Origin of the sequence: Ornithinimicrobium sediminis, assembly GCF_021272345.1 — a bacterium.
GTDB classification, from domain to species: domain Bacteria; phylum Actinomycetota; class Actinomycetes; order Actinomycetales; family Dermatophilaceae; genus Ornithinicoccus; species Ornithinicoccus sediminis_B.
The window spans coordinates 1-57,459 of sequence record NZ_JAJSDQ010000009.1; the positions used below are offsets into that span (position 1 = coordinate 1).

Below are 57,459 nucleotides of genomic sequence, written 5' to 3' on the forward strand. Positions count from 1 at the left end.
GGCGCCAGGAGACGCCGGTGACCGCCACGGGTGCGGTGCTTCCCGGACGGGCCGCCGCCCTGGACCCCTGGCGCCTTCATAGGCGCAGGGTCCGGGACGTGCCCGTCCGGTGGCACCACGGGGTCAGGCCTGGGTGCTGCGGCGGCGCGAGTAGAGCACGACTCCGGCCGCGGCGGCGATGCTGCCTGCGCCGGCGAGCATCAGTGCGCTGTTCTCGATGCCGTTGCTGCCACCGAGCCCGCTGGGCACCCCGCCCTCACCAGCAGGGCTCAACGCCCCACACAGTGCCGGGTTGGTGGCCTCAGCCGGCAGGGACTCGTCCAGGTCGCTGGCGCCGGCGCCGTCCATGTCGTACTCGCCGTTGTCGTTGACATCGATGCCGTGCACGACGATGACCGACTCGGTCAAGTCCTCGGCGGCGTCGAAGCCCTCGGGCACGGTGAAGGTGCGCTCGTACATCACCTCACCACCAGGAGCCGTGGGGAACCGGTCGACCGCCAGGCCGCTGTCCGGGCTGACGTCGCCCTCGGTGGTCAGCGACGCGACGATGCCACCGTAGAACGGCGCGCCCTCGGAGGTGTTGACCAAGCCGTCACCGTCCTCGTCGGCGTCGCCGCCCGGGCAGCTGCCTTCGCCTTCCTCCGGGTAGTGGATGTGCTGGGCGTGCGGCTGGTCGGCCAGCAGACCGGACGCGGTCACCGTCACGGTCAGCTGGTCACCCTCGACAGTGACCTCAGCGGTGCCGCTGGCACCTGAGCTGTTGAGCGCGCCGAGCTGCGCGACGTAGGTCTCCGCGCCGTCGTGGGCGTCGGCGAACGCCGCTGCGGGAAAGAGGAGAGGGAGGGCGAGGGCGGCGGCAACCGCGATCGGCTTGCGCATATGTGCTCCTTGGAAGTCCCGGTAGGCGCACTTGCCACGCCGCTGCATCCGGTACTTCGATGACCATAAGTGAAAAATGTGATCTGCGCCGCATGTGCTGCCACCCCTGAGATGAACAGCGCTGTTCGTTCGGCGACACATCAAGCAAACGTCCACCGCTCCTCGGCACGAACCGCAACGGACATCCCACCTCCTGGTGCATACATCCAGGACCTGCTGGCCGTCTGACATCTGTGCACGTGAGAACAGGCAGAAGCCTGTTCTGCGACAAAGTGACCCAGGCCATATTTGTCGCATCCACGCTCGGGGATCACGGGAAGCAGAGAACCATGAAGCGCACACGTATGACGGCTGCCCTTGCGGCCGGCGCCGAGTGTCCCTCACAGGGCTGGCGACCTCGGCGATCGCCATCTCGAGCACCATCGACCTGACCACTTTGAGTCCGACCCAGGTGGCCGAGAGCCTGGTCGGACCTGGGGTCACGGTGTCCGGCATGACCTACATCGGCAACGCCGGAGCGGCAGGCACCTTCGCGGGGGGTCTTCCGTCAGCCGGCTTCGACACAGGCGTCGTGATGAGCAGCGGCGCCATCTCCAACACGGTCGGCTCCAACAACGTCAGCGAGTCCACTACGACCATCTTTGGCGCGCCGGGCGACAGCGATCTCGACGTGCTCATCCCGCAGACCACCAACGACGCGGCAGTCCTGGAGTTCGACTTCACCGCCGACGCCGACACGGTCTTCTTCCAGTACGTCTTCGGCTCCGACGAGTACCTCGAGTACGTCAACAGCACCTACAACGACGTCTTCGCGTTCTTCGTCAACGGCGTCAACTGTGCCACCGTGCCCGACCCGGCTGACCCGACCCTCACCGCCCCGGTGGCGGTCAACACCATCAACCCCGGTGCCAACGCTGTCCTCTACCGGGACAACCCGGTGGCCTCCCCGTCGGTGCTCTCCACCGAGCTCGACGGGCTCACGGTGCCGCTGACGTGCATGGCAGCTGTCAACCCCGCCCCGGCGACGAACACGATGAAGCTGGCCATCGCGGACGCCTCGGACTCCAGCCTGGACAGCGCGGTGTTCCTCGCCGAAGGGTCGCTGTCCACCACGCCACCGGAGGGCACCGGCAAGGTCACCGGCGGCGGACGTCTCGACGTCGACGGCGGCTCGGTGACACTGGGCACCGTCGCGATCCAGGACGAGCAGGGGCTGCGCGGCAACCTGCAGGTCAACGACCACCGCGACGGCAACAGGTTCCACGGCTACTCGGTGGACTCCCTCGTGGTCACCGACACCACGGCGACGTGGTCCGGCTCCAGCAAGCTCAACGGTCAGGACGGCTACACCTTCGAGGCCACTGTCGTGGACAACCGCAACGGCAACGCGGCCAAGAAGGGCGACCCCGACACGGTCGCGATCACCGTCTACGACGGTGAGGGTGCCGAGGTCTGGTCGCTGTCGGCCACCGACCTGACCCGGGGCAACATCACGGTCCACACCGAGGAGTAGTCCCCTCGCGTCGACCGCGCGCAGCACCCCCGCCGGGCAGTTCGGCGGGGGTGCTGCTGTGTGTCACTCAGCGCTGCGACAGACACGACGGCCGCCTGGCGCAGCGGCGCCGGTAGCGGGACAGTGGTGTCAGCGGAGCCGACGGGGGCCGACTCGGGAAGGAGCACCATGATCCTCGTCGTCGGAGCGACCGGCATGCTGGGGGGCCGGATCACCCAGGGCCTGCTGAGCCGTGGGGAGGAGGTGCGCGTCCTGGTCCGCAGCGAGGCCGCCGCGCAGCAGCTGGCCGCTGCGGGTGCCAGACCTGTCATCGGGGACCTGAAGGACGCCGAGTCACTGGCGGCCGCCTGCGCAGGGGCCGACACCGTCGTCACCACCGCCAACTCGGCCATGCGCACCGAGCCGGACACGGTCGACTCGGTGGACCGGCAGGGCAACGCGCACCTGGTCGCGGCGGCCGAGCAGGCCGGCGTGGACCGGTTCGTCTACGTCTCGGCCCTGGGCGCCGCCCCCGGCCACCCGGTGCCGCTGCTGAGCGCCAAGGGCGAGACGGAGCAGCGGCTGCGCGCCAGCACGATGACCTGGACGGTGCTGCAGCCCAACGCCTTCATGGACGTCTACGTCCCGATGGTCTTCGCCGCTCCTGCCCTCGCGGGGACGCCGGTCACGATCGTCGGCGAGGGCCGCCAGCAGCACTCGCTGGTGGCACTGAGCGACGTGGCGGCCTATGCGCTGGCCGCCTACGACCACCCGGCAGCCGAGGACGCGACGCTGGTCATCGGCGGCCCCGAACCCGTCACCTGGCGCGACGTCGTGGCAGCCCTGGAGTCCGAGCTCGGCCGCGACATCGAGCTGCGCACCGTCTCCCCGGGTGAACCTGTGCCGGGCCTGCCGGAGAACGTGGCCCAGCTGCTCGCCACGTTCGACACCTTCGACTCCCCCGTCGACATGTCAGAGATGTCGCACACCTACGGGGTGCAGCCCACACGGCTGCAGGACTTCGTCGCCGCGCTGGCCGCCTCCACCCGCACCTGACAGCCGTGGTCACGCCGCCGTCGTGAGCCGGTCGGGTGCCCGGACCGCCGCTATAGAGTGAAGGATGCTGATCGGGCGCGACACCGAGCGGCGGGCCGTCGACTCCCTCGTGGCCGGCGCGCGGCTGGGGCGCAGCGGCGTCCTGGTCCTCACCGGTGAGGCGGGCATCGGCAAGACCGTCCTGCTGGGGTATGCCGCCGCGGCCGCCGAGGGGATGCAGGTCTACCGGCTGGTCGGGACCGAGCTGGAGCAGGACCTCGGGTTCGGTGGTCTCTCCCAGCTGGTGGGCGCCTCCACGCAGGACCTGGGGGGCCTGCCCGAGCCGCAGGCCCGAGCCCTCGCGGTGGCGCTGGACCTGCGCCCCGGCCCCTCCCCGGACCGGTTCGCCGTCGGGGCCGCCACCCTGGGGCTGCTCACGAGGCGCGCGGAGGAGGGCCCGGTGGCCGTGCTCGTCGACGACGCCCATCTGCTGGACCACCTCAGCGCGGCCGCCCTCGCCTTCGCCGCTCGCCGGCTGGTGGCCGACCCGATCCTGGTCGTGGCCGCCGTGCGCAGCGGTGAGCCCAGCCCGCTGCTGCAGGCAGGCCTGCCGGTGCTGGAGCTCAGGGGTCTCGACGTGCCCGCGGCCACGCAGCTGCTGGCGGCCGGCGACCCACCGGGTGCCGCCTCCGCAGGGTTCGTCACCGACGTGCCGGGTCTCGTGCGCGCCACGGGCGGCAACCCGCTGGCCCTGCTCGAGCTGCGGGCCCACCCGGAGCGGCTGGCGGCGGCCGGGCCCGACGGGCCGCTGCCCGTGACGGCTGCCGTGACCAGGGCGTTCCAGGCCAGGACCGAGCGGCTCAGCGCCGCCGCCAGGACCGCGCTCCTGGTCGCTGCAGCCGGGGGCACCGACCGCCGGTTGGTCACCCGCGCCTGCCGCTCGCTCGGCGTCGACCCCGTGCACCTGGTCGAGGCTGCCGACGTGGGCCTGGTGTCGACGCAGGGCGCCACCGTCACCTTCCGCCACCCACTGGTCCGCGCTGCCGTCTACCACGCCGCGCGGCCGGCCGACCGTCGCGCCGCCCATGCGGCACTGGCTGCGGCGACGTCCGAGGCCGACCCCGACCACCGTGCCTGGCACCTGGCGGCGGCGGTCCCGGACACCGACGCTGTGGCGGCGGACGCGCTCGAGGAGGTGGCCGACCGGGCACGGTCGCGAGCGGCATACGACGTGGTGGCCAGTGCGCTGAGCAGGGCAGGCTGGCTCTCGCCCGAGGAGCAGGACCGTTCGCGCCGCCTGGTCAGCGCTGCGGAGGCGGCCTGGGTCGCGGGGCAGGCCGACCGCGCGCGAGCGATGCTCGACGAGGTGGACGCCGACGCCACACCCGACCTGCTGGCTCGTGCCGGCCGGCTGCGCGGCACCCTCGCGGCGCTCACCGGGTCGCTCCCGGAGGCGATCGAGGTGCTCAGCAGCACGGCCGAGCAGGTGCGGGACACCCGCCCCGAGCTGGCTGTCGAGCTGTGGGCGGACGGCGTGAAGGCCGGCTTCTTCCAGGCCGACACGGCCTTCCTGCGCCGGGCCGTGACGGCGCTGGACGCGCTGCTGCCGCTGGTGCGCTCCTCCCGGATCGCCGTCGTCGGTGAGCTCGCCTCCGGCATGGCCCGCACGCTCACCGGCCAGGCCGGCAGCGAGCAGATCCGCCGGGCGGTCGACCAGCTGGCCGAGAGCGACCTGCTGCGGTCGGACCCGCTGCGCGCCGACTGGCTGGTCCTCGGGCCGCTCTACCTGCGTGAGGAGGGCAGGTACCGCGCCCTGGTGCACGAGGCCCTGGAGGACACCCGCACCGGGGCTGCGCTGGGGGCCCTGGGGCACCTGCTGTTCCACGTCGCGCTGGACGACGCCGCCGGGGACCGCTGGTCCAGCGCGGAGTCGGAGTACCACGAAAGCATCGGGCTCGCCCGTGAGTCCGGGCAGAGCACCGACGTCGCCCTGGCGCTGGCCGGACTGGCCTGGCTGGAGGCGCGGATGGGCCGGGAGGACGGCTGTCGCGCGCACGCGGCGGAGGCACTCGCGCTGGGCGACGAGCACGGCATCGTCATCGCACGCGTCTGGGCGCTGCTGGCCCTCGGCGAGCTCGAGCTGGGCGGCGGACGGGCGGACCCGGCACTCGAGCACCTCGGGCAGGTGCGGCGCGAGCTCTCCTTCAGCGGGCTGCAGGACATGGACCTGCACCCCGGGGTCGACCTGGTCGAGGCGCTGGTGCGGGTGGGGCAGCGGGAGGAGGCGCGCGTGCTCGCCGTCGACTACCACCGGCTCAGCGCGGTCAAGGGGCAGCCGTGGGCGCTGGCCCGGGCGGAGCGGGCCCTGGGCATGACGGCCGCGCCGGACGAGGCCGACACGCACTTCGCCGCTGCGGCCCGGCTGCACGCCGAGACCCCGGACGTCTTCGAGACCGCCCGGACCGCGCTGCTGCACGGGGCGTCGCTGCGCCGGCGACGTCGGCGGCGGGAGGCCCGCACGCACCTGCGGGAGGCACTGGCGGCGTTCGAGCAGCTGGGTGCCGCGCAGCGAGCCGAGCAGGCCGTGCAGGAGCTGGCGGCCACCGGGGAGACGGTGCAGCGGCGCGGCGCCGGCGTGCTCACCACCCTGACACCCCAGGAGCGCCAGATCGCCGAGCTGCTGGCGCAGGGCCGCACCACCCGCCAGGCCGCGGCCGCGCTCTTCCTCAGCCCGAAGACGGTGGAGTACCACCTGCGTCACGTCTACGACAAGCTCGGGGTCAACAGCCGGGACGACCTCGCCGTGGTTGTCACCCAGCGGTCCGGCGCACTGACCTGACAGTCGCACCGCGTCCGGGGTGCCGTACGCCGTCAGACCAGCTCTGCGAGCAGCTGCGCCGCACGCGCCGCGCCGTCCGTCTCGACCGCGCGGTAGTCGACCTCGCGCCCCACCTCGGCCACGATGGCAGCGGCCAGCACGTCGGGGTCCACCGCCTCCTCGTAGGGCAGGTGCCTACCGGCGCCGTAGCGGTCCAGACGGTGCCGGACGTGGTAGCTCTGCTCGAAGTGGTTGCGCAGCGGCACGTAGAGGAACGGCCGCCGGCCGGCGGTCAGCTCCATGCAGGTGGTCAAACCGCCCTGGACGACCGCGAGGTCGGCGGCCACCAGGTGCCGGTGCAGGTCGGGCAGGTAGCCGCACACCGTGGCCCCCCGGCGGCGCGGCAGCGAGCCCGGGTCGATCCGCGGCCCGGTCACCACGACGAAGCGCAGGTCGGGCGCCTGCCGCCGGGCGAGCGGCACGGCGTCCATCACCCGGTCCAGCAGTGCCCTGCCCACTCCGGTGCCGCCGACGGTGACCACGCAGGTGCGCCGGTCCGACGGCATACCGAGCTCGGCGCGCAGCTGGCCCCGCTCCGGGAGCGCGGCGACGTCGAACCCGCTGACGTAGCCCGCGTAGGTGAAGTTGTCGGCCATCCAGTCACGGATGTCGGGCAGCCCGGGCCCGAAGGAGGCCGGGACCACGTCCTCGGGCGAGCCGACGAAGACCGAGCGGTCGCGCACCCTGGCGAACCGGGCCCGCTGCTCGATCATCTCGGCGTTGTAGTCGGCCGTCAGCGCCGCCTCCTCCGGCCCCCCGGAGGGCATCGGGAGCCAGCCGACGAAGTCGGTCATCCAGGCGAAGGCGAACCGCTTGAGCTCGGGGTTCTCGTGCAGCAGGTGGTCGACGTCCCAGGCCTCATCGGCGACGACCAGGTCGTAGGCGTCCTGCTCGACGACGTCACGGAAGACCATGAAGTTGTTGACCAGGATCGAGTCCATCCGGCGGATCGCCTGGAAGGCGTTGAGGTCGTGCTCCCCGCACTCGTGCTCGAAGATCCGTGACTCGCTGGCCAGCCAGGCCGAGGCGGGGTGCACCCGCTCGCCGTGGGCCTGCAGCACCTCGGTGACCGGGTGCTGGGCCAGCCAGTCGACCTGGATGTCGGGCTCGAGCCGGCGCAGCGCGTCCACGATCGCCAGGTCGCGGGTGGCGTGCCCCAGCCCGATGGGTGAGGAGAGGTAGAGCACCCGCCGCGGGCGGGTGCCGGCGCGGGTCCAGCTCACCGGCTCCGGCTCCGGCGGAGCGGGGTGCAGGGTGCGCACGAAGTCGTGGACCAGGGTGTTGACCCGCACCGGGTCGCGCAGCAGGAGCCCGTGGCCACCGCCGTCGACCAGGACGAGGCCGGCGCCGGTGAGCTCGGCCAGCCGCCGGCCGACGGCGTCGGTGCGCACCCGGTCGTCGGTCCCGTGCACGACCAGCACCGGGCAGGTGACCTGGCGGCAGGCGTCCTCGAACGGCTCGCACCGCACCCCGTCGCAGCCGAGCCGGCCCGCTGTGGCGTCGGCCAGGGTCTGCGGGTCGGTCTCGGCCGACCACCCCATCCCGTCCTCACGCTGCTTGGTCGAGTGGGGCTCGGAGAACATCTGGTCGAAGAAGAAGCGCCGGAACGCGGCGAAGTCTCCCTCCAGCCAGTAGTGCCGGTTGTACCGCGCCCAGCCCTCGGTGGTGTCCAGCCGCTCCTCGAAGCCGTAGCGCTCCCGTCCCGGCTGCGCCACCTGCACCCCGCAGGAGGGCGAGATGGCCACGATGCCGGTCACCCGCTCCGGGTGGGCGGCCGCGGCGAGGACCGACCACACCGTCCCGCAGGACAGCGCGACGAGCACGGCCTGCTCGGTCCCGGTGGCGTCCAGCACGGCGACGGCGTCCTCGGCGCAGACGTCGTTGGCGTAGGAGGCTGCGCCGGCCGGGCGGTCCGAGTCGCCGGTGCCGCGACCGTCATACGTCAGCACGCGGAAGTGCCGGGCGAGGTAGCCGACCTGGCACTTCCAGATGCGGGAGTCCACGATCTGCCAGGTCGGCATCAGGAGCAGGGTGGTCGGGCCCTCGCCGTAGGACTTCCACGCCAGGCGGACACCGTCGCGCTCGGTGACGCCGACGGCGTCCGGCTCCTTGGCCGTGAGCGCCTTGGGCCTGCTCCCGGTCATCCGGCTCACACCCGGATCCCGAAGACGTTGTTGAACGGGGTGGTGGCCACGGTCTCGAAGCGGGTGAACCCGGCCTCGGCGGCGACCTCCCGGATCCGGGCGGGGCCGGCCTGGGTGCCGAGAGCCGCACCGACGTCCTGGGACAGCGACGCCGGGGTGCACAGCAGGGTGGAGAAGGCGTAGTAGGCCCGGCCCACCGGGTTGAAGTTCTCCTCCGGGGCGTCCCCGGCCACCGGCTCGACGACCATCCAGGTCCCCTCCGGGGCCAGCAGCTCACGCACGTGCCGGGCCGCGCCGACCGGGTCGCCCATGTCGTGCAGGCAGTCGAACATGGTCACCAGGTCGTAGCCCGCGTCGGGGTGCTGGTCGGCACTGCCGACCCGGAAGGTCACCCGGTCCTGCACGCCGGCCTCGTCCGCCCGCTCGCGGGCGATGTCGACCGACTCGGCGTGGTAGTCGGTGCCGACGAAGGTGCTGGCCGGGAAGGCCTGGGCCATGATGATCGTCGATGCGCCGTAGCCGCAGCCGATGTCGGCGACCCGGGCGCCCCGCTCGAGCTTGGGCACCACGCCGTCGAGGGCCGGCAGCCAGGCACCGGCCAGGCTGGCCAGGTAGCTGGGGCGGAAGAAGCGCTCGCAGCCCAGGTGCACGTCGACGTTGTGCGCGTGCCAGCCCAGCCCCGCGCCGTTGCGTGCGGCCGCCAGGATCTCCGGGGTGTCCCGGACCGTACCGTGCGCGATCTGGAACAGGCCCTGCAGGTATGCCGGGCTGTCCGGCTCGGTGAGCGCGACGGCGTGCTCGGCGGGCAGGGTGTAGCGGCCCGACGACGGGTCGTAGTCGACGAACTCCCCCGCGGCCTGGGCGTTCAGCCACTCCCGGGCGTAGGGCTCGTCGGTGGACGTCTCGTCCGCCAGCTCGGCGGGGGTGATCGGGCCGTGGTCGGCCATCGTGCGGTAGTAGCCGAGCTGGTCGCCGAGCACGACCAGGGCCGCGTTGAGCGCGGCACCGACCTCGCCGACGGCACGGAAGACGAACGACATGAGCCGCTCCTCGTCGATGGCGGCCGGCTCCGGGGTGTCGCGGTGATCGGTCTCAGGGTGCTGGGTCGTGGTTGCCATGGTGGGGCCTTCCTGTCTCCACTGTGGACGGTCCGGCGGCTCCTGACCATCCCTGGACCTTCAGGCTCCGCCGCGGTGGCCCGTCAGCGCATCAGGTGGACCCCCTAGTCCACGCCGGCCCGCGCGGTCACCTGACCCCGCCGGTGCACCTCTGGATAGGCTGCGCGAGTGGAGGGGACACGATCGCGAGGACCTGAGTCGCGCGTCGCGCTGCTGATCGACGCGGAGAACGCCCCGGCCACGGCCATCGAGCTGGTGCTGAGCAAGGTCACGCAGCACGGAGTGGTCCATGTGCGCCGGGCCTACGGCAACTGGAAGAACCCGCAGCTGCGCCCCTGGGAGGAGTGCCTGCACGCCCTGGCGATCCGTCCCATGCAGCAGTTCGGCTACACCGCGCAGAAGAACGCCACCGACATCGCCATGGTCATCGACGCCATGGATCTCATGCACACCGGCAGCGTCGACGGCGTCGCGCTGATGTCGAGCGACGCCGACTTCACCCCGCTGGTCATGCGCCTGCTCTCGAACGGCGTGAAGGTCTACGGGTACGGCGAGCGCAAGACACCGGCCGCCTTCGTGAACGCCTGCTCGGAGTTCACCTACGTCGATGAGGCGCCCTCCTCCGACAGCAAGGCCACACCAGCCAAGGTCACACCAGCCAAGGCCACGCCGGCCAACACCCCGCGTCGCTCGACCAACGAGCTACGTGGGGACACCCGCCTGACCACCCTCCTCCGCTCCGCGGTCGGTGCCGCCAAGGCCAAGGACGGGTGGTCAGCACTCTCAGCGGTGGGGGCTCAGATCAGCGCCCAGCAGTCTTCCTTCGCCCCCAGCGACTACGGCTTCAGCAAGCTGGGCGACCTCATCGAGGCCTCAGGCCTCTTCGAGATCCGCCGCACAGGCACGGTTGTCAGCGTCCGTGATCCGCGCAAGGCCTGACCTGGCTGTGCCAGCATGGCGCCATGGTCACGGTGTCGCGCCTGCAGTTCGCCCCGGTCAAGGGACTGTCCGTGGTCGAGTGCGACGAGGTCCGCCTCGAGGCCGACGGGGTGGCCGAGGACCGTCGGCTCTACCTGCTCGCCGAGGACGGCTCGGTCGCGACGCTGCGCGAGCACCCCGGCCTGGCCGCTGTCACGCCGGCGCTGGACCTCACGGCAGGCACCGTGTCGCTGGCCTTCCCCGACGGCCCGACGTTGACCGGCAGCCTGGACGCGGTCGGTGAGCCGGTGAGCGCCACCCTCTACGGCCGAGAGCGGCCGGGCCGTGTGCTGCAGGGGCCGCTGGGCGAGGCCCTCAGCGCGTATGCCGGAGCCCGCCTGCGTCTGGTGCTGCACGACCGCGCCGGGTTGGGCTGGGACGAGGGACCGGTCACCGTCATCTCCCGTGCCTCGATGGCCGACCTGGCGCCGGGCGACGACGTCGAGCGGGCCCGGCGCTTCCGCATGCTCGTCGAGGTGGACGGGCCGACGGCATACGAGGAGGACGGCTGGGTGGGGCACCGGCTCACCGTCGGGTCGACACAGCTCGAGGTGACCGAGCGGCTCGGCCGGTGCGTGGTCATCACCCGTTCCCCCGACTCCGGCCGGCCGGACTGGGCGGGCCTGAAGCAGCTGGTGACCGTGCGCGGCGACATCGGGCTCGGGGTCATCGCGCGCGTGACCACCCCCGGCACACTCCGGGTCGGTGACCGGGTCGAGGTCGGCGCCCCGACGGGCTGAGCCCACGGCACCGACAGCGGCCGCGACACCCGTCCGGGTGCCGCGGCCGCCGCCTGCTGCGGGTCGGGGTCAGTTCAGCGAAGCCACCTGCTTGCTGAAGTTCTTGCCACTGCCGTCCGGCCGGTAGTTGCGCTCCACGTTGCCGGCCGAGTCGACCGAGAACCAGTGGATCCGGGTGCCCTCGGCGACGGTGAGGGTCTCGCCGTCCTCGCGGACGCCGGCGGAGGCATACATCTCCGACTCGAAGGTCGGGGTCGACCCGTCCGTGGTGTAGAACACCGCGGCCGGCTCGGAGACCTCGAACTCCACGTCGACCATGCCCGGCTCGGTGCTGGGCATGACCTCCAGGCTGCTGGTCGGGCGCTGCTTGTCCTTGCCGAAGTCGTAGGCGACCCGGAGGAGCTCGACGAGGCCGTTGGCATACTCCTGCGACTCGTCGTGCGCCGACGCACCGGTGGGGTCCTCGTTGGTGAAGGGCGGCTGGAAGGACCTGCCGACCTCGAAGTTCCACGCGTAGATGCCGTGCTTGTACCAGAGCATGTCACCGGAGTTGCCGGCCGCCGAGTAGAGCACGTCGACGATCGGGCCGGTGCGAGCCGGCGTGACCGACAGGCCGCGGTGCCGCTTGATCTCCGTGAGGATGCGCGAGGACGAGCCCCAGAAGAACCCCTCCTCCTCCAGCGAGGGCCGGGGCGCGGTGACGCGTCCGGGCAGCGCGTAGGCGCCGGGTGACCACATGAAGTAGTTGCCCGAGCTGTGCAGGTTCATCGCGAACTTGATGTTGGGGTTGGTGCTCGCGATCCAGTCGACGTTGGCGCTCTCCGGCTCGCTCAGCTCGTTCGGGCCGGCGAAGACACCGCTGAAGCACGTGGTGGACGCTCCCGAGAAGCCGTCGAACAGGCTGTACTCGTCGTAGTTGCGGTTGTTGTCCACACCCCAGGCGTTGCGGGCGTTGACATCGGAGTAGATCGTGTCCGCGCAGTAGTTCGTCATGTTCTTGCGCTGGAAGGCGTAGTCGTAGAACGAGTAGTGCCCACCGTCGGGGTTGATGGACGGCGCGATCCAGATGTCGAGGTTGTTGACCAGTTGCTTGGTGGCACCGTCGCTCTGGTAGTTGCGCAGCAGGCGCTCCGCGGTCTCGATGGTCACCAGCGGCGGCACCCACTCCCGGGCGTGCTCCTGGGCGTAGGCCAGCACACCCATCTTGGAGCCGTCGCGCACCTTGCCGATGCGCAGCGCGTAGACCGGGTGCGGGTCACGCGAGACACTGTCGGGAGCGTTGAGGTTGTCGCTCAGGTCGTCCGAGCCGGCCTCGGCGATGCCACCACCGGAGTTGCCGCGGTAGGTGTAGGCGACCACCAGGTCGCTCGCGGCCGGGTGGGCGTTGACCGCCGCGACGACCTCGGCCGCCGTGCTGGTCAGGGCACCGCTGGAGTCGGTCGCCAGGCTGACCGAGACCCGGTCGCCGACCACACTGACGCTCAGCGGGGAGTCGGCCACCCCGGGGTCGACGAGCTCGACGCTCAGGTCGTTGCCACCCTCGTGGCCCCAGGCCCGCGAGTCGAAGGCCACGGCTGTGTTGGTGAAGCTGCCCAAGACGGTCTGGGCGAGCCGCCGGTAGCCGTTGGTCTCGTAGGGCAGCTCGACGATCTCGGCGATGTCGGGGAACTCCTCGGCCAGCGCGTGGATGCGGTCGTAGAGCTCGGTCGGGGTGAGGTATGAGGTGATGAAGTCCTTCTGGTACTTCGGACCGATCTCCTCCTCACCCTCGACCGGCAGCCAGTCGTCGACCTTGGCGGTCGCGGTGTCACCGGTCGGGCTGGTGATGCGGATGTAGTCGGGGCGGGTCGCGACCGCCGCGGCGCCACGGTGGTAGAGGTAGACACCGGCGTCGACGAAGGCACGGATGTCCTGCGTGCCGCCGGAGCCGAGCTCGGTGCCCGGGCCGCTGTCGCGCTCGACGGTCATCTCGGACCTGTCGGTCTGGCCGTCGGCGAACTTGGCCTCGACCGACAGGAAACCCTGGCCGAAGCTGGTGTAGTAGTCGGCGCGGATGATCCTGACGTCGGAGACCGCTGCGGCCTCGGCTGCAGCGGCGAACTCGGTGTTCTCGGCACGAGCGGCCGACAGGGTCGCCTCGCGCTCCTCGATCGCGGCCTCGGAGTCCTGCGGCGTGAAGATGGTGCGCTCGAGCTCGAAGCCCTGCGCCTTCAGACGGGCCTGCTGGCTGGGCGTCACCACGGCCTTGGCGTGGATGCTCCCGTCCTCGTCGGCGTGGACGCCGTGGTCCAGGTCGACGCCGGTCTCGACCAGCCTGTCGAGCTCTGCGGTGTCGGCGACGTGGACCTCGACGACGCTGGCTTCCTCCTCGGCCTCGTTGACCACCTCGGACTGACCTTCGGACCCGGCAGCGAGGCCTGTGGGCACGAAGGTCGCAGCGACCAGGCCCACCAACGCGGCCAGCGCCGCGAAGAGCACGAACATGCGGTTGCGTAATGCCATCGACATACTCGACATCTCCTTCGTGGGCATGCCTCAGTGACGGTGGCATGCCCGGATGACATGGGAAGGACACACGTGGCCCGGAGGGCCTCGTGATCTGCCGCGTCGCGTTGCGCGGCATCACGATCCGGAGATCGAGGACGTCTGACGTTCCACCATTCCTAGTGGCCCACCTCACACCGCGTCAAGGAGAACCGGCGGGTAACCAGCGAGATCGCGGTATTTCGCCCATCTGCGCCTGCGAAGGATGACTGCAACATCACGTCGGCGACGCCAGGTCCGCGGAAAGCACCCATGTTGCGGTGACGCTGCTGTCAGGCGGCGCGGCGTCACGGTGGCGAGGGCCCCTACTGGCGCCTCACTTAATACCCCCCGGGCTTGCCGTCGCGGTGCCGACGGCGCGACTGTCATCGACGTCCGTGAGGCGGCGGAGTATGTCGACGGTCACGTCCCCGGCGCGGTCCTCATGCCGATGAGCCGTCTGCCCTCCCACACCCACGAGCTCGACATGAGCCGGCCGGTCTACCTGATCTGCGCCAGCGGCAACCGCAGCCGGGCGATGGCCGACTTCCTCCAGCGCTCCGGCTTCGACGCCGGCTCGGTCAGCGGCGGCACCACGGGGTGGGTCAGCTCGGGTCATCCCGTGGTCAGCGGCAGGCACGCGAGCTAGCCGGAGCTCTCCCTCGCCTCTTCCTCCTCCTCGCGCTCGCGCCGGGTGTCCTCCTGCTGCTGCCGGATGACGACGAAGGTCGCCGCGGCGAGGACGAGGCCGGCCACCACGGCGGCGACGACCACACCGGACTCCCCCACCCAGTCCTCCAGCAGGTTGCGTGTGGAGGAGGTGGGGTCGGCCAGAGCCACTGCCACGAAGACGGCCACGAGGAGCGAGGCGAGGATCGGCGGCACCGCCGCCCAGCGCCCGGTCCAGCCCATGCGCTCACGCATGATCCGGCCGGCCTTGACGATGCGACCGGCCCGCAGGAAGCGCAGGGCGCCGAAGACGCGGAGCAGGCGCAGCAGCTGCACCGGGCCGACTGCCAGCACCACGCCGACGATGATGACCAGCGTGAGCAGGATGAGCCACAGGTGCTTGCGGATCCAGCGACGCTTGTCCTGCGAGACCACGAAGAGCACCACGGTCTCCCCCACGAGGACCGCGCCGGTCAGCCAGTTGACCACTGTCCCGGCCGTCTCGTAGGGGTCGTCGAGCAGGGTGAGGAAGACCGCCGGCACCGACACCAGGGCCGCCAGCAGCACGGGCAGCGCCAGCCGCTCCTGCCAGCGCTCCTCCGGGTCCTTGCCCTGCTCGTCGCTCACGTCGCCGTCGCCCACGTCGTTGCTGGTCCCTTCGTCGTGCGGACCATGCTAGGGGGGTGACATACGGTTGGCTCATGGACGACCAGGCACACATCGCTCCCCCCGGCGTCGACGACGCGACGGTCGAGGCGGTCGGCCGCCTCACCGAGGCCCTGGAGACCGTGGAGCGTGCCCGCGGGCACCTCTACTCCTTCCACCAGCTCACGGGCGAGGCCGACTTCAAGATCGGCGACGCCGTCGACCAGCTGCGTGCCGCCGGGCACACCGCGCTGGCCGACCGGCTCAGCACCGAGATCGTGGGACGCAACGTGCTTCCGGGCCGGTGGACCTTCCAGGTCATGGAGGAGTACGACGACGGCTACTGGGAGCCGCTGCGCGCGGCCGAGCGCGACGTGCGCGACCAGCTGGTCGGCGGCAAGCGGCACCTGGCCGAGGCACGGCTGAAGGAGGATCGGCGCAGCCATGGTCACCCCGGACACGAGGCCAGGCCCGACGAGAGCTGACCCCGCGGGTCGTCCGCACGTGGCGCCGCACAGCGCCCGGGTCTCTTCGGGCCTCCGTGCCCTCCTGTCCCCATCGGTCGCGGCCTACGAGGTGTCGCTCCTGCCGTCCGACCCCACCCCCGCGGTCCGTCGCGAGGCGGAGTTCCGTGCCGGGCGTGCAGCCGCCGCGGCCGCGTTGGCCGACATCGGCGTCGACGGCCAGGTCGGCCGGGGCACGGACCGTCGACCGCTCTGGCCCTCGGGGGTGGTCGGCAGCATCTCTCACTGCGGCCACCTCGCGGTGGCAGTCGCGGCGCCCGGGACGGCCTTCCGTGCGCTGGGGGTGGACGTCGAGGACCTCGGCGACGTCGACGACGAGGTCCGGGCGGTCGTGCTGACGCCGACCGAGCAGGCGGCGCTCGAGGCCACGGGAGGGTCGGCGCTCCTGGGCATCGTGTTCAGCGTCAAGGAAAGCGCCTACAAGTGCTGGTCGCCACTGCTCGACGTGACACTGGACTGGGCCGATATCGAGGTGACGCTCGACCGCTCGGCCGGAAGCTTCACCGCAGACGTGGTCGGCCCGTCAGCCAGGTTGCGCCCACCCACGGTGACCGGCCGGTATGCCGTGCACCGCGGGCATGTGCTGTCCGCCGGCTGGGTGGGTCAGGGCTGAGTCGGGACAGGACCGAGCCTGGGCCGGACCGAGCCATGCGCACCACCCCCGGCCTGGTGCGCGCCCGTCGACGCCTGCACCTCCCGGGCGGGGTTGCCGCCGTACCTGCCCCGGGCGGGCACCTCCGAGCCCTTCATGAGGAAGGAGTCGGCCTCGACCACGGCGCCGTCGCCGACCACCACCCCGTAGTGGACGAAGGCCCCCACCCCGAGGGTCACGCCGTCACCGACCCGCACCCCGTCGAGCTTGAAGGCACCGTCCTCCATCGAGTGGCACTGGATGATGCTGCCCGCGTTGAAGGTGCACCCGTCCCCCACCGACACGATCGTCTTCTCCGGCACCGAGAGCCCGTCGTCGAAGACCCGCCGTCCCATCCGCACCCCCAGGGCTCGCCACATCAGCGGCCGGAAGGGGGTGCCGTTGAGCGCGGGCGGGGGTGACCCGAGGAACTTCCAGTAGCGCTCGTGCTGCCAGAACGGCCGGTCGTAGATCGAGCAGAAGCGCGGCACCAGACGGCGGAAGCCCAGCGCGGCCCACTCCCACAGCACCACCAGCGACGTGGTGAGCACGGCGAAGCCCAGCACCGCAGCAAGCAGCACCGCAGCACCGCCGCTCTCGAACCGTGCCGCCGCAAACGAGGCGAAGAGCAGGCCGCAGAAGACGAGGAACCAACGGCTCGCCATGAACAACGCGACGGTGACCCCGTTGTGCACGTTCTTGTGACGCAGCCGGCTGCGGAAGGTGGCGCGGTCGCGGTGGTCGTCGAAGGCGGCGTCACGCTCGACGGACCGCGGGATCTCGAAGGGCGGGGAGCCGAGCAGGCCGGTGTCCTCCCGCAGCGGCCCGTCCAGCGGCACCATGGTCTTCGTGCCGAAGAGCACGTTGTCACCGGTGCGGCCACCGGCCGGGTAGGCGATGGCGTTGCCGAAGAAGTTGCGCGGGCCGATCTCGACGGGGGCGACCCGGAAGGACGTGCTCGAGTAGTCGGCGTCGACGATCGACAGGCCGTCGGACACCATCGTGCCCGACCCGACCGTGACCGCGAACGGGGTCTCGTGCTTGAGGGCGACGCCGAAGTTGGACCCGGTCTGCACGAGGTCGGGCTGCCGGTAGCCGATGAGGCGCAGGTAGTGGACGATGAGCGAGCTGTCGCCGGTCAGGGTGAGGAACACCGTGAGGTTGGTCAGCCGCGTGATCATCCGGTGCACGGCGTAGTGGACGCCGTAGAGCGGGTAGACGCGCCCGGTCACCAGGAGACGGTCGAGGACCCTGGGGACGACGACCACCGCCAGCAGCCCGATGACCAGCCCGCCGACATACAGCACCAGGGCCAGGACGGCAGCGTCCCGGTAGAAGTGCCCGCTGTCGTGGTCGAGGTGCCCGACGTCGAGATAGGCCGGCAGCACCAGGGCGAGCAGCCCGATGCCGACCGGGGCGACGAGCACCAGCCGGTTGAGCAGCACGAAGACGCTGTAGGTGACGCGGCGGCGCCGTCCGCACTCGGTCTCGGGCACCACCCGGTAGTCGGTGTCCGTCGGCCGCGCCGGCGACCCGTGCCACCGGCTCCCTGCAGGCACCGCCTGTCCCGTCTGCAGCGAGGAGGTGTGGCCCAGCTGGGCGCCGTCCCCCATCGAGGTGCCGATGTCGAGCACAGACATCTCCCCCACGAGCACGTCCGACCCGAGGGTCACCGGCCCGGTCTGGATGCGCCCGTCGTAGGCCCGGTAGCACGCGAACCGGGTGTCCTTGCGGATGGCGGTGCCGGAGCCGATCGTCAGCAGGTCGGTGCACACCGGCACCGTCGTCGAGAAGATCGAGACCCCGGGCCCGATCCTGGCACCCAGCGCGCGCAGGTAGAGGACGTAGATTGGCGTGCCGGCGAACAGCCGCAGCGGGTTGGTGTTGACCAGCGAACGGACCACCCAGAACCGCAGGTAGGCAGGGCTCCACACGGGGATCTCGGTCTGTCTCCACCGGCCCACGACCACCCACTTCAGCAGGATCGGCACGGCGCTGAGGACCACGAAGGTCACCGTCCCGAACGCGACCGAACGGGCCCAGACCGCGAGGACCCCCTCACCGCCCACCGCCCATCGGTAGCCCGTGAGCATCAGCAGGAGCATGAGGTAGGAGTAGCCGAGGAAGGCCAGCACCTGCATCAGGCCGCACAGGGCGACCTGCGCCGCGCCGACCTGGCGGGGTGCCGCGGGAGGCGACGGGGCCCAGACGTCCGTGTCGGCGCTGGGGCGGTCCTCCTGGAGCGTCACGGCCAGCTGCCGGACCGTGGGGTGCTGGTAGAGGTCCTGCATCGCCAGTGGCGGCAGGTCGGTGGCCTTCCTCACCCGTGCCGAGAACTGCGCCAGGAGCAGGGAGTTGGCTCCCAGGTCGTCGAAGAAGTGGGCCGCGGCGGAGACGTCCTCCATCCCGAGGACCTCCCCCAGCGCCTGGGCCAGCGCCCGCTCGGTATCGGTCCTGGGGTCCGAGTGCTCGGTCGACTCCCCCAGGCTGAGCCGACGGGTCGGCGGCGGGAGCCGCTTGCGGTCGGCCTTGTCGCTGGGGAGCATCGGGATGGTGTCGAGGCGCTCGTAGTAGGCGGGCACCATGTAGGCCGGCAGGTGCAGCCGCAGCTGCTCGTGCACGGTCCGGTCGGTGACCTCGGCCGCCCCCGGCCGCAGCGTGTAGTAGGCGACAAGCTCCTTGCTCGTCCCGTCCGGACGCTCATGGACGTCGACCACGGCCTGGGCGATGCCCGGGATCTCCAGGACGACCGACTCGATCTCGGTCAGCTCGATGCGGTAGCCCCGGATCTTGACCTGCGTGTCGATGCGGCCGGCATACTCGACCAGCCCGTCGGCGGTGAACCGGCCCAGGTCCCCGGTGCGGTAGATGCGACTGCTCGGGTTGTGGTCGATCCCGAGGAAGTCGGGGATGAAGGCGGCGGCCGTCTGGTCCGGGCGGTTGACGTACTCCCGCGCCAGGCCGATGCCCGCGATGCCGATCTCGCCGTACTCCCCCGGGGGCAGGGCCCGGGCCTCCTCGGGGTGGAGGATCACCGCGGCATACGTGGGCAGCGGGACCCCGAGCGTGACGGGCTTGTCCGGGTGCACGACGTCCCAGGTCGCGGTGACGGTCGCCTCGGTCGGCCCGTAGACGTTGAGGAAGCGCAGGCCGGGGCGGTGCCAACGGGTGACCAGGTCCTTCTGGCAGGCCTCGCCCGACACGAGGAGGAAGCGCAGGTCGGGCAGCTCGGTGTCGAGGGTCGCCAGGAGGGTCGGCACGCAGCACAGGGCGCTGACCCGGTGCTGGACGAGGTAGTCGCCGAGCTCGACTCCGAGCAGGCTGGTGCCGCCCGGCTTGGGCACGAGGGTCGCCCCCGCCACCCACGGCACCCACATCTCCTCGACCGAGAAGTCGAAGGCCGTCGTCATGCCCTGGTAGACCCTGTCGTCCTGGCGGTAGCCGTAGACCTCGCCGGCGACCCGCACGAAGTTGCAGATGCTGGCGTGCTCGACGGCGACTCCCTTGGGCCGACCGGTGGAGCCGGAGGTGTAGATGACGTAGGCGAGCTCGTCGTCGAGGGGTCCCCGCTCCGTCTCCGACAGCCGCGCGCCGTCCCGGCGCGCGACCTCGTCGTCGTGGTCGTCGAGACAGACGACGGGCACGCTCACCGAGCCGACCGGCTCCGGGAGGTGCCGCAGCGACAGCACCCACCGCACCTGTGCGTCCTCCACGATGTAGGCCACCCGGTCGGCCGGGAAGGCCGGGTCCATCGGCACGTAGGCCGCACCGAGCTTGAGGACGGCGAGGATGGCGGTGTAGGAGCGCACCGGGTCGTCGAGCACCAGCCCCACCCGGTCGCCTGCTGCGACGCCCCCGGCCTGCAGGTGTCTGGCCAGGCGGTTGGCCCGCGCGTCCAGGTCGAGGTAGGAGAGCCGCACCGTGCCGTTGTCGACCGCGAGGTGGGCCGGCTCGTCACGACGCCAGCGGTCGCACTGCTCCTCGAAGACCTGCTCGAGACGGTCGCCCGGCTGCCAGCGGCAGCGCTGGTCGCGGGCGGCGAGCACGGCGCCGGGGCGCAGCGAGGCCTGCGGTGTGGCGGCCTCCATGGCTGCCGAGCGTGGGTGCATCACGGGTGCACACGCCCCCTCACGGGTCAGAGACGCGACCGTCGCCCCCATGCCCCCCGTCGGGCGACGTCACCTCTCCACTATGCGGGCCGTTCGTGACCGTGTCCATACGAGTCCTTTACTGTCGCAGTACCTTGACCTGACACACGGCGCCCGCCGTCACGGGACAGAGCAGGTGCAAACCGGCCGGACCTGCGTGGAGCGTGGACCCCTTGCTCGCAGGTCGGCAGGGCACGACATACCGTTGTTGCATGCGCAACCACATGCTGGTCGCCTCCTGCGGCACCGACCACGAGCGGTGACGGCCGCCGGCGAGGCCGTCACCGCCGACCCGCGCCGCTGGCGCATCCTCGGGGTGACGCTGGCGGTCGGGTTCATGTCGCTGCTGGACGTGACGATCGTCAACGTCGCCATCCCCTCCATGCGGGCCGGGCTGGACACGACGGCCGCGACGATCCAGTGGGTGGTCTCCGGCTACTCCCTGGCCTTCGGCCTCATGCTCGTCACCGGCGGCCGGCTCGGCGACGCCTGGGGCCGCAAGCGGCTCATGCTGATCGGCCTCTCCGGCTTCATCGTCGCGAGCCTGGCGGCCGGCCTGGCCCCCGACGCGATGTGGCTCATCGTGGCCCGCCTGGTGCAGGGGGCCTCGGCCGGCCTGCTCGCCCCGCAGAACACCGGCCTCATCCAGCAGCTCTTCCGCGGCGCCGAGCGCGGCCGGGCGTTCGGGATGTTCGGCTTCACCGTGGCCGTCTCCTCCGGGCTCGGCCCGATCATCGGCGGGCTCATCCTGGCCGTCGCCGGTGAGGACGGCTGGCGCTGGATCTTCCTGGTCAACGTGCCGATCGGGCTCATCGCGCTGGTGGCCATCGCCCGCCTGGTGCCCGGCCGGGCCGAGGCCTCCGACGACGACCCGCGCCTCGACCTGGTCGGCGCGCTGCTGCTGGGTGCCGCGGTGCTGTGCCTGCTGCTGCCCATCGTCAGCCTCGAGAGCGGCCACCGGGGCACCCTGCTCCTGCTCGTCGGCGTGCCGGTGCTGCTGTGGGCCTTCACCCGCTGGGAGCGCCGCCTCGTCGACCGGGGCGGGGCACCCCTGCTGGACGTGGGGCTGCTGCGCCGGGTGCCCGGCTACGCCAACGGCGTGCTCGTCGGCTCGCTCTACTTCACCGGTTTCACCGGCATCTTCCTGGTGCTCTCGGTCCACCTCCAGGACGCCCTGGGCCTCTCCCCCCTGCAGGCCGGGCTGCTGCTCACCCCGTTCGCCGCCGGTGCCGCGGTGGCCTCACCGCGGGCCGGGCGTCTGGTCAGCACCGTGGGGCGCAAGCTCACCGTCATCGCCCTGACGGTCATGATGAGCGGGGTGCTGGCGATCGTGCTGCTGGCCCCGCAGGCCGACAACGGCCTGCCGCTGTGGCTGCTGCTGTCGGTGCCCCTGCTGGTGGCCGGCATCGGCGGCGGCGGGGTCATCTCGCCCAACTTCACCCTGGCGCTGGCCGAGGTCGACCCGCGCATGGGCGGCGCTGCCGGGGCGGCCCTGCAGACCGGCAACCGCATCGGGGCCTCGATCGGTGCCGCGCTGCTCATCACCGTCTACCAGCTGGGGCTGTCCACCGGGGACGCCACCCTCGCGGTGCAGCTCGCCCTGGGCACCGCCCTGCTGGTGCTCTCGCTCAGCTGGGTCGCGGCCTACCGCTCCTGGCGGCTGGACCGCGCCGCCGACAGCCGCTGACCACCGAGCACCGAGCCACCGGCTGACCCGCGGCGGGCTGCCACCATAGGCGCCATGAGCAGACTCGATGCCTGGGAGTCCCGCACCCGCACCGCCCTCACCGTGCTCGCCCTGGTCTTCCTGGTGGCGTATGCCGCGCCGATCGTGGCGCCCGACCTGCCCCAGCCGTGGCGCGGGCTGAGCGAGACGGTGCAGACCCTGATCTGGGCCGTCTTCGTCGTCGACTACGGCACCCGGCTGCTGCTCGCCGAGCGCCGGTGGCAGTTCGTTCGCAGCCATCCCCTCGACCTGGCGGCGGTCGCGCTGCCGGCGCTGCGGCCGCTGCGCCTCGTCGCCGCGCTGGTGCTGCTGCAGCAGCAGGCCGGCCACCGGCTGCGCGGGCACGTGGCGACCTACGTGGCGATCGCGACGGCCACGGTCATCACCATCTCCGCGCTGGCCGTGCTCGACGCCGAGCGGGGCATGCCCGAGGCGACCATCGAGAGCTGGCAGGACTCGTTCTGGTGGGCGTTCGTGACGGTGACCACCGTGGGCTACGGCGACCACTACCCGGTGACCGCCGAGGGCCGGCTGTTCGCGGTCGCCCTCATGCTCTGCGGCATCGCCCTGCTCGGCATCGTCACGGCGAGCCTGGCCTCCTGGCTGCTGGAGAAGATCGCCGACCAGGAGGAGCAGGCCCAGGCGGCCACCAAGCGCGACATGGCGGTGCTGCTCGGCGAGCTGCGCGAGCTGCGGGCCGAGGTCAGCGCGCTGCGCCAGGACCGGCCGGGCTGAGCACCGCCCGCAGCCGCTCGGCATACGCGGCCATCTCGCCCTCGCCGTAGCGGTGCCGCGGCCAGAAGAAGCCGCGCAGCCCGTCGCCCTTGGTGCGCGGCACCACATGCACGTGCAGGTGCGGCACCGACTGGCTGACCGTGTTGTTGACCGCGACGAACGAGCCCTGCGCGCCGTATGCCGTGCGCACACCGGCCGCGACCCGCTGCACCAGGCCGAAGAGCACCGGCACCTGCCCGGCCGGCAGGTCGGTCAGCGTCACGACGTGTTCGGTCGGCACGACCAGCACGTGCCCCTTGAAGACCGGCCGCACGTCCAGGAACGCCGCGGCCCCCTCGGTGCGCGCGACGACCTCACCGGGGGCGTCGCCGGCCAGCACGGCGCAGAAGCGGCAGTCGGTCATGGGCCCACTGTGCGCCATCCCCCGCAGGCGCGCCACGGGCCGCTAGCGTGAAGGGCACCGACGCCGAAGGGGGCGCAGATGAGCGAGGTGGTCATCGAGACCGAGGGCCTGAGCAAGGACTTCGGCCCCACCCACGCGCTGCAGGGGCTGGACCTCACCGTCCGCGCCGGCGACGTCTTCGGCTTCATCGGGCCCAACGGCGCCGGCAAGTCGACCACCATGCGCATCCTCATGGACGTGCTGCGCCCGACCTCGGGCACGGTGCGGGTGCTCGGCACCGACCCGCGCACCGGCGGCGGTCGGCTGCGGGCACGCATCGGCTACCTGCCCGGCGAGCTGGCGCTGGACGGGCGCAGCGAGGTCGGCTCGTGGCTGGACTACCAGGCCCGCCTGCACGGCGCCGCGCCCGGCGCCTGGCGACCGTATGCCGAACGGCTGGGCCTGGACCCGGGCCGGCGGATCGGCAAACTCAGCCGGGGCAACAAGCAGAAGGTCGGCCTGGCCCGGGCGTTCGCGCACTCCCCTGAGCTGCTGGTGCTCGACGAGCCCACCGGTGGGCTGGACCCGCTCATGCAGCAGGAGTTCCTGGTGATGGTGCGCGAGGCGCGCGCCGCCGGGCAGACGATCTTCCTGTCCTCGCACATCCTCTCCGAGCTGGAGCACGTCGCCGAGACGGTCGGGGTGCTGCGCCAGGGCCGCCTGGTCACCAGCGCCCCGCTCACCGAGCTGCGCGACCGCCTCGGCACCACGGTGACCGTCGAGACCGAGCACCCGCTCGACCCGGCACCGGTCGGCCGGCTGGAGGGGGTCGAGGAGGTGCACGCCGACGGCACCGTGCTCACCGTCGACCTGCACGGCTCCCCCGACGCGCTGCTCAAGCACCTGGCTGCCCACCACGTCGTGCACCTGCGCGCGGAGGCGCCCGACCTGGAGACCAGCGTGCTGCGGCTCTACCACGACGACGAGGAGGCCGACCGGTGAGCGCCCTCATCGCCCGCCGCTGGCTGCACGACGCCCGGGCCGGCCTGCTCGGCTGGTCCGTCGGCCTGGCCGCCGTGACGACGATGTACCTGTCCTTCTTCGGCATCATGGACGCCGACATCATGGGCGACTACATGGCCTCCCTGCCCGAGGGCATGGTCGAGGCGTTCGGCTTCCAGGACCTGTCCTCCGGCGCCGGCTACGCCCAGTCCACGGTCTACGGCCTGCTGGGGCCGGTGCTGCTGCTCATCGCCGGGATGACCCGCGGGGTCGGGGCCGTCGCCGGCGACGAGGCCTCCGGTGCGCTCGAGGTCGAGGTGACCGCCGCGGCCGAGCGCCGTGACGTCTACGTGGGCCGGGCGCTGGGGCTGACGGGCTTCGTGCTCGCCCTGGGTGCGGTGGTCGCGCTCGCCACGGCGGTGATCTCTTCGATCACCGGCATGGGCCTGTCGCCGACGCACATCCTGGCCGGGGCGGCGGCGCTGACGATGCTGGGGCTGGTGCACGCCGCCGTCGCGTTCGCCGTGGGCGCCGCCACCGGGCGGCCGGGCGTCGCGCTGGGGGTCACCGTGGCGGTGGCCGTGCTGGGCTGGTTCGCCTACAACCTGGGCCCGCGGCTGGCCGACTGGGTGCAGCCGCTGTCGCCGTGGGAGTGGGCCTACGGCGAGTCACCGCTGGAGCAGGGCGTCGACGGGGTCGGGCTGGCCCTGCTGGCAGCCCTGACGCTCGTGGCGTTCGTGCTCGGGCTGCTGCGCTTCCCGCACCGCGACCTCGGCGTGTGAGGGCCGGGTCTCAGGTGAGGCCGTTGCTCTTCTCGCGCCACTTGCGCTCGAAGGGCAGCCGCCAGGTGAAGGGCGCCACCAGCTGGTGCACCTGGTTGGGCCCCCAGGAGCCCACCTCGTAGGGCCGCACCACGGGCGGGTCCTCGAGGAGCGGCTCGGAGACCTCCCACAGCCGCTCGATGCCCTCGGCGGTGGTGAACAGGGTGCGGTCGCCCCGGGCGGCGTCGTAGATGAGCCGCTCGTAGGCCTCCAGGATCGAGCCCTCCCAGTCGGTCTCCTGCATGGAGAACTGCATCGACAGCTTGTCCAGCTTCATGCCCGGCCCGGGGCGCTTGCCGTAGAAGGACAGCGACATCCGGGTGCGGTCGGCCAGGTCGAAGGTGAGGTGGTCGGGCCCGCGGTCGCCGATGCCCGAGCCGGTGGGGAACATCGACTTCGGCGGCTCGCGGAAGGCGATGGAGATGATGCGGGCGCCCTCGGCCATCTTCTTGCCGGTGCGCAGGAAGAACGGGATGCCCGCCCAGCGCCAGTTGTCGATGTAGCACTTCAGCGCCACGAATGTCTCGGTGTCCGTCTCGGGGTCGACCCCCTCCTCCTCGCGGTAGCCGGTGTACTGCCCGCGGACGACGTCCTCAGGCTCGATCGGCAGCATCGAGCGGAAGACCTTGTTCTTCTCCTCGCTGATCGCCTCGGGCTCCAGGGCGGTCGGCGGCTCCATCGCGGTGAACGCCAGGATCTGGAAGAGGTGGGTGACCACCATGTCGCGGTAGGCGCCGGTGCCCTCGTAGAACTCGGCGCGCTGCTCCAGCCCGAGCGTCTCCGGCACGTCGATCTGGATGTGGTCGATGTGGTTGCGGTGCCAGATCGGCTCGAACAGCCCGTTGGCGAAACGGAACGCCAGGATGTTCTGTGCCGCCTCCTTGCCCAGGAAGTGGTCGATGCGGAAGATCTGCTCCTCCTCGAACACCTCGTGCAGCTTGGCGTTGAGCTCGCGCGCCGAGGCCAGGTCGGTGCCGAAGGGCTTCTCCATGATGATGCGGCTGCGCTCGACCAGGTCGGCCTCGGCCAGCTGCTGCACCACCGACAGCGCCGCGGCCGGCGGCACCGACAGGTAGTGCAGCCGGCCCGCGTCCTCCCCACACTGCTCCTCGGCCCGGCGCACCGCGTCGCCCAGCGCCTTCGGCCCCTCCTCCCCGCGCACGAACTCCAGGTGGCCGAGGAAGTCGCTGAGCACCTCCTCGTCGAACTCGCGGGAGTTGAACTCCCGGCAGGCCTCCTGGGCCAGCTCACGGAAGGCGTCGGTGTCCAGGTCGTCCAGCGCCGTGCCCACCACCCACAGGTCCTCCATGAGGCCGGACTGGAAGAGGTGGAGCAGCCCGGGCAGCAGCTTGCGCTTGGCCAGGTCACCCGTCGCTCCGAACAGGACGATCGTGGTCGCGGCATCCATGCGACCACCCTGTCAGGTCTGCCGGGAGGCACCAACCGATGAGTCCGGACCTTCCCTGTCGCAGGTCGGACCTTGGCGGCACCGGCGAAGAGTGGCAGGATGTGCACACGAGACGCGTGTGGGGGGCCCGGGACCCGGGTCGCCGACCCGCCTCGCAGAGTCCCACCGAGCGTGAGGTAGGAAGATGACCGCCATCGACCAGCTGGTCGCGGCCCTCCGGGCGCTGTCCGGCGATCGCGACCGCGGAGCGACCGCGGTCGAGTACGGCCTCATCGCCTCTCTCATCGCTGCAGTGATTGCGGCCGTCGTGGGGACACTCGGTCTGGATGTGGTGGCGCTCTACACCACAGTCATCGACGCCTTCTGAACGCCTGTTCCCCTGATCTATCCGGTCCGGGAAGCGTCACCGCACGTCGGTGGCCCCCAGCTGGTCGAGCACGAAGGCGATCTCGAAGGCCGCTTCTCGCCAGGCGTCGTAGCGCCCGGTCCGGCCCCCGTGGCCGGCGACCATCTCGGTCTTGAGCAGGACGGGGCGCTCCTGCGGGTCATTGGTGGCGGTCTCGCGCAGCTTGGCCACCCACTTGGCCGGCTCGACGTAGAGCACACGGGTGTCGTGCAGACCGGTGGTGGCCAGGATGGCGGGGTATGCGGTCGCGCGCACGTTCTCGTACGGCGCGTAGTGCCGCATGTAGTCGTAGACCAGTGACTCGTGCAGCGGGTTGCCCCACTCCTCCCACTCGGTGACCGTCAGTGGCAGGCTCGGGTCGAGCACGCTGGTCAGGGCGTCCACGAAGGGCACCCCGGCGTGCACGACGCGGAAGCGCTCGGGCGCCAGGTTGAGCACCGCTCCCATGAGCAGACCGCCGGCGGAGCGGCCTTCGGCGGCCAGCCGGTGCGGGGCGACCCAGCCGGCGTCGACGATCTCGTCGGCGCAGGCCACGAAGTCGGTGAAGGTGTTCACCTTGTGCAGCAGACGCCCCTGCTCGTACCAGCCCCGCCCCATCTCGCCGCCACCGCGCACGTGCGCGATGGCGTAGACCAGGCCCCGGTCGAGGTAGGACAGCCGCGACACGGAGAAGTAGGGGTCGATCGAGATCTCGTAGGAGCCGTAGCCGTAGAGCAGCCCCGGGGCGGTGCCGTCGGGGATGACGTCCTTGCGGGCGACCAGCGAGATCGGCACCTGGGTGCCGTCGGCGGCGGTGGCCCACAGCCGGTGCTGCTGGTAGTCGGCCGGGTCGTAGCCGCCGAGCACCGGCTGACGCTTGACCAGGGTGAGCTCGGCGGTGGCGAGGTCGAGGTCGTAGACCGACCGGGGCGTGACCATCGACTCGACGACGACCTGCAGCACGCGGGTGTCGTGCTCCGGGTTGGCGCCGACGTCGATGGTGTAGAGCTCCTCGTCGACCGGCACCTGGTAGGCCCGCTCGAGGTCGGCGTCGCCGGTGTCGGTGAGCGGGAGCACCCGCACCTGGGTTAGGCCGTCCTGGCGCAGCGAGACCGCGAGGTGCCCGACGAAGCCGTCGACGCCCTGGATGCGCACCCCGTCGGTGCCCGGCAGCACGGGGGTCCACTCCTGCGCCGAGGTCGCGGTGAGCGGCGCCGAGGCCAGCGCGAAGTCGCGGTGGTCCCGGTTGTGCACGACCCACAGCCGGTCACCGGCGGGCTCGACCTCGTACTCCACGCCCTCGACCCGCGGCGCGACGACGCGGAACTCCCCCAGCGGGTCGGCGGCGTCGAGGATGCGCACCTCGGAGGTGTTCTTGCTGCCCAGGCCGATGACGACGAAGCGGTCGTCGCGGGAGGAGTCCAGCCCCATCCAGAAGCGCTCGTCGGCCTCGGCGAAGACCAGCACGTCGTCCTCGGCCGGTCCCCCGACCCGGTGGCGCCACACCTCGTGCGGGCGCCAGGCCTCGTCGACCCGCGTGTAGAACAGGTGGCTGCCGTCCAGCGACCAGGCGACGCCGTAGCCGATGCCGGTGACCGCGTCGTCGACGATCTCACCGGTCTCCAGGTCCTTGACCCGCAGGTCGAAGCGCTCGTCACCGGTGGTGTCGACGGCGTAGGCCAGCCGGTCGCCCGCCGCGGTGAGGTCGAAGGCCCCGAGGGCGAAGAAGTCGTGCCCTGCGGCCTCGACGTTGCCGTCGAGCAGCACCCGCTCCCCCGGCGGCACCTGCGTCGGGTCGAGGGTGGGCCGCTGCGGGCTGTCACCGAGGGCGATCCGCCCGTGCACGGCATACTGCTCGCCCTCGACGGTGCGCCCGTAGTACCACCACTGCCCGTGCCGCACCGGCACCGACAGGTCGGTCTGCTGGGTGCGGTCGCGGATCTCGCCGAACACCTGCTCGCGCAGGCCCTCCAGGTGTGCGGTCATCGCCTCGGTGTAGGCGTTCTCGGCCTCGAGGTGCGCGACGACCTCCGGGGAGGTCGCGTCGCGCAGCCACTCGTAGTGGTCGACGAGCCGGTGGCCGTGGTGCTCACGGACGTGCTCGACACGGGCGGCAACGGGCGGGGTCAGGCGATCGGTCACGCGGTCACGCTACGTCATCGCCGGTCAGGTGGTGATGGCCGCCGGGCCGAGCAGCACCTTGAGGTCGCCCACGAGCTCCGGTGACGGGGTCACCCGCAGCGAGTCGTCGAGGCGCAGCAGCACCGAGCGGCCCGGCTGGGTCAGCTTGACGTGCACCTCGGTGGCACCGGGGTGCTCCTGCAGCACGTGCTTGAGCTGGTTGGCCAGGCCGTCCGTGGCGCGCGCCAGCGGCAGCGTGACGACGACCGGGCCGCGCGGCCCCTCCTTGATGTCGGGCAGGGTGAGCTCGTTGGCCATCACCTCGATGCCCTCCTCGCTCTTCTTGAGCTTGCCGCGCACGACGGCCACGGTGTCCTCGGCGAGCATCGTGGAGACGGTGAGGTAGGACGAGGGCCAGAAGACGACGTCCACGGAGCCGGCCATGTCCTCGACGACGACCCGGGCGTAGGCGTCGCCCTTCTTGGTGCGCTTGAGCACCAGGCTGGTGATGAGCCCGGCGACGGTGACCATGTCGCCGTCGCGGACGGTGTCGCTCTCGGACAGCTCGGCGATGCCGCCCTCGCAGTGCTGGGACAGGATGTGCTCGATGCCGTTGAGCGGGTGGTCGGAGACGTAGAGCCCGAGCATCTCGCGCTCGAACGACAGCAGCACCTGCTTGTCCCACTCGGTCTCCGGCACCGGTGGCAGCGCGACGAGCTGCACCGACCCGGCGTCGGCGCCGTCGTCGAAGCCGCCGAAGAGCGACTCCTGGCCGATGGCCTCCTGCTTCTTCTCCTCGGCGAGCGCGTCGACATACCGCTCGTGGATGCTCACCAGCCCCTGGCGGGTGTGCCCGAGCTCGTCGAAGGCCCCGCCCTTGACGAGCGACTCGATGGTGCGCTTGTTGCAGACCACGGCCGGCACCTTGCGCAGGAAGTCCTCGAAGGAGGTGAACGCGCCCTTCTCCTCACGGGTGGCGGCGATGGCGTCGACGACGTTGCGGCCGACGTTGCGGATCGCGGCCAGGCCGAAGCGGATGTCCGTGCCGACGGCGGCGAAGTTGGCCAGCGACTCGTTGACGTCGGGCGGCAGCACCGAGATCTTCATGCGGCGGCACTCGTTGAGGTAGAGCGCCGTCTTGTCCTTGTCGTCGCGCACGCTGGTGAGCAGCGCCGCCATGTACTCCGCCGGGTAGTTGGCCTTGAGGTAGGCCGTCCAGTAGGACACCAGCCCGTAGGCCGCGGTGTGCGCCTTGTTGAACGCGTAGTCGGAGAACGGCAGCAGGATGCTCCACAGCGTCTTGACCGCGTCGGCGGAGTAGCCGTTGTCGAGCATGCCCTGCTCGAAGCCGACGAACTCCGCGTCGAGCACCTCGCGCTTCTTCTTGCCCATCGCCCGGCGCAGCAGGTCGGCCTTGCCGAGCGTGTAGCCGGCGAGCTTCTGGGCGATCTCCATGACCTGCTCCTGATAGATGATCAGGCCGTAGGTCATCCCGAGGATCGGGGTGAGCGCCTCGGTGAGCTCGGGGTGGATGAAGTCGAGCTCCTGCTTGCCCTGCTTGCGCAGCGCGAAGTTGGTGTGCGCGTTGGCGCCCATCGGGCCGGGGCGGTAGAGCGCGAGGGCGGCGGAGATGTCCTCGAAGTTGTCCGGCTGCATGAGCCGCAGCAGCTGGCGCATGCCGCCGCCGTCGAGCTGGAACACGCCCAGGGTGTCGCCGCGGCCGAGCAGCTTGTAGGTCTCGACGTCGGTCATGTCCTTGGACAGCACGTCGAGGTCGATGTCGATGTCGCGGTTGGTCTTGATGTTGCTGATCGCGTCGTCGAGGATCGTGAGGTTGCGCAGCCCCAGGAAGTCCATCTTGACCAGGCCGAGCTGCTCACACGTCGGGTAGTCGAACTGGGTGATGATCGCCCCGTCGGCCTCCCGCTTCATGATCGGGATGATGTCGATCAGCGGCTCGGAGGACATGATGACGCCGGCGGCGTGCACCCCCCACTGGCGCTTGAGCCCCTCGATGCCCTTGGCGGTCTCGAAGACCTCGGCGGCGTGCTGGTCCTGGGCGATGAGCGCCCGGAAGTCGGCGGCCTCCCCGTAGCGCTTGTCGCCCTCGTCCGTGATGCCGGTGAGCGAGATGTCCTTGCCCATGACCGAGGGCGGCATCGCCTTGGTCAGCTGCTCGCCCATGGCGAACGGGAAGCCCATCACCCGAGCGGAGTCCTTGAGCGCGGCCTTGGCCTTGAGGGTGCCGTAGGTGACGATCATCGCCACCCGGTCCTCGCCGTACTTGTCGCTGACGTAGCGGATGACCTCACCGCGGCGCCGGTCGTCGAAGTCGACGTCGAAGTCGGGCATCGAGACCCGCTCGGGGTTGAGGAAGCGCTCGAAGATGAGGCCGTGCGGCACCGGGTCGAGGTCGGTGATGCCCATGGCATAGGCACACATCGACCCCGCGCCCGAGCCACGGCCCGGGCCGACCCGGATGCCCTGGGCCTTGGCCCAGTTGATGAAGTCGGCGACGACGAGGAAGTAGCCGGCGTAGCCCTTGTCGATGATGACGGTCGACTCGTAGTCGGCCTGCTTGCGCGCGTAGTCGGGGATGCCCTCGGGGTAGCGGCGGTGCAGGCCCGCCTCGACCTCCTTGACGTACCAGCTGGTCTCGTCCTCACCCTCGGGGCAGGGGAAGCGCGGCATGAAACGCCCCTCCCCCTCGGTGAAGGAGACGTTGCAGCGCTCGGCCACCAGCAGCGTGTTGTCGCACGCCTCGGGCAGCTCGCGCCAGACCTCGCGCATCTCGCCGGGCGACTTCAGGTAGTAGCCGTCGCCGTCGAACTTGAAGCGGTTGGGGTCCTGCATCGTCGAGCCCGACTGCACGCACAGCAGCGCCGAGTGCGCCTGCGCGTCCTCGCGGCGGGTGTAGTGCAGGTCGTTGGTGGCCAGCAGCGGCAGCCCCAGGTCACGGGCCAGGCGCAGCAGGTCGTGCCGCACCCGACGCTCGATGTCGATGCCGTGGTCCATCAGCTCGCAGAAGTAGTTCTCCGCGCCGAAGATGTCGCGGAACTCCGCGGCGGCCTCCACTGCCTTGTCGTACTGCCCCAGCCGCAGCCGGGTCTGCACCTCCCCGGAGGGGCAGCCGGTGGTGGCGATGAGGCCCTGGCCGTAGGTGTTGAGCAGCTCACGGTCCATGCGCGGCTTGAAGTAGTAGCCCTCCAGGGAGGCCAGCGAGGCCATCCGGAAGAGGTTGTGCATGCCGTTGTTGTTGCGCGCCAGCAGCGTCATGTGGGTGTAGGCACCCGCGCCGGAGACGTCGTCGCGCCCGCCGTCGCCCCACTTCACCCGGGTGCGGTCGGTGCGGTGCGTGCCCGGCGTGACGTAGGCCTCCAGCCCGATGATCGCCTTGACGTCGTGCTTGCGCGCCTTCGACCAGAACTCGTAGGCCCCGAAGATGTAGCCGTGGTCGGTCGTCGCGATCGCCGGCATGCCGTGCTCAGCGGCCACCGCGAACATGTCGTCGATCCTGGCCGCACCGTCCAACATGGAGTACTCGGTGTGGTTGTGCAGGTGGACGAAGTTCTGGTCGGGGCTGGCTGTCGCTGGCATCGGGACGATCTTAGGTCGCCCCGCCGACAACGCGTGACTGCCGCTCCGCCCGCCTCCACAGGTAGCGCGTGTATCACCACGCCGTCTCGTGACTCTCCCCTGCGGGGACCCATGGCCCTCACCTCGATGCCACCGCTGAGGTCTCCCCGCGCGAGAAAGAGAGAACAACCATGAGGCACACGCTCACGCTCCTGGCTGTCGCCGCCATCGGCGTCGCCGGGTGTGGCAGTGACACACCGACCACGGTGGAGGCAGAGCCCACCACCGACGTGGCGACGACTACGGAGGACGACACCATCGAGACCTCCGAGGAGCCCACCGATACTGCCGCGAACACCACCACGGAGCCCGAGCCCACGGACGACGAGACGGGCGAGCCCACGGAGACGGAGGAACCCACCCAGGAGGAGCCGTCCGAAGAGGACGACGCGGCCGACAAGTATGGAGAGCGGGTCACGAGCGACCGCGGCAACCTGGTGAAGGAGGTCGGGCAGTACGCCGGCATCACGGACGAAAGCACGGGAGACACCCTGGTCGAGTTCGTCCTGACGGACATCGAGATGGACTTCACCTGCACGTCCGACTGGGCGGAGGAGCCGCAGAACGGGACGTTCGTCGCCCTCACGTTCGAGGTGGAGACGTTCCCCGAGTTGGGGAACGACGAGTGGTTCGGCTCGTTCTCCATGAGCAGCTACGACTTCACCGTGTTCTCACCCGGCGGGACGCGGGAGAACGACTCGGACGGCAACTCGTTCATGTGCCTCGACGAGGGCGACGAGCTGCCGTACGACATGGGCCCCGGGGAGAAGGCCAGCGGGAAGATCGTGCTGGACACGGCCCACCCCAGCGGCGTCATCGTGTACTCGACCTACAGCACCGGTGGCGAAGCGGGGTGGGAATGGTCGTACTGATACTGCCGCCGAGTTGGCTTTCGACTACCCGCGGATGACGTCCAGCGCCTTCTGCAGATCCTCGGGGTAGGGACTCTCGAACTCGACGTACTCACCGCTGCCGGGGTGCTCGAAGCCGAGCTTCGTGGCGTGCAGCCACTGGCGTTTCAGGCCCAGCCGCTTCGCCAGGGCGGGGTCGGCGCCGTAGGTCAGGTCGCCGCAGCACGGGTGGTGCAGGGCGGAGAAGTGCACCCTGATCTGGTGGGTGCGTCCGGTCTCCAGGTGGATCTCCAGCAGGCTGGCCGAGCGGTGCGCCTCGACGAGCACGTAGTGGGTGGTGCTGGGCCGGCCCGAGCTCATCACCGCGAACCGGTAGTCGTGCCCGGGGTGGCGACCGATGGGGGCCTCGATGGTGCCCTCGTGCGGGTCCGGCAGGCCCTGCACCAGCGCGTGGTAGGTCTTGTCGACGCTACGGTCCCGGAAGGCCTGTTTGAGCACCGTGTAGGCGCGCTCCGACTTGGCCACGACCATGAGCCCGCTGGTGCCGACATCCAGGCGCTGCACGATGCCCTGGCGCTCGGGAGCCCCGGAGGTGGAGATGCGGTAGCCGGCGGCGGCGAGCCCCCCGACGACCGTGGGCCCGTGCCAGCCCACGCTGGGGTGTGCAGCCACGTAGGCCGGCTTGTCGACGACCACCATCTCGGTGTCGTCATGGACGATGCGCATGCCCTCGACGGGCTCGGCGACCACCTCGAGCTCGGGCGCGGCGCGGGGCGCGGGGATGGTGATCGCCAGCATCGCCCCCGACATGACGCGATCGGACTTGCCCACGGTGTCGCCGTCGAGGAGCACCATCCCGTCGGCGGCCAGGTCGGCTGCACGGCTGCGGGAGACCCCGGTGAGACGGGACACCGCCAGGTCCACCCGTTCACCGTCCAGGCCGTCGGGGACGGGCAGCACGCGCTCCTGGCTCACGGGGTCGCCTCGGGTGCCTCGTCGGACTCGCGGCGGCCGTCGAGGCCGATGCCCCGCAGGGCCAGCAGGATGATGAGCGTGGCCGCACAGGTGATGCCGATGTCGGCGACGTTGAAGACCGGGAAGTTGGGCAGGGCCAGGAAGTCCACGACGTAGCCGCGGCCGAAGCCGGGCTCCCGGGTGAGCCGGTCGACGAGGTTGCCGGAGGCACCGCCGAGCAGCAGGCCCAGGGCGATCGCCCAGCCCCTGCTGCCCAGGTGCCGTGCCTGCCAGATGATGATGACGACGACGACGGAGGCCAGCACCGTGAAGATCCAGGTGCTGCCGGTGCCCAGGGAGAAGGCCGCGCCGGGGTTGTAGAGCAGCCGCAGTTGCAGCAGCTCGCCCACGACGGGCACCGGGTCGCGGTCGGTGAGCGCGTCGACGGCCCAGATCTTGGTGAGCTGGTCGACGAGCACCCAGACCGACCCGAGGGCGAGCACGACCACGAAGTTGCGACGAGCCACCGCGGGGTCGACGACCGCGTCCGGGGGCACGGTCCCAGCAGCGGGGTCGGGGTCGTCGGAGGTCAGCGGCGCTCCTGCTTCTGTTTGCATGGCATGCACAGGGTCGCACGCGGGAACGCCTGGAGCCGCATCTTGCCGATGGCACGACCGCAGGACTCGCACACGCCGTACTCACCCTCGGCGATGCGCTCCAGCGCGTGGTGCGTCTGGTCGAGCAGCGACCGGGCGTTGTTCGCCAGGCTCAGCTCGTGCTCCCGCTCCCACGTGGCGGCGCCGGCGTCTGCCTGGTCGTCACCGGACCCTTCACCGCTCTCACGCATGAGGACGACCAGGTCGTGCTCGACCTCGTCGAGCTCCCCCTGAAGCCTGGCCTCGTCCGCCTCCAGCTCGGCCCGGACCTCGGCCAGCTCCTCAGGAGTCCACGGCTCCTCCTCCTGCAGGACCGGCAGCTCGTGGACGCGCACCTTGGCGCCGCGCGCCCTTCGTGAGGCTGCAGTTGCCCCGGCTGACCTCTGTGTCACGGTGTCCCCTTCATGCCCGTGCGCCGCCCAGATGCGGCGCGGGTGTGGCCGAAGAATAGGCGAGGTGTCTGACCAGCACAACGGGGGGTGGCACACCAGCGTGACACGCAGTGCGACAAAAGACGGCGCGGGCACCCACTCGGGTGCCCGCGCCGCCGTCCGGAGCGTGATGTCAGATGCGCCTCACTGCTGCTGCTCGTCCTGGTCCAGACGACCGAGCTGCTCGGAGAGCAGGCCGCGCAGACGGCTGCGGTAGTCGCTCTCGAAGGTCTGCAGCTCCTCGATCTTGGTGCTCAGCGTCGACTGCTGGCTGCTGAGGTCGGTGAGCACGTTCGTGCGCCGCTGCTCGGCCTCACCGATCATCTGGTCGTGTGTGGACTGACCCTCGGCTACCAGCTGGTCGTGCGTGGTCTGGCCCTCGTGCACCAGACGGTCGTGGGTCGACTGCCCCTCCGCGACCAGCTCGTCGTGACGCTGCTGACCGGCGGTGACGAGCTCGTCGTGCTGCTCCTGACCGGTCCTGAGCAGGTCGTCGTGCTGCTGCTGACCGGTGTTGACCAGCTCGTCGTGACGCTGCTGACCGGTGTTGACCAGCTCGTCGTGACGCTGCTGACCGGTGTTGACCAGCTCGTCGTGCTGACGCTGGCCCGACTCCACCAGCTCGTCGTGCTGACGCTGGCCGGACCCGACCAGCTCGTCGTGGCGCTGCTGCGCAGACTCCACCAGCTGCGTGCTCTTCTCGTCGGCCTCGCTCACGACCCGGTCACGGTAGGACTCGGCCTCCCCGATGAGGCGCACCTTGGTGGTCTCGCCCTCGCTGACGTGCTGGTCGTGCAGGCGCTGGGCCAGGGAGATGATCGTCGTCGGGTCCTCCACGGACGGACCGCCGTCGACGGGTGCCGGCTGCGCAGCGGGCGCGGCAGCAACCGGCTGCTGCTGTGCCTGGGCGAGGCGCTCCTCGGCCTCACGGGCCGCGGCCTCGGCGCGCTGACGCGCCTCCTCGGCTTCCTGCTTGGCGGCCTCGACCTGCTCGGCCTCGGCGCGGGCCGCGTCGATCTGCTCCTGCAGCTGCCTCAGCTCGCCGTCCAGCTGCTCACGGCTGCGGTCGGTGGACTCACCGTGCGCGGCGTCGGCCTCCTCGACCTGACGGCGCGCGGCCTCGACACGGCGTTGGGCGTCCTGCTCGGCCTCCTCGGCGGCGGCGCGGCTCTGCTCGACCCGCTGGGACAGGTCGTCCAGCTCGGCCACCAGCTCGTCGCGCTCGCGGCGCACCTTGGCCAGCTGCTCCTGGTCGACCCCCAGGTCTCCCCCAGCTGCCACGGCCTGGGTGTGGTCGTCGTCCAGACCCTTGCTGGCCCGGCAGTCCTCGAGGTCGGTGCGCAGGGAGTCGTTCTCGGACCCGAGGCGACGCAGCTCGACGACGATCTCGTCGAGGAAGTCGTCGACCTCGGTCTCGTCGTAGCCACGCTTGAGATGCGTGGGCTTGAAGCTCTTCTTGATGACGTCCTCGGGAGACAACGCCATGGGTTCACCTCGCTCCGGGTAGTCGCTGGTCCAGCCTCTGCCGGCACCACCGACGTGCGGTCATGCACGGTCGTGAGTCACGATAGCCCACAGGCGCCTCAGAAGGGATTCCGCTCAGAGGCTAGAAGGGCAGCTGCGCGACGAGCCCGCGCCCGATGCTGACGGCGAAGATCAGCACGAGGAAACCGAGGTCCAACGCCACGCCCCCCAGGCGCAGTGGCGGGATGACCTTGCGCAGCGCGTTGAGCGGTGGGTCGGTCAGGCTGTAGATCCCCTCCGCGACCAGCAGCAGGATCCCCTTGGGCCTCCAGTCCCGGGAGAAGACCTGCACCCAGTCGAAGACCAGGCGCCCGAGCAGGACGAGGAAGTAGAGGAAGAGGATGAAGCTGAGTGTTTGGCCGACCATGGGGTCAGTCTCTCAACTCCGTCAGCTCTGGTTGAACAGGCCCTGCTGGGTGCGCCCGGTGTCCACCGCGCCGTCGACCTCGACGTGCGAGGGGGAGAGCAGGAAGACCTTGCTCGTGACCCGCTCGATGGAGCCGTGCAGGCCGAAGGCGAGGCCCGCCGCGAAGTCGACGAGGCGCTTGGCGTCGGAGTCGTCCATCTCGGTCAGGTTCATGATCACCGGGGTGCCGGCCCGGAAGGACTCACCGATGTTCTTGGCCTCGTTGTAGGTGCGCGGGTGGATCGTGGTGATGCGGTTCATCTCGCTGACCTCGTGCTCCTGGACGACCCGAGCGACCGGCGTCCGCCGCGGCAGGGGCGTCACCTCGGCCCCGCGCGGGGCGGTGTCGGTGTCGGTGTCGTCACGCAGCGGCGAGGGCTGGCGAGCGGCGGTGCCGTCGACCTCGTCGTAGTCGTAACGCTCGTCGACCTCGGCGAGGCCGAGGTACTCCATGGTCTTGCGCAGTGCCCCAGCCATCTCAGCGAGCTCCTTGGTGCGTGCGAATCCACCCGGATGGTGGTGGTGCGGACGTCACCGACGTTACCGGTGTGACTGGCGTGATCCGAGGATTGCACTCCCGACACGCAGGTGTGTCGCGCCGACCGCGATCGCGTCCTCCAGGTCCCCGCTCATCCCTGCCGACACCCAGTCGGCATCCGGGTGGGCACCGCGGATCTGCCGCGCGGACGCCGCGATCCGCTCGAACGCCTTGCGTCGGCCGTCCGCGTCCAGGTCAGGGGGTGCCACCGCCATGACGCCGCGCAGACGCAGGTGCTCGGTCCCGGCGACGAGATCAGCCAGCTCCGGGGCCTCCGACGGTGCGATGCCACCCCGGCCGGTCCGCTCCCCTTCCTCCAGGTCCAGCTGCACGGTCACGTCGAGGGGTGCGCTGCGCTCACCGGCCTCGACCGCGGCACCGACGGCGCGGTCCAGCGCGCGCACCAGCTTGGGACGGTCGACCGACTGCACGACGTCGGCGTAGCGCGCCACCGAGCGAGCCTTCTTGGTCTGCACCTGGCCGATGAAGTGCATCCGGGTCTGCGACCAGAGCTCCGGCGCGACGAGCTCGCCCAGCTCGGCGACCTTTGCGGACGCCTCCTGGTCGCGGTTCTCACCGAGGTCGCGCACCCCCAGGTCGATGAGGTGAACGGCGTCAGCGGCGGGGAAGAACTTGGTGACGACCACCAGGGTGACCTCCTCCTCAGAGCGGCCGCTCTCCTCGCACGCCCGGCGGATGCGCTCGCGCACGGCCCCCAGGCTGGCCGACAGCTCCTCGCCGCGGTCGCTCACGCGACAGCCTCGGCCGCAAGCAGGCGCACAGCGGCGGCGTAGCGTCCGGTCTGTCCATCGCGACGGTAGGAGTAGAGGTCCTCGCTCTCCCGGGAGCACCCGGGCAGCCACTGCACCGGCACGCCGGCGGCGGTGAGCTGGTCGACGACGCCGGCAGCGACGTCGATGGCCGGGGTGCCGGTCCACGAGAGAGTCGCGCTGACCGGGCTGACCGCTGCGGCCCGGTCACGCATCTCGGCCGGCACCTCATAACAGCGCCCGCAGATCGACGGGCCCACGACGGCCTGCAGGTCATCCGCCCCCAGCGCCTGCAACCGCTCCACCGTGGCCTGCGCGACACCCGACGTCATCCCCGGACGCCCGGCATGCACCACCGCCGCGAGCCCCTCCGTGCGGTCGACCAGCATCACGGGGGTGCAGTCGGCGACCAGCACCACGAGCACCACGTCCGGGTCGTCGGTAATGAGGCCGTCCGAGGACGGTGGCGGCGGAGGCGACTCCCCCGGCTCGACCTGCTCGCCACCGACCCGGGTCACGCCGCAGCCGTGCTGCTGGTCCATGAACCGCAGGTCGCGCAGCGCCACGTCGAAGCCGTGCGCCAGCCGATGGCGGTTGGTCTCGACCGCGGCCGGGTCGTCCCCGACGTGGGCGCCCAGGTTGAGCTCGGCGAACTCGCCCTGGCTCGACCCACCCCAGCGGTCGGTGACCACCCAGTCGACGCCGTAGAGCGTCCCGTCGGGCTCGATCCGCTCACGCCACCTGAACACGGGGCAACGCTAGTTCATCCTTGAGCGCGGACCGCAGCGACCTCGGCGGTGACCCGGTCGAGCTCGGCCTGCATCTGAGCCATCTCCTCGACGAGCTGCTTGCGCTCGGCGCGGATCATCTCGAGCTGCTCCTGCTCGACCGCGATGCGGTGCGCGGCACCACTATCCTCCGGAGACCGTGCCACGCGGGCCTCCAGGTCGTCGATCACCGCGTGCAGCCGGCGCAGCTCGATGACGACCTCCTCGAGGAAGCCGTCGACCTCGGCCTCGCTGTAGCCACGTTGCATCCGGGTGCCCTGGAAGTTCTTGCGGACGACGTCCTCGGGTGTCAGCGGCATGGGTCCCCTCTTCGTCGGTCCACCGGGTCTGTCCAGGTGGAGGTGCGTGTGGTCACTCTGAAAATGCCTCGATGATCCCGATGACCCCGGGTCCCATCACCACGATGAAGAGAACGGGCAGGATGAAGAGGATGAGCGGGAAGACCACCTTCACGGGGATCTTCATTGCCTTCTCCTCCGCGCGCTGCCGCCGCTTCAGGCGCATCTCCTGGGCCTGCGTGTTGAGCACCCTCGAGATCGAGACCCCTTGTTGGTCAGCCAGCGCCATGGCTCGCAGGAAGCGGCGGAGGTCGCTCACATCGACCCGCTGCGACATGGCCAGGTACGCCTCGTGGCGGGGCATCCCGACCTGCATGTCCTGCAGGGTGCGGACGATCTCTTCGGAGAGCGGGCCGCTGCTGTTGCGCGCGACGTGCGCCATCGCCGACTCGAGGCCCAGACCGGCATCCACGGCGATCGAGAGCTGGTCGAGCGTGTCCGGGAGTGCCTCCTGCACCTTCTTCCTGCGCTTGGTGCCCTCGTTGTAGAGCAGGATCTCGGGGAGGAACCACATCAGCGCGAGGAAGCAGAGCCCGAAGAAGATGCCCCTTGCGGACGGACTTGTCCCCACGACCAGCCCTACGAGCGCCGTCGTCGCAGCACCAAGCGTGAGCTTGGTGACCAGGATCCGCTCCAGCGGCCAGTTCGCCGGCCTTCCCGCCCGTGCGAGGAGGAGGTCGATCTTGCGGACGAGGCCTGTGGGCGTCAGCAACCTGGCCAACCGTGCCAGACCCCCACCACCCGCCTCAAGGGTTGCGTCACCGCCAGCCGGACGTGGCAGCCCTCGCTGCAAGTTGGTGAGTGCCTGGTCGCGGGCTTCCTGCGGTCTGGCTGAAAATGACCATAAGAGCAGCGGGATCGCAATCGCGACACACGCGGCAGAAATGACAATAACGTTGGTCATGATGACGACTTCAGAACTCGATCTGAACGGTCTTGCGGAGCCACAAACTGCCGATGAACAGCAGTACCACCGCCACACCTAGCATTGCGTACCCTAGTGCGCTCTCGGTGAGTCGGCCCATGTACGCAGGATTGAGTAACGACAGCACCAGGGCCACGAGGAAGGGGAGAGCGACGAGCACGTACGCCGACAGCTTGCCCTCCGCGCTCAGTGCCTTGACCTGACGCCGGATGGCGTTGCGCTCGCGGATGGTCACTCCCACCTGGTCCAGCACGTCCGCCAGGTTGCCTCCCACCTGTCGGTGGATGGCGATGGCCTGGGAGATCCACAGGAAGTCGGCGCTGTCCATCCGTTCCGCGGTCTCGGCGAGCGCATCGCCCAGGTCGCGACCGACCCGCACCTGGTTGACGACGCGCACCATCTCGCTGGTCGCAGGCTCCTCCAGCTCCTTGGAGAGCGAGTCGATCGACTGCAGGAGGCTGTGGCCCGCCCGCATGTTGCTCGCAAGCAGCTGGGTCATGTCGTCGAGCTGGTCGGCGAACTGCGCCTTGCGCCGGTCCGAGCGGAAGGCGACGAACATCACGGACCCACCGGCGACCACGAGAGCCAGGAGGATGCCGGCGAAGATACTCGACACAAGCGTCCCCAGCGCCAAAGCAACCAGCGCCGTGGCCCCAATCAGCAGGATGAACTCCGGCACGGTCCGCCGGATGCCGGCGCGGTCCAACGAGTAGGCCCACGAGCGACCGACGTCGCGCCGCTCGACCACATTGCCGATCGCGCCCGTCGTCGCCTGGGTCGCTCGGGTCAGCGTCGTGGGTCCGGCTTCGACACCGTACCGTCGCCGCTCAGCAGCCACCTCGCGCGTCGGCACGAGGAGGACGACGAGCGTGAGGACGACAGCAAGAAGTATCAGCGCCAGGCCGATGGTGACGGCGGCGTCCGACGTCAGCGCGCTCGTCATCAGCGACCGCTCCGCATCGGGGCCGTCTCGAACACGCTGGCCGGCAGCTCGATCCCGAGCTCGGCGAAGTGGTCGGTGAAGTGGGGCCGGACACCTGTCGAACGGGTCGTGCCGAGGAAGCGCCCTGTGTGGTCCACTCCTGCGCTGTAGTCGAACGCGAAGGCGTCCTGCAGGGTGATGATGTCGCCTTCCATGCCCTGCACCTCGGTGACGTGCGTGACCCGTCGGGTGCCGTCTCGCATGCGGGTCAGGTGGACGATGACGTCGATCGCCGAGGCGATCTGCTCCCTGATGGCGCGCAGAGGTAGGTCCATGCCGGCCATGAGCACCATGGTCTCGAGCCGGGCGATGGCATCGCGAGGCGTGTTGGCGTGCAAGGTCGACAGCGACCCCTCGTGACCGGTGTTCATCGCCTGCAGCATGTCGAGGCTCTCCCCTCCGCGGACCTCACCGACGATGATGCGGTCGGGCCGCATTCGGAGCGAGTTGCGCACGAGGTCGCGGATGGTGACCTCGCCGCGGCCCTCGATGTTTCTGGGGCGGGCCTCGAGCCGGACCACGTGCTCCTGCTGCAGCTGCAGCTCGACGGCGTCCTCGATGGTCACGATGCGCTCGTCGTGCGGGATGAACGACGACAGCACGTTGAGCAGCGTCGTCTTGCCCGTGCCGGTGCCGCCGGAGACGAGGATGCTCAGCTTCGCCTCCACGCTGGCGCGTAGCAGAGCGACCATCGGGGGCGAGAGGGAACCACGGGCCACCAGGTCGTCCACGAGGAGGGGCTTCTTGCCGAACTTGCGGATCGTCAGCGTGGAGCCGCTGAAGGCCAGCGGGGGGATGATGGCGTTGACACGTGAACCGTCCTCGAGGCGGGCGTCCACCAGCGGGGACGACTCGTCGATGCGCCGGCCGACCCGCGAGACGATGCGCTCGATGACCCGGCGCAGGTGCTCCTCCGACCCGAACCGTGCATCGGCCCGCTTCAGCCGACCCCCCACCTCGACATAGACGTGGTCCGGACCGTTGACCATGATCTCGGTGACCGCGTCGTCGTCCAGGAAGGGCTGCAAGGGTCCGTAGCCGAGGACGTCGTCGGTCAGGTCGGCGATCAGCCGGCGTCGCTCGTCCGACTTGAGCGAGACCGGCGAGTCGTTGACGAGCTTGGTCAGCTCCTGACGCACCAGCTCGTTGAGCTTGGCCTCGTCCAGGTCAGGATCGTTGAGCCGCGCGCCAAGGCGCTCGAAGAGCTCCTCGCGCGCCCTGGCCTTGAACCTCGCCAACCCGGCCGACGCGGTCGGAGGAGACGCAGCAGAGGCTGGAGGGGTCACAGGCGGCGCGGATGACGCAGCGGTCTCGGTCGTCGGACGCGACGCCTTCGTGGTCAGCCGCTCGGAAGGGACCTGCGCGCTCTCGGTCGGCGCTCCCGTGTGGGTTCCGTTCGTCGCCCCTCCGTTCGTCGCGCCCCCGTTCGACGGGCTCGACGAGGACCCAGGAGAGGCCCCCTCCGACTGGGCCTTTCGTGCCGCTTCGAGCCGCTCCGCCAGGTTCATGCGCGGTTCCCCCGGTGACGCCCCGACCACCCTGAGTCGTTGACCGACAGCGGCGCGAAGCGCATGACGAGACGCCCCATCTCCTTGCTGATGCGGTCCCGTGGCTGCGACTCCAGCAGTGGCGACCCCTGGTTGGTGGAGAGCGTGAACTTCTTCGACCTCGGCAGCACGACATCGACCTTACGACCGATGGAGGCTTCCACATCGGCCACCGACAGACCGCCGTCCTTGTCCGCGAAGTTCACGATGATGCTGCGGGTGGTCGGCGGCAGGTCCAGCTCGTCGAGCATCTCCATCTCCTTGCGCAGGCCCCGGATCCCTGGCACGTCCAGGCTGGTGATGAGCACGAGGTCGGTGGTGTGGTCCAGCGCCGCCAGGGTCTGCTCATGAAGACCGGGCGCCGTGTCGATGACGACGTAGCGGAACTCGCTCTTGAGGTGGCCGATGACGGTGCTGAGCTGGTCGGCAGAGATCGCGTCGGCGTCAGCCGGAGACCTCACGCCACACAGCACCTGCAGGCCGCTGGGGTGACGTGCCAGCAGCGACTTGAGGCCCAGCGAGTCGCGGCTGGCCGGGCTGGCGACCACATCACCGAGGGTGTAGTCCGGCTCGAGGTCCAGCGCCGCGGCCACGTCGCCGAACTGCACGTCGAGGTCGACCAGCACCGTGCCCGTGGGTGACTGTGCCGCAAGACCGATGGCCAGGTTAGTGGCCAGCGTGGTCTTGCCGACCCCGCCCTTGGGTGAGGCGACGGTCACGACGCGGCCGGTCGCCTCGACCTGGTGCGTGGGGGCGACGGTCTGCACCGCGTCCAGAGCCCGGCGCAGGGCCCATCGCCAGTCCTCCACCGAGGCGTCCTGCGGGACGACGTCCCGGGCACCCGCGCGGAGCACGGCCAGGCCGATCGAGTCGGGCTGGGAGTGGACGAGCACCACGCCGACATGCGGGTGGGTCTCCGCGAACCGCCCGGCCAGGGCCAGCCCGTCGTCGACCTGGCCTGATACGCCCTCGTCGTCGTCACCTCCGACGTCCAGCACCACGATGCGCACGTCGTCGGGCTCCGGCACGAGCCCCAGCAGCTGTGCGGGCATCGCCGGCATGCGCCCCGGGTCGACGACCACCACGTCGTCACCGGTGGCGAGGCGCACCTTGCGGGTCACCGAGGTGTGGTCGCTGACCAGCAGCACGCCGCTCACTGGAGCACGTCCCGGACCTCGTCGGGCAGGGGCAGGATGAGGACGACGGTGCCCGTGCCGTCCTCGGACGCCTCCTCGGGCTCGTAGGACAGCCAGACCGTGCCGAACTCCATGGCGAACACCAACTCCTCCGCGTCGGGGGCATCCAGGGCGAGCGTAACGAGGATGTTGTCCTCGGGCTCTGCCTGCTCGCCGTCATCCTCCCCCGGCCCCTGCACGGGTGGGGCCACGTAGCCGCCGGCCACGCGGATGACGAGTGCCTTGTTGAGCTCGAGCGTGGTCAGGTCGAAGGCGTCCTGCTCCTCCTGGTCCTCCGGCTCGAAGGACATGAAGACGCCCACCGTGTCGCCCGCGGCGATGTTGCCTCCCAGCGCTCGGGCCCGGTCGAGCGGGATCGTCACCTGATGAAGGTCCTCCGCCTCCTCCGGCAGGTCGAAGTCGTCCCGGGCGCGCAGCTCGGCCTCGGAGAGCAGCCGCCCCTCGCGCAGCTGCTCGCCCTCCGTCAGAGCATCAGCGACAACCAGCCCTTCGATGTCCTCCAGCTCCTCGAAGGCACCCTCGACCACGTAGTCCTGCGGCACCTGCTGCACCTCGACCAGCTCGTCGAGGGCGTCCCCGGACGTGCCCTGGGCGATCGGTGCGGTGGCCACGAGGACCGGAACGGTGTCGAGCCCCTCCAAGGCTCGTTCGTCAGCACGGTTGGCGTAGGCAAGGACGAGGATGACCCCCACCGCGGCGAGGATGATGGCAGCCGCGGCGGCGATGACGCGTTTCAGCACTAGGTTCCTTATAGGTGGGTCAGGAGAGCAGCACGCCCCCCGCTACGGACGAGGCAACAAGACGAGATCAGCCGGTGAGCTGCACGACGGCGGCGCCGAGGTCAGGTGCCCCTCCTCCGTACTCGTAGGCGTCGTCCAGGGTGACGTACTCGACGAAGGTGCCGTTGAGGCACTGCTCGGGCGGACCGCACGGCGCGTCGTACTGGTACTTGTTCTCGAAGAAGTAGCCGTTCAGTGTCATGGCGACATAGCCGTAGACCGTATAGATGCCGTTCCCACCGGTGCCTTCGAACTCACCATAGATCGGCAGGAGCACCGTCTCGCCCACGAGGTCCAAGAAGAACTCGGCTGAACATGCCTTCTTGTCCACGGGCTTGCCTGGGTCGGAAGGGAAGTCGTAGCCCACGGAAGCCTCCGACTCACACTTGCCTCCGACTGTGTCCATCCAGGCGAACCCGCTGGGGATATCGAAGCCGTTAGTTCCCGTGCAGTCGCTGTCCGACTTCTTGGGCAACGTGATCGTCTGCGGGACGTCCAAGACGGGCTGGAACGAGGCGTCGAGCTCACATGCAGAAATGGCCAGAGGAAGCATGGCGGGCCCGCTCGCCGGCGCCCCCCAAGCCGCTGTCGCACCTGCTACGACAAGGCTCTCGTCTCGACCGAGGACAGGCATGAACCAGTGCGGCTGAAAGCCCGATGCCTCGACCGTGACGCTGTTGGACGACGGGAAGGAGACGTCCGCTCCTTCTATACCGTCGTTGCGCACGTTAGCGCCTGCGTAGCTGTCGGCGATGGATTGGGAGTCACCACAGCCGTCGACAGCACAGTCCTGCGCGACAGCCAGCGCAGCCGCGTCAGCCCCGTTCTGCAGCTCCTGCTTCTTGGCATACGTCGCGCTGAGGTCGACGCCGAAGCCGACGAAACCGAGGAGTGTAGTCAGAAGCAAAGCCGTGAGAACTGCCGTGGCTCCCCTTTCGCGACTAAGATCCACTGTCACCCTCCACATCGCATCTCACCGACTCCCGTCATCGATACGGCTCCTCCACCGAAGAGACCCGTTAGTAGTCCCGCTTCAGCTGTCGCGATAACTGTGATGGATTCGCCCGGCTCGCAGTCCGGGGGGCTCGGGTTGTACGAGATAGTCGGGCCTGTCACATCCCCGAACGGCGTGAAGAGATTGTTCACCGCGGCCTCGGCCCTGGTCGGGTCGTTGTGAATCGCCATTTCCCTCGCACCGTCTCGCGCCGCTGCAGCTAGCGATGCCTGCATGTAAAATAGCCGGCTACCTTCAATGATGGCAAAGAACATCGAGATCAGAAGAAGAGCGATCAGCGCGAACTCGACCGCCGCTGCACCTCGCTCTCGACTCTCCATAGACACCTTCATGCAGACTGGGTCTGTCGTTTGGCCAAGGTGGGGCGGAAGCCGTAACAACCGCCCCACCTCCAGCCGCAACGAAATCAGGGAGTGGCGCCAGTGATTGCGCCCGTCACAGCGGTGAAGAGAGCGTTGAGCGAGCCACCTAGGGCGGTCACTGTGAGGATGATCGCCGCCGCGATGAGCGCGACGAGCAGGCCGTACTCGACGGCGGTCGCGCCCTTCTCCTTCTCGGAGAACTTCTCCTGGAGGGTGGCGAGGTAGAAGTAGATGGCAGCCATGATGGCTCCTTCGCAATGTCTGTGGGGACTGTCCCCCGAGTGTGTACTGGTGGCCAGCCCAAGGCCCCTTAACCCCCCGACAGGGCTTGAGCCGCACCAAGAGTGACACGTTGTCAACAATCTTGGCAAGGCAAGGAGTGCGACAAGAAGGTCAAGAAACGGTAACGACCGCAACCGTTTACCTGGGTACACGCTGGACAAGGCGCTGGCCTGCACCTTCGTCAGGGAAGGTGCAGGTCGGCGTCTGGGAGTGTGTCCGACGTCACTTCAGGAAGTCGGGCACATCCAGGTCCTCGGACTCCTCGTAGCTCACCGTGCGGGGCGGCTGCTGCACTGGTGCCTGCTCCGCAGTGGGGGGCTGCTCTGCGTGCTGCTGGGCCTGGCCCGGCACCTTTTCACGCTCCCGGGCCGGTGCCTGCGCCTGCTGCGGCGGACGCTGCGCGCCGTTGGTGTGCTGGCCCTGCGGCTGCTGCTGGTGCTGCGACTGCTGGCCGGCCTGCGGGTCGCGGTTGGTGCCGCCGGCCTGCACCTGGCCCAGGGCCCGGTCGTCCGAGCGCTGGGTGGGGCTGCCGCTGTCGAAGCCGGCGGCGATGACGGTGACCCGCACCTCGTCGCCGAGCGAGTCGTCGATGACCGCGCCGAAGATGATGTTGGCGTCGGGGTGCGCGGCCTCCTGCACCAGGCGGGCGGCCTCGTTGATCTCGAACAGGCCGAGGTCGGAGCCGCCCTGGATGGACAGGAGGACACCGTGCGCGCCGTCGATGCTGGCCTCCAGCAGCGGTGAGGAGATCGCCAGCTCGGCGGCCTGCACCGCGCGGTCCTCCCCGCGGGCCGAGCCGATGCCCATGAGCGCCGAGCCGGCGCCCTGCATGACCGACTTGACGTCGGCGAAGTCGAGGTTGATCAGGCCCGGGGTGGTGATGAGGTCGGTGATGCCCTGCACACCCGAGAGCAGCACCTGGTCGGCGCTGCGGAAGGCGTCGAGCATGCTGACGGCGCGGTCGCTGATCGACAGCAGCCGGTCGTTGGGGATGACGATGAGGGTGTCGACCTCCTCGCGCAGCTGCCCGATGCCGGACTCGGCCTGGTTGGCGCGGCGGCGGCCCTCGAAGGTGAACGGGCGGGTGACGACACCGATGGTCAGGGCGCCGAGCGACTTGGCGATCTTGGCTACGACCGGCGCGCCGCCGGTGCCGGTGCCACCGCCCTCCCCCGCGGTGACGAAGACCATGTCGGCCCCGCGCAGGGCCTCCTCGATCTCCTCAGTGTGGTCCTCGGCGGCCTTGCGGCCGACCTCGGGGTCGGCCCCGGCGCCGAGACCACGGGTGAGCTCGCGGCCCACGTCGAGCTTGACGTCGGCGTCGCTCATGAGCAGGGCCTGGGCGTCGGTGTTGATCGCGATGAACTCGACGCCCTTGAGCCCGACCTCGATCATCCGGTTGATCGCGTTGACACCACCACCCCCGATACCGACGACCTTGATGACGGCGAGGTAGTTCTGCGCTGCGGACACGGGTGCGCCTTCCTGGATGTCTACGTCTGTGCTGTGCCGGCCACGCGCCGCCCGGAAGGTTCCCCGCACGATCTGTCCATGACCTCGTGCTCGCATCGTATGTCGATGTTGCCCTCAGGCCCGATGACTCTGAACCTGAAGTGAAGGTCGAGGCTTAGGGCAGGCTGGGCTCCAGGCCGGAGACCACCGGGGTGCCGGGCACGGCCACGTCGATCGTCAGCGCCGGCCCGTCCTCGCCGCCACCCTCGGCGTCGCCCTCTGCGTCGGCGTCCGCCTCGAGGGCGAGCGCGATCGGCTCCTGGGCCAGCAGGGCCTCCAGCACGCGCGCCTTGAGCTCGGCATCCTCCGGCCCGCCCCACAGCACAGTGACCGGGCCGACCGCGAAGCGCAGCTCGCCGTCGCCCAGCACCTGCAGGCCACGCACCTGCTCGGCGGTCTCCGGGGTCAGCGCGGCCTGCATGTCGAGCGTCCCGGCCAGTGACGCCGGCGACACGTCCCCGCGCGGGGCCCGCACCCGGGGCACGTCGTCGGGGCGGCGGGACACCGTGTCGTAGACGACGCCCTCGGCGTCGACGAGCTGCAGCGACCCGGCACCGGCCTGGTCGAGCACGAGCGCGGGCTCGCGCAGCCGCACCGTCAGGCTCACGGTCGAGGGCCAGTCTCGGCCCACGGTCGCCTCGGCGATGCGCAGGTCCTCCTCGACGCGGGCGGCGACGGCCTCGGTGTCGACCCGGGCCAGCTGCAGCCCGACCGGGATCGCGGCGCGGCTCACGGCGCCTTCGGCCAGCTGGCCTTCGGCGCCCTCGACCACGACGTCCTCCACGACGAACGCCGGCGACCACAGCAGCACGCCGACGACCGCGCCGACGAGCACCAGCACCGCCACCAGCCAGCCGACCAGCCGCAAGGGCCGGCGGCGGATGCGCCGAGCCCGCGCCGTGAAGCGGTCGTGCACCGGCACCGACACCGGCGCTGCCGGCGTGCTGCCCGTCCGCGGCCTGGACCGCACCCCCGTGCTCATCGCGTCTCCTCCTCGGTATGCCGTGAGCGCAGGACGTCGAGCACCTGCGGCCCCAGCGTGGTCACGTCGCCGGCACCGACGGTCAGCAGCAGGTCGCCCGGGCGCAGCAGCGCTGCGAGCTCACCGGGGGCAGAGGCCAGGTCGGGCAGGTAGTGCACCTCGGGCGGGTCGGGCTGCCCGGCGACCAGGTCGGCGACCAGGGCGCCGTCGACCCCGGGCAGCGGCTCCTCACGGGCACCGTAGACGTCGAGCATGACGACGACGTCGGCCGGGGCCAGCCCGGCGGCGAACTGCGCGGCGAAGGTCTGCGTGCGCGAGTAGAGGTGCGGCTGGAAGGCCACCACCAGCCGACGTGACGGCGCACCCGCCGCGCCGTCCCCGGCGCCCTGCCCGTCGGCGGCGCCCTCGCTCACCACCGAGCGGCCGGCCCGCACCACGGCGGCGACCTTGTCGGGGTTGTGCGCGTAGTCGTCGACGACCTCGACCCCGGCGGCCTCGCCGACCGCCTCGAAGCGCCGGTGCGTGCCCGGGAAGGCCGCGAGCCCGTCGAGCACGGCGTCGAGCGGCCGGCCCAGGCCCCCGGTGGCGGCCAGCAGCGCGGCCGCGGCGTTGTGCACGTTGTGCGCGCCGGGCATCGGCACGGTGAGCCGGCGCCGTGTGCCGGCCGGCACGTCACCGACGGTGCGGGTCCAGGTCAGGTCGGCGCCCCAGGTGCGCCCGGAGCCGCCGACGTCGCTGAGCAGGAGGTCGGGCACGTGGTCGGGCCCCTGTTCGGATATCTGGCCGGTGCCCACCGCGGCGTCAGTGCCCGCCGCCGGGGCGGTGCCCCAGGTGAGCACACTGCGCCCCAGGCCCCGGCAGCGCTCGGCCAGCCGGCGCGACCCGGGGTCGTCGACGCTCGCGACGAGCACACCGTCAGCGCCGACGGTGTCGGCGAACTCCTCGAAGGCCGCGTGCACGCCCTCGAGGTCGCCGTAGAAGTCGAGGTGGTCGGCGGTGATGTTGGTGACGACCGCGACCTGCGGGCGGTAGGCCAGGAACGACCCGTCGCTCTCGTCGGCCTCGACCACGACCGGTCCGGTGCCGGGCGCGGCGTTGGTGCCCGGGCCGACCAGACCCGAGCCGAGCACGTAGGCCGGGTCGGCCCCGGCGGCCTGCAGCGCCACGGTGAGCATGGCGCTGGTGGTGGTCTTGCCGTTGGCGCCGGCGACGGCGGCGGTGGTGCGGCCGTGCAGCAGCGCGGCGATGCCCTGCGCGCGGTGCAGCACCCGCAGCCCGCGCTCCCGTGCCGCGGCCAGCTCGGGGTTGCTCTCCCGCACCGCCCCGGAGATGACGACCGTGTCGGCCCGGCCCAGGTGGGCGGCGTCGTGGCCGACGTGCACCCGGGCTCCCTCGGCCGCCAGCTGCCGCAGGGTGTCGCTGTCGCGCTGGTCGGAGCCGGAGACCGGGACCCCCTCGGCCAGGAACAGCCGGGCCACCCCGGACACCCCCGAGCCGCCGATGGCGACGAAGTGCACGGCGCCGAGCTCCCGCGCGGGCGGCACCGGGGCGGTGAAGTCGAACCGGCCGGCCGGCACGGAGCTGCGATGTGCGGGGCTGCGGTGCGCCGGGCTCACGGTCGCCCCGCCGCCCGCCGGACCATCGCGACCAGGGTGTCGTCGGCGTCGCGCTGGCCCATGGCGGCAGCGGCCTGGCCCATCCGGGCGATGCGCTCGGTGTCGCGCACCAGCGGCAGCACGGCGTTGCGCACCCAGGCGGCGTCGACGTGCTGGTCCTCGACCACCAGCGCTCCCCCGGCCCCGACGACGTCGGCGGCGTTGAGCCGCTGCTCGCCGTTGCCGATGGGCAGCGGCACGAAGACCGCGGGCAGCCCGACGGCGCCCAGCTCGCACACCGTGCCGGCACCGGAGCGGCACACGGCCAGGTCGGCCACGGCATACGCCAGGTCCATCCGGTCGGTGTAGGGCCGGGCGACGTAGCGGGCCCGCCCCGGCGTGTCGGCGGGGACCTCGACGTCCTTGCCCGCGCCGGTGAGGTGAAGCACCTGCACGCCTGCCTCGACGAGGTCGGCGCCGGCCCCGGCGAACGCGGTGTTGATGCGCAGCGCCCCCAGCGAGCCGCCGAAGACGAGCAGCGTCGGGCGGCCCTCGTCCAGGCCGAAGTGCGCCAGGCCCTCCGGCCGGGCGGCCGCCCGGTCGAGGTCGGTGATCTCACGGCGCAGCGGCATGCCGACCCAGGTGGCGTGCGGCAGCTGGGTGGTGGCGAAGGTCGTGGCGACGTGCGGGGTGAAGCGCGCGCCGAGCCGGTTGGCCAGGCCAGGGCGGGCGTTCTGCTCGTGGATGACGATCGGTATGCCGTGACGCCGGGCGGCGAGGTAGGCGGGGGTGGCGACGTAGCCGCCGAAGCCGACGAGCACGTCGGCCTGCACCTGCCGCAGGGTGCGCGAGGCCGCGCTGACCGCAGCCCGCATCGACCCGGGGAAGCGCAGCGCCTGCCCGTTGGGCCGGCGCGGGAAGGGCGCCTTGGGCACGACCTCCAGGGGGTAGCCGCGCTCGGGCACCAGCCGGGCCTCCAGGCCCTCGGCGGTGCCGAGCACCACGACCCGGGTCTGCGGGTCGTGCCGGCGCAGGGCGTCGGCGGTGGCCAGCAGCGGGTTGACGTGCCCGGCGGACCCGCCCCCGGCGAGCACCACCGACAGCGGCGTGTCCCCGGTGCTCGTGTTCCCGGTGCCCCTGTCGCCGGTGCTGCCCGGCCCCGTGCCCGTCTCCTCGGTGCTCATCGCCCGCCCTGACCCGCGCCGGGGAAGGCCGCCAGGGTGCGGCGCAGCCGGGACGAGCGGCCCGAGAGCGCCTCGGAGCAGCCGGGCAGCGAGCGGGCCATCGCCAGCAGCAGCCCGATGCCCATGAGGGCGGCGACCAGGGCCGAGCCACCGCTGGAGACCAGCGGCAGCGGCACGCCGACGATCGGCAGCATGCCGATGACCGAGCCGATGTTGAGCACCGCCTGCGAGAGCATCCAGATCATCACGCCGGCCGCGGCCAGGCGCACGAACGGGTAGGGGGTGTCGGCCACGATGCGGAAGCTGGCGTAGCCGAGCACCGCGAAGAGCAGCAGCACCGTGAGCGAGCCGGGCAGGCCGAGCTCCTCGCCGATGATGGCCAGGATGAAGTCGTTGTGCGGCTCGGGCAGCAGCGACCACTTCTCGCGGCTGGCTCCCAGGCCCAGTCCCCACCAGCCGCCGTCGGCCAGCGCATACTCCGCGTGCACCTTCTGGAAGCAGCCGTCGACGTGCGGGCTGGTGCAGGTGTCACCCAGCCAGGTCTCGATGCGCTGCATGCGGTTGCCGCTGCCGGCCGCGAGGTAGCCGATGCCCCCGGCGACCAGGAGCCCGACCACCGCGAACCAGCGCAGCGGCAGCCCGGCGACGAAGAGCATGCCGCCGGCGATGGCGACCATGATCATCGCCGTGCCGAGGTCGTGCCCGGCCACGACCAGCCCGATGAGCAGCATCGCCCCGGGCAGGATGAACGGCACCAGCGCGTGCACGACGCGGCCGATGACCTTGCGCTTGCGGGCCAGCACGGTGGCGCCGAAGACGACCAGCGCTAGCTTGGCGAACTCCGAGGGCTGCAGGCTGCGCCCGCCGATGAAGATCCAGTTGCGGTTGCCCTGGAAGTCACCGCCCAGCGGGGAGAACACCGCCGCCTGCAGCGCGACCGCGACGAGCAGGCCGGGCAGCGCCAGGCGCTTCCACCACACGACCGGCAGCCGCGACAGCCCCCAGGCGAGCAGGATGCCGACCCCGGCGTAGGCGAGCTGGGTGACGAACACGTCGTAGGAGCTGCCGGTCTCCACGTAGGAGCGCACGCTCGAGGCCGAGAGCACCATGACCAGGCCGATCGAGACCAGGGCGGCGGCGCTGGCGAGCACCAGGTAGTAAGGCGCCACCGGGGAGCGCAGCCACTCCCCCGCGGCGGCCAGGCCGGTGCGTGGGGGCGGGTCGGCGGGCCGGCTGCTGCCCTGCCGGGTGAGCTGGGTCGTCATGGGCGCCCACCACCGGGGGCCCGCCGGCGCACGGCGTCGGCGAAGGCCGAGCCGCGGGCGCCGTAGCTGTCGAACATGTCCAGCGACGCCGCGGCGGGGGCGAGCAGCACGACGTGCCCCGGGGAGGCGAGGTCGAGCGCGTGCCGCACGACCTCGTCCATCACCCCGGCCAGGGTGCGCTCACGCTCGTCGTGGGTCATGGACCTAGTCTCGGGGGCGTCGACCTCCCGGACCGGCACCTGCGGTGCGTGTCGTGCGAGTGCGTCGGCGAAGACGCGCCGGTCGGCGCCCAGCAGCACCGCGCCGCGCAGCCGCGGGGCCGCGTCGCGCACCAGGGTCTCGATGTCGGCGCCCTTGAGCTGGCCGCCGGCCACCCACACGATGTCGGGGTAGGCCTGCAGCGAGGCGGCGGCCGCGTGCGGGTTGGTGGCCTTGGAGTCGTCGACGAAGCGCACCTCGCCGACCTGGTCGACCTCGGTGATGCGGTGGGCCGCGGGGCGGAAGGAGCGCAGGCCGTCGCGCACCGCGCCGGGGCGCACCCCCAGGGCCCGGGCCAGGGCCGCGGCGGCCAGGGCGTCGGCGACCAGGTGCGGGGCCGGGGCGCCGGAGCGGTCGAGGTCGGCCAGGGTCGCGAGCTCGGCGGCGGAGGTGCGCCGCTCCTCCACGAAGGCCCGGTCGGCCAGCACGTTCTCCACCAGGCCGAGCATCGACAGGCCGGGCACGCCGGTGGTGAAGCCGACGGCGCGGCAGCCCTCCACGACGTCGGCCTCGGCGACCATGGCCTCGGTGCGCGCGTCCTGCACGTTGTAGACACAGGCCACCTGGGTGCGGTCGTAGATGCGCGCCTTGGCGGCGGCGTAGTCGTCGAACGAGCCGTGCCAGTCGAGGTGGTCGGGCGCGATGTTGAGCACGCACGAGGCCAGCGCGGAGATGCTGTGGCTGTAGTGCAGCTGGAAGCTGGACAGCTCGACGGCGATGACGTCGTAGGGCTCGGGGTGCAGCACGGCCTCGAGCACCGGGGTGCCGACGTTGCCGGCGGCGACCGCCCGCAGCCCGGCGGCCCGCAGGACCGCCTCCAGCATCTGCACCGTGGTCGTCTTGCCGTTGGTGCCGGTCACGGTCAGCCAGGGGGCGGCGCCCACCCGCGCCCGCATCCGCCAGGCGAGCTCGACCTCGCCCCACACCGGTATGCCGTGGCGCGCGGCGGCGACCAGCACCGGGTGGTCGGGGCGCCAGCCCGGCGAGGTGACCACGAGGTCGCTGCCGGCGAGGTCGGCCGGCAGGTCGGCGACGTGCTCCGGGCCGCGGCGCACCTCGCCGCCGAGGATGTCGAGGATGGTGGCCCGCTCCTCCTGCTCGGGCGCGTCGGTGCCGGCGTCGAGCACCGTCACGTGCACGCCGCGCTCCAGCAGGGCGTCGGCCGCGGCGAACCCGCTGATGCCCAGCCCGGTGACCACGACCCTCAGGCCCGCCCAGTCCGCCTCGCGGTGGGTCAGGTCCGCCAGCCGTGCGGTCACAGCTGCACCACCCACTCGGTGTAGAACAGCGCCAGCCCGGTGGCCGCGCACAGCGCGGCCACGATCCAGAAGCGGATGACGATGGTGACCTCGGCCCAGCCCAGCAGCTCGAAGTGGTGCTGGAGCGGTGCCATCCGGAAGACCCGTTGGCCGGTCATCTTGAACGAGCCGACCTGGATGATCACCGAGAGCGTGATGATGACGAACAGCCCGCCCAGGATGGCCATGAGCAACTGGGTGTGGGTGACGATCGCCAGGCCGGCGAGCGCGCCGCCGAGGGCCAGCGAGCCGGTGTCGCCCATGAAGATCTTGGCCGGCGAGGCGTTCCACCACAGGAAGCCGAACGCCGACCCGGCGACCGCGGCGGCGACCACGGCCAGGTCGAGGGCGTCACGCACGTCGTAGCAGTTCGGGCCGGGGTTGATCTGGCAGTTCTGGTTGTACTGCCAGATGCCGATGAGCACGTAGGAGCCGAACACCATGACCGAGGCGCCGGTGGCCAGCCCGTCGAGGCCGTCGGTGAGGTTCACCCCGTTGCTGGCCCCGGCGATCATGATGTTGGCCCAGATGACGAAGAGGATGAGCCCGCTGACCGCGCCGAAGTGGGCCAGGTCGATGCCGGTGTCGCGGACGAAGGAGATCGAGGTGCTGGCCGGGGTGCGGAAGCCGTCGGCGGGGAACTGCAGGGCCAGCACGGCGAAGACCACCGCCACCGCGGTCTGCCCGACGAGCTTCTCCCACGAGCGCAGGCCCAGGCTGCGCTGCTTGGAGATCTTGATGTAGTCGTCGAGGAAGCCGACCAGGCCGAGCCCGGCCATCAGGAAGAGCACCAGCAGGGCGCTGAGCGTGAACCGGTTGGTGCCCATGTCGAACCAGCCGAGCCAGTCGACGAAGCCCAGCAGCAGGTGCGCCCCGAAGTAGCCCAGCAGGGTGGCCCCGATGATGACGGCACCGCCCATGGTGGGGGTGCCGCGCTTGGTGTGGTGGGTGGTCGGCCCGTCGTCCCGGATGAACTGGCCGTAGCCGCGGCGCACCAGGAACTTGATGAACAGCGGCGTGCCCAGCAGCGCGACGGTCATCGCGATGCTGGCGGCGAGCAGGACGTTGATCACGGCCCACCATCCTGCACCAGGTCGTCACCGAGCAGGCGCAGCCCCGAGTCGCGGCTGGACTTCAGCAGCACGACGTCGCCGGCGCCGAGCAGCCGCCCCAGCAGCTCGCGCGCGGCGGCGGTGTCCGGCACCCGGTGCACGTCGCTGCCCCCGCCCAGGGCGTAGCCGTCGGCGGCCGGGGCGGCGCCCTCCCCGACGGCGACCAGCCGGTCGATGCCCAGCTCGGCGGCCAGCGCGCCGACCGAGGCGTGCTCGGCCACGCTCTCCTCGCCGAGCTCGAGCATCTCGCCGACCACCGCGGTGGTGCGGCCCTGCCCGCGCATCGACTGCAGGGCGCGCAGGGCGGCCCGCATGGAGTCGGGGTTGGCGTTGTAGGCGTCGTTGACGATGGTCACGCCGTCGGGGCGGTCGGTGACCTCCATCCGCCAGCGCGACGTGGGCCGGGCACCGCCGAGGGCCTGCGCGATGTCGGGCAGGTCCATCCCCCACTCCAGCGCGACCGCGGCCACCGACAGGGCGTTGCCGACGTGGTGCGCGCCGTGCAGCTGCAGCTGCACGTCGACCGGCTCGTGCCCGGGCACGGTCACCCGGAAGCCGGCCTGCCCGCGCTCGTTGAGCACGACGTCGTGGGCGCGGACCTCGGCGTCCGGGCCGGTGCCGACGAGCACCACCCGGGCCGGGGTCTGCTCGGCCATCGCGGCGACCCGGGGGTCGTCGGCGTTGAGCACGGCCAGCCCGTTGGGCGGCAGCGCCCGCACCAGCTCGGCCTTGGTGTGCGCGATGAGGGCGCGGGAGCCGAACTCCCCCAGGTGCGCGGTGCCGACGTTGAGCACCACCCCGACCTGCGGCGGGGCGATGTCGGTGAGGTAGGCGATGTGGCCGACCCCGGAGGCCCCCATCTCGGCGACGAGGATCTCGGTGCTCGGCTCCAGGCGGCACACGGTCAGCGGCACGCCGATCTCGGAGTTGTAGGACGCGACCGGCGCCAGCGTCTCGCCCAGGTGCGAGACGACCTGGGCCATCAGGTCCTTGGTGGAGGTCTTGCCCGAGGAGCCGGTGATGCCGACGATGCGCAGGCCGCCGGCCTCGGTGCAGCGGTCGACGACCTCGCGGCCCAGCCGGGCGAACGCGTGCTGCACGTCGTCGACCACGACGCACGGCAGCTCGTCCATCTCGCGGGCGGTCAGGGCGGCGACGGCACCGTTGGCCGCGGCCGCACCCACGTAGTCGTGACCGTCGGCGTGCTCACCGGCGCGTGCGACATACAGGCTGCCGGGCACGCACTCACGGGAGTCGGTCACGACAGCGGCGTCGACGAGTGTCGACGC

49 protein-coding genes (1 of these 49 only partly in view) are annotated in these 57,459 nt (G+C 71.1%); 14 read left to right on the forward strand and 35 right to left on the reverse strand.

The window, feature by feature from the left end:
- Positions 1–123 precede the first annotated feature (123 nt).
- A complete protein-coding gene (locus LVO85_RS15060; RefSeq protein ID WP_232748316.1) occupies positions 124–879 on the reverse strand; it encodes a hypothetical protein in 756 nt (251 codons plus the stop codon).
- 451 nt (positions 880–1,330) lie between these two features.
- On the opposite strand from LVO85_RS15060, the gene LVO85_RS15065 reads away from it, so the two are divergent.
- The 3 genes from LVO85_RS15065 (at position 1,331) to LVO85_RS15075 (ending at position 6,245) form a co-directional block, all read left to right on the forward strand.
- A complete protein-coding gene (locus tag LVO85_RS15065; RefSeq protein WP_332875453.1) occupies positions 1,331–2,392 on the forward strand; it encodes a choice-of-anchor L domain-containing protein in 1,062 nt (353 codons plus the stop codon).
- 168 nt (positions 2,393–2,560) lie between these two features.
- Positions 2,561–3,427: an SDR family oxidoreductase gene (locus LVO85_RS15070; RefSeq protein ID WP_232748318.1), complete on the forward strand. Its 867-nt coding sequence runs from the start codon at positions 2,561–2,563 to the stop codon at positions 3,425–3,427.
- A 64-nt stretch (positions 3,428–3,491) separates the two neighbouring features.
- Positions 3,492–6,245: an ATP-binding protein gene (locus tag LVO85_RS15075; RefSeq protein WP_232748319.1), complete on the forward strand. Its 2,754-nt coding sequence runs from the start codon at positions 3,492–3,494 to the stop codon at positions 6,243–6,245.
- A 32-nt stretch (positions 6,246–6,277) separates the two neighbouring features.
- On the opposite strand, the gene LVO85_RS15080 is transcribed toward LVO85_RS15075, so the two are convergent.
- Both LVO85_RS15080 and LVO85_RS15085 read right to left on the reverse strand, forming a co-directional pair.
- Complete coding sequence (locus tag LVO85_RS15080; RefSeq protein ID WP_232748320.1) at positions 6,278–8,428, reverse strand: alpha/beta hydrolase; 2,151 nt, start codon at positions 8,426–8,428, stop codon at positions 6,278–6,280.
- 5 nt (positions 8,429–8,433) lie between these two features.
- Positions 8,434–9,546, reverse strand: a complete 1,113-nt coding sequence (locus LVO85_RS15085; protein ID WP_232748321.1) for a class I SAM-dependent methyltransferase — start codon at positions 9,544–9,546, stop codon at positions 8,434–8,436.
- Positions 9,547–9,714: 168 nt separating this feature from the next.
- On the opposite strand from LVO85_RS15085, the gene LVO85_RS15090 reads away from it, so the two are divergent.
- Together LVO85_RS15090 and LVO85_RS15095 are read left to right on the forward strand one after the other, a co-directional pair.
- A complete protein-coding gene (locus LVO85_RS15090; RefSeq protein ID WP_232748322.1) occupies positions 9,715–10,485 on the forward strand; it encodes an NYN domain-containing protein in 771 nt (256 codons plus the stop codon).
- 23 nt (positions 10,486–10,508) lie between these two features.
- Positions 10,509–11,264, forward strand: coding sequence for an MOSC domain-containing protein (locus LVO85_RS15095; protein ID WP_232748323.1), 756 nt, complete (start codon positions 10,509–10,511; stop codon positions 11,262–11,264).
- A gap of 69 nt (positions 11,265–11,333) precedes the next feature.
- Here the strand turns inward: LVO85_RS15095 and LVO85_RS15100 are convergent, their stop codons facing one another.
- A complete protein-coding gene (locus tag LVO85_RS15100; RefSeq protein ID WP_232748324.1) occupies positions 11,334–13,772 on the reverse strand; it encodes a M14 family metallopeptidase in 2,439 nt (812 codons plus the stop codon).
- A gap of 241 nt (positions 13,773–14,013) precedes the next feature.
- Here LVO85_RS15100 and LVO85_RS15105 point away from each other — a divergent pair, with 241 nt between their 5' ends.
- Positions 14,014–14,436 carry a rhodanese-like domain-containing protein gene (locus LVO85_RS15105; protein WP_232748325.1) on the forward strand — a complete coding sequence of 141 codons (423 nt, stop codon included), beginning with the start codon at positions 14,014–14,016 and terminating at the stop codon, positions 14,434–14,436.
- Here the strand turns inward: LVO85_RS15105 and LVO85_RS15110 are convergent.
- Positions 14,433–15,083, reverse strand: a complete 651-nt coding sequence (locus LVO85_RS15110) for a hypothetical protein (RefSeq protein ID WP_232748326.1) — start codon at positions 15,081–15,083, stop codon at positions 14,433–14,435. The genes LVO85_RS15105 and LVO85_RS15110 overlap by 4 nt on opposite strands.
- A 74-nt stretch (positions 15,084–15,157) precedes the next feature.
- Between LVO85_RS15110 and LVO85_RS15115 the strand changes: the two genes are divergently transcribed.
- Together LVO85_RS15115 and LVO85_RS15120 are read left to right on the forward strand one after the other, a co-directional pair.
- Entirely contained in the window at positions 15,158–15,586 is a 429-nt protein-coding gene (locus LVO85_RS15115) for a hypothetical protein (protein ID WP_232748327.1), read from the forward strand.
- Positions 15,587–15,605: 19 nt separating this feature from the next.
- Positions 15,606–16,238 carry a 4'-phosphopantetheinyl transferase family protein gene (locus LVO85_RS15120; RefSeq protein WP_232748328.1) on the forward strand — a complete coding sequence of 211 codons (633 nt, stop codon included), beginning with the start codon at positions 15,606–15,608 and terminating at the stop codon, positions 16,236–16,238.
- Here LVO85_RS15120 and LVO85_RS15125 read toward each other — a convergent pair.
- Complete coding sequence (locus tag LVO85_RS15125) at positions 16,229–20,344, reverse strand: Pls/PosA family non-ribosomal peptide synthetase (RefSeq protein WP_232748329.1); 4,116 nt, start codon at positions 20,342–20,344, stop codon at positions 16,229–16,231. The genes LVO85_RS15120 and LVO85_RS15125 overlap by 10 nt on opposite strands.
- 319 nt (positions 20,345–20,663) lie before the next feature.
- Here LVO85_RS15125 and LVO85_RS15130 point away from each other — a divergent pair, with 319 nt between their 5' ends.
- Entirely contained in the window at positions 20,664–22,091 is a 1,428-nt protein-coding gene (locus LVO85_RS15130) for an MFS transporter (RefSeq protein WP_232748330.1), read from the forward strand.
- Between the two features lie 54 nt (positions 22,092–22,145).
- The gene (locus LVO85_RS15135) at positions 22,146–22,865 is read left to right on the forward strand and encodes a potassium channel family protein (protein WP_232748331.1); all 720 of its coding nucleotides are present in this window, start codon (positions 22,146–22,148) and stop codon (positions 22,863–22,865) included.
- Here the strand turns inward: LVO85_RS15135 and LVO85_RS15140 are convergent.
- Entirely contained in the window at positions 22,834–23,268 is a 435-nt protein-coding gene (locus LVO85_RS15140; RefSeq protein WP_232748332.1) for an HIT family protein, read from the reverse strand. The two genes, LVO85_RS15135 and LVO85_RS15140, sit on opposite strands and share 32 nt — an antisense overlap.
- 78 nt (positions 23,269–23,346) lie before the next feature.
- On the opposite strand from LVO85_RS15140, the gene LVO85_RS15145 reads away from it, so the two are divergent.
- Together LVO85_RS15145 and LVO85_RS15150 are read left to right on the forward strand one after the other, a co-directional pair.
- Positions 23,347–24,249 (forward strand): ABC transporter ATP-binding protein, encoded by a 903-nt coding sequence (locus tag LVO85_RS15145; protein WP_232748333.1) that lies wholly within the window; start codon positions 23,347–23,349, stop codon positions 24,247–24,249.
- Positions 24,246–25,031: an ABC transporter permease subunit gene (locus LVO85_RS15150; protein ID WP_232748334.1), complete on the forward strand. Its 786-nt coding sequence runs from the start codon at positions 24,246–24,248 to the stop codon at positions 25,029–25,031. Before LVO85_RS15145 ends, LVO85_RS15150 begins: the two co-directional genes overlap by 4 nt.
- Positions 25,032–25,041: 10 nt before the next feature.
- On the opposite strand, the gene zwf is transcribed toward LVO85_RS15150, so the two are convergent.
- A complete protein-coding gene (zwf, locus tag LVO85_RS15155; protein WP_232748335.1) occupies positions 25,042–26,478 on the reverse strand; it encodes a glucose-6-phosphate dehydrogenase in 1,437 nt (478 codons plus the stop codon).
- Positions 26,479–26,662: 184 nt separating this feature from the next.
- On the opposite strand from zwf, the gene LVO85_RS15160 reads away from it, so the two are divergent.
- Positions 26,663–26,845, forward strand: coding sequence for a Flp family type IVb pilin (locus LVO85_RS15160; protein WP_232748336.1), 183 nt, complete (start codon positions 26,663–26,665; stop codon positions 26,843–26,845).
- Between the two features lie 36 nt (positions 26,846–26,881).
- Here the strand turns inward: LVO85_RS15160 and LVO85_RS15165 are convergent, their stop codons facing one another.
- Entirely contained in the window at positions 26,882–29,005 is a 2,124-nt protein-coding gene (locus LVO85_RS15165) for a S9 family peptidase (RefSeq protein ID WP_232748337.1), read from the reverse strand.
- Positions 29,006–29,029: 24 nt separating this feature from the next.
- Positions 29,030–32,581 (reverse strand): DNA polymerase III subunit alpha, encoded by a 3,552-nt coding sequence (dnaE, locus tag LVO85_RS15170; RefSeq protein WP_232748338.1) that lies wholly within the window; start codon positions 32,579–32,581, stop codon positions 29,030–29,032.
- A gap of 170 nt (positions 32,582–32,751) precedes the next feature.
- Here dnaE and LVO85_RS15175 point away from each other — a divergent pair, with 170 nt between their 5' ends.
- On the forward strand, positions 32,752–33,492 hold the full coding sequence (locus LVO85_RS15175; RefSeq protein ID WP_232748339.1) for a hypothetical protein: 741 nt from the start codon (positions 32,752–32,754) through the stop codon (positions 33,490–33,492).
- Positions 33,493–33,516: 24 nt separating this feature from the next.
- Here LVO85_RS15175 and LVO85_RS15180 read toward each other — a convergent pair whose 3' ends face one another.
- The 25 genes from LVO85_RS15180 to LVO85_RS15300 all read right to left on the reverse strand — a co-directional run.
- Complete coding sequence (locus LVO85_RS15180) at positions 33,517–34,446, reverse strand: RluA family pseudouridine synthase (protein WP_232748340.1); 930 nt, start codon at positions 34,444–34,446, stop codon at positions 33,517–33,519.
- Complete coding sequence (lspA, locus tag LVO85_RS15185; protein ID WP_232748341.1) at positions 34,443–35,042, reverse strand: signal peptidase II; 600 nt, start codon at positions 35,040–35,042, stop codon at positions 34,443–34,445. Before lspA ends, LVO85_RS15180 begins: the two co-directional genes overlap by 4 nt.
- Positions 35,015–35,473 carry a TraR/DksA family transcriptional regulator gene (locus tag LVO85_RS15190; protein ID WP_232748342.1) on the reverse strand — a complete coding sequence of 153 codons (459 nt, stop codon included), beginning with the start codon at positions 35,471–35,473 and terminating at the stop codon, positions 35,015–35,017. Before LVO85_RS15190 ends, lspA begins: the two co-directional genes overlap by 28 nt.
- A 183-nt stretch (positions 35,474–35,656) precedes the next feature.
- On the reverse strand, positions 35,657–36,997 hold the full coding sequence (locus LVO85_RS15195) for a DivIVA domain-containing protein (protein WP_232748343.1): 1,341 nt from the start codon (positions 36,995–36,997) through the stop codon (positions 35,657–35,659).
- Between the two features lie 121 nt (positions 36,998–37,118).
- Entirely contained in the window at positions 37,119–37,403 is a 285-nt protein-coding gene (locus LVO85_RS15200; RefSeq protein WP_232748344.1) for a YggT family protein, read from the reverse strand.
- A 21-nt stretch (positions 37,404–37,424) separates the two neighbouring features.
- Positions 37,425–37,919 carry a cell division protein SepF gene (locus LVO85_RS15205; RefSeq protein WP_232748345.1) on the reverse strand — a complete coding sequence of 165 codons (495 nt, stop codon included), beginning with the start codon at positions 37,917–37,919 and terminating at the stop codon, positions 37,425–37,427.
- Between the two features lie 63 nt (positions 37,920–37,982).
- On the reverse strand, positions 37,983–38,732 hold the full coding sequence (locus LVO85_RS15210) for a YggS family pyridoxal phosphate-dependent enzyme (RefSeq protein WP_232748346.1): 750 nt from the start codon (positions 38,730–38,732) through the stop codon (positions 37,983–37,985).
- Positions 38,729–39,499 (reverse strand): peptidoglycan editing factor PgeF, encoded by a 771-nt coding sequence (gene pgeF / locus LVO85_RS15215; protein ID WP_232748347.1) that lies wholly within the window; start codon positions 39,497–39,499, stop codon positions 38,729–38,731. Before pgeF ends, LVO85_RS15210 begins: the two co-directional genes overlap by 4 nt.
- Before the next feature lie 14 nt (positions 39,500–39,513).
- Positions 39,514–39,837 carry a DivIVA domain-containing protein gene (locus tag LVO85_RS15220; protein ID WP_232748348.1) on the reverse strand — a complete coding sequence of 108 codons (324 nt, stop codon included), beginning with the start codon at positions 39,835–39,837 and terminating at the stop codon, positions 39,514–39,516.
- Positions 39,838–39,889: 52 nt separating this feature from the next.
- The gene (locus LVO85_RS15225) at positions 39,890–40,588 is read right to left on the reverse strand and encodes a type II secretion system F family protein (protein WP_232748349.1); all 699 of its coding nucleotides are present in this window, start codon (positions 40,586–40,588) and stop codon (positions 39,890–39,892) included.
- 202 nt (positions 40,589–40,790) lie between these two features.
- The gene (locus LVO85_RS17120; protein WP_232748350.1) at positions 40,791–41,654 is read right to left on the reverse strand and encodes a type II secretion system F family protein; all 864 of its coding nucleotides are present in this window, start codon (positions 41,652–41,654) and stop codon (positions 40,791–40,793) included.
- An 89-nt stretch (positions 41,655–41,743) separates the two neighbouring features.
- Positions 41,744–43,291 (reverse strand): CpaF family protein, encoded by a 1,548-nt coding sequence (locus tag LVO85_RS15235; RefSeq protein WP_232748351.1) that lies wholly within the window; start codon positions 43,289–43,291, stop codon positions 41,744–41,746.
- Positions 43,288–44,487, reverse strand: a complete 1,200-nt coding sequence (locus tag LVO85_RS15240) for an AAA family ATPase (protein WP_332875452.1) — start codon at positions 44,485–44,487, stop codon at positions 43,288–43,290. The genes LVO85_RS15235 and LVO85_RS15240 overlap by 4 nt, the downstream gene beginning before the upstream one ends.
- Positions 44,484–45,266: a Flp pilus assembly protein CpaB gene (gene cpaB, locus LVO85_RS15245; RefSeq protein ID WP_232748352.1), complete on the reverse strand. Its 783-nt coding sequence runs from the start codon at positions 45,264–45,266 to the stop codon at positions 44,484–44,486. Before cpaB ends, LVO85_RS15240 begins: the two co-directional genes overlap by 4 nt.
- A gap of 67 nt (positions 45,267–45,333) precedes the next feature.
- Complete coding sequence (locus LVO85_RS15250; RefSeq protein WP_232748353.1) at positions 45,334–46,263, reverse strand: pilus assembly protein TadG-related protein; 930 nt, start codon at positions 46,261–46,263, stop codon at positions 45,334–45,336.
- Complete coding sequence (locus LVO85_RS15255; protein ID WP_232748354.1) at positions 46,260–46,652, reverse strand: TadE/TadG family type IV pilus assembly protein; 393 nt, start codon at positions 46,650–46,652, stop codon at positions 46,260–46,262. The genes LVO85_RS15250 and LVO85_RS15255 overlap by 4 nt, the downstream gene beginning before the upstream one ends.
- Positions 46,653–46,726: 74 nt before the next feature.
- Positions 46,727–46,924 (reverse strand): Flp family type IVb pilin, encoded by a 198-nt coding sequence (locus tag LVO85_RS15260; RefSeq protein ID WP_232748355.1) that lies wholly within the window; start codon positions 46,922–46,924, stop codon positions 46,727–46,729.
- Between the two features lie 262 nt (positions 46,925–47,186).
- Positions 47,187–48,437: a cell division protein FtsZ gene (gene ftsZ, locus LVO85_RS15265; RefSeq protein ID WP_232748356.1), complete on the reverse strand. Its 1,251-nt coding sequence runs from the start codon at positions 48,435–48,437 to the stop codon at positions 47,187–47,189.
- A gap of 154 nt (positions 48,438–48,591) precedes the next feature.
- Positions 48,592–49,458: a cell division protein FtsQ/DivIB gene (locus LVO85_RS15270; RefSeq protein WP_232748357.1), complete on the reverse strand. Its 867-nt coding sequence runs from the start codon at positions 49,456–49,458 to the stop codon at positions 48,592–48,594.
- A complete protein-coding gene (gene murC, locus LVO85_RS15275; RefSeq protein WP_232748358.1) occupies positions 49,455–51,074 on the reverse strand; it encodes a UDP-N-acetylmuramate--L-alanine ligase in 1,620 nt (539 codons plus the stop codon). The genes LVO85_RS15270 and murC overlap by 4 nt, the downstream gene beginning before the upstream one ends.
- Positions 51,071–52,237 (reverse strand): undecaprenyldiphospho-muramoylpentapeptide beta-N-acetylglucosaminyltransferase, encoded by a 1,167-nt coding sequence (gene murG, locus LVO85_RS15280; protein WP_232748359.1) that lies wholly within the window; start codon positions 52,235–52,237, stop codon positions 51,071–51,073. The genes murC and murG overlap by 4 nt, the downstream gene beginning before the upstream one ends.
- Positions 52,234–53,502 carry a putative lipid II flippase FtsW gene (gene ftsW, locus LVO85_RS15285; RefSeq protein WP_232748360.1) on the reverse strand — a complete coding sequence of 423 codons (1,269 nt, stop codon included), beginning with the start codon at positions 53,500–53,502 and terminating at the stop codon, positions 52,234–52,236. The genes murG and ftsW overlap by 4 nt, the downstream gene beginning before the upstream one ends.
- Positions 53,499–55,019, reverse strand: a complete 1,521-nt coding sequence (gene murD, locus LVO85_RS15290; protein WP_232748361.1) for a UDP-N-acetylmuramoyl-L-alanine--D-glutamate ligase — start codon at positions 55,017–55,019, stop codon at positions 53,499–53,501. Before murD ends, ftsW begins: the two co-directional genes overlap by 4 nt.
- On the reverse strand, positions 55,016–56,131 hold the full coding sequence (mraY, locus tag LVO85_RS15295) for a phospho-N-acetylmuramoyl-pentapeptide-transferase (protein ID WP_232748362.1): 1,116 nt from the start codon (positions 56,129–56,131) through the stop codon (positions 55,016–55,018). The genes murD and mraY overlap by 4 nt, the downstream gene beginning before the upstream one ends.
- Positions 56,128–57,459, reverse strand: partial view of a UDP-N-acetylmuramoyl-tripeptide--D-alanyl-D-alanine ligase gene (locus LVO85_RS15300; protein WP_232748363.1) — the 3' portion only. The gene runs 66 nt beyond the window's last position; the window shows 1,332 of its 1,398 coding nt (coding positions 67–1,398); the start codon falls outside the window, past its right edge; the stop codon is at positions 56,128–56,130. The genes mraY and LVO85_RS15300 overlap by 4 nt, the downstream gene beginning before the upstream one ends.

What these genes read in the sequence shown, in the direction of transcription:
- LVO85_RS15060 (WP_232748316.1), bottom strand. Translation starts at nt 879, where the DNA reads ATGCGCAAGCCGATCGCGGTTGCCGCCGCCCTCGCCCTCCCTCTCCTC.
- LVO85_RS15070 (WP_232748318.1), top strand. Translation starts at nt 2,561, where the DNA reads ATGATCCTCGTCGTCGGAGCGACCGGCATGCTGGGGGGCCGGATCACC.
- LVO85_RS15075 (WP_232748319.1), top strand. Translation starts at nt 3,492, where the DNA reads ATGCTGATCGGGCGCGACACCGAGCGGCGGGCCGTCGACTCCCTCGTG.
- LVO85_RS15080 (WP_232748320.1), bottom strand. Translation starts at nt 8,428, where the DNA reads ATGACCGGGAGCAGGCCCAAGGCGCTCACGGCCAAGGAGCCGGACGCC.
- LVO85_RS15085 (WP_232748321.1), bottom strand. Translation starts at nt 9,546, where the DNA reads ATGGCAACCACGACCCAGCACCCTGAGACCGATCACCGCGACACCCCG.
- LVO85_RS15095 (WP_232748323.1), top strand. Translation starts at nt 10,509, where the DNA reads ATGGTCACGGTGTCGCGCCTGCAGTTCGCCCCGGTCAAGGGACTGTCC.
- LVO85_RS15100 (WP_232748324.1), bottom strand. Translation starts at nt 13,772, where the DNA reads ATGTCGATGGCATTACGCAACCGCATGTTCGTGCTCTTCGCGGCGCTG.
- LVO85_RS15105 (WP_232748325.1), top strand. Translation starts at nt 14,014, where the DNA reads ATGACTGCAACATCACGTCGGCGACGCCAGGTCCGCGGAAAGCACCCA.
- LVO85_RS15115 (WP_232748327.1), top strand. Translation starts at nt 15,158, where the DNA reads ATGGACGACCAGGCACACATCGCTCCCCCCGGCGTCGACGACGCGACG.
- LVO85_RS15125 (WP_232748329.1), bottom strand. Translation starts at nt 20,344, where the DNA reads ATGGAGGCCGCCACACCGCAGGCCTCGCTGCGCCCCGGCGCCGTGCTC.
- LVO85_RS15135 (WP_232748331.1), top strand. Translation starts at nt 22,146, where the DNA reads ATGAGCAGACTCGATGCCTGGGAGTCCCGCACCCGCACCGCCCTCACC.
- LVO85_RS15140 (WP_232748332.1), bottom strand. Translation starts at nt 23,268, where the DNA reads ATGACCGACTGCCGCTTCTGCGCCGTGCTGGCCGGCGACGCCCCCGGT.
- LVO85_RS15145 (WP_232748333.1), top strand. Translation starts at nt 23,347, where the DNA reads ATGAGCGAGGTGGTCATCGAGACCGAGGGCCTGAGCAAGGACTTCGGC.
- zwf (WP_232748335.1), bottom strand. Translation starts at nt 26,478, where the DNA reads ATGGATGCCGCGACCACGATCGTCCTGTTCGGAGCGACGGGTGACCTG.
- LVO85_RS15160 (WP_232748336.1), top strand. Translation starts at nt 26,663, where the DNA reads ATGACCGCCATCGACCAGCTGGTCGCGGCCCTCCGGGCGCTGTCCGGC.
- dnaE (WP_232748338.1), bottom strand. Translation starts at nt 32,581, where the DNA reads ATGCCAGCGACAGCCAGCCCCGACCAGAACTTCGTCCACCTGCACAAC.
- LVO85_RS15175 (WP_232748339.1), top strand. Translation starts at nt 32,752, where the DNA reads ATGAGGCACACGCTCACGCTCCTGGCTGTCGCCGCCATCGGCGTCGCC.
- lspA (WP_232748341.1), bottom strand. Translation starts at nt 35,042, where the DNA reads ATGCAAACAGAAGCAGGAGCGCCGCTGACCTCCGACGACCCCGACCCC.
- LVO85_RS15195 (WP_232748343.1), bottom strand. Translation starts at nt 36,997, where the DNA reads ATGGCGTTGTCTCCCGAGGACGTCATCAAGAAGAGCTTCAAGCCCACG.
- LVO85_RS15200 (WP_232748344.1), bottom strand. Translation starts at nt 37,403, where the DNA reads ATGGTCGGCCAAACACTCAGCTTCATCCTCTTCCTCTACTTCCTCGTC.
- LVO85_RS15205 (WP_232748345.1), bottom strand. Translation starts at nt 37,919, where the DNA reads ATGGCTGGGGCACTGCGCAAGACCATGGAGTACCTCGGCCTCGCCGAG.
- LVO85_RS15220 (WP_232748348.1), bottom strand. Translation starts at nt 39,837, where the DNA reads ATGCCGCTGACACCCGAGGACGTCGTCCGCAAGAACTTCCAGGGCACC.
- LVO85_RS15235 (WP_232748351.1), bottom strand. Translation starts at nt 43,291, where the DNA reads ATGAACCTGGCGGAGCGGCTCGAAGCGGCACGAAAGGCCCAGTCGGAG.
- LVO85_RS15255 (WP_232748354.1), bottom strand. Translation starts at nt 46,652, where the DNA reads ATGAAGGTGTCTATGGAGAGTCGAGAGCGAGGTGCAGCGGCGGTCGAG.
- LVO85_RS15260 (WP_232748355.1), bottom strand. Translation starts at nt 46,924, where the DNA reads ATGGCTGCCATCTACTTCTACCTCGCCACCCTCCAGGAGAAGTTCTCC.
- LVO85_RS15270 (WP_232748357.1), bottom strand. Translation starts at nt 49,458, where the DNA reads ATGAGCACGGGGGTGCGGTCCAGGCCGCGGACGGGCAGCACGCCGGCA.
- murG (WP_232748359.1), bottom strand. Translation starts at nt 52,237, where the DNA reads ATGAGCACCGAGGAGACGGGCACGGGGCCGGGCAGCACCGGCGACAGG.
- ftsW (WP_232748360.1), bottom strand. Translation starts at nt 53,502, where the DNA reads ATGACGACCCAGCTCACCCGGCAGGGCAGCAGCCGGCCCGCCGACCCG.